The following is a 56,354-nucleotide window of genomic DNA, read 5'->3' on the forward strand; positions in this document are numbered from 1 at the left end:
AGGTACGAATGTCTACGCCCTGCACGTTCTGACGCAGCCACTCTTCGTAGTTGGTTCCCAGGCCGACGCCGACTTTTTTGCCTTTCAGATCGGCGGCGGTTTTGATGGTGCCTTCATTCCCCTTTTTCACCAGCGCCTGAATACCGGAGATGGTGTACGGGGTGGAGAAGTCATATTTCTTCTGACGTTCCGGCGAAATGGTGACCTGGTTAATCACCACGTCAATACGTTTGGAGTCCAGCGACGCCAGCATACCGTCCCATTTGGTCGGCTTCAGATCGGCTTTCACACCCAGATGCTTCGCCAGCTCGTTAGCGAACTCGACTTCAAAACCGGTCAGCTTGCCATCATCGCCCTGGAAACTAAACGGAGGATAGGTGCCTTCCAGCCCAACGCGCAGCGTGCCGCGTTCTTTGACCTGGTTTAATAAATTTTCAGCCGCAAAAGCGTGAACACTTGCGCCTGCGACCAGCGCAGCGGCCATTACGCCCATCAGCGCCTGACGACCCAGAAACTTCAGCTTCATCATTCCCCCGAAAAACATCATTTTTTCAGTAGTGTAAACCGTTCATCATCAATGACAAACACCTATGCGATACATGTTATTCCAAATTAATATATATCAGAGGTTTCACAATCTGCGAAATCTTGTTCGCCGCTCCGGGGAGCGTGGCGCTGAAAACGCAGGTATTTACGCAGCGCAATGCGATAATTGTTGGTGCTGGTGTCCGGCAGCCAGGCTTCCAGCTTTTCATCCGCGTGGCGCTCTTGCAGCAATGCATGCGGCACCTGCTGTTCGGTGAAATGATTGCCCAAACGACGCAGGCGCACCACGTATTCGCGCACGGTGCCAGCGCTCATGTCGGTTTGTTCGAGAAGGTATTGTTTAAAGCCGATGATATTGAAGAAAGCGCTCCGCTCTTTGCAGTGCAGATCGCCACAGAAGCGGCACAGTGCGGACCACGCGCTACGCTCCTGCTGCCACGCGGCGTCATCCATCAGGGTATCGAGACGGGAAATCGCGATTTTGTTCACTATCTCCCCGTGGCGAACCAGCGTGATGCGATCGAGCAGTTTATGACAATGTGCGCAGTGCGTTTGGCTGTGTTTGAAGTCTTTCAAATAGCGGCTTAGCGGCCGTCTTTTTACCTGCATCATCATGATAACTCCGGGTTTTCATTGATTAATGCGGCATTTTTTGGTCAAACTTTACGTTATTCCAACCTACAACTTACCCAGCTTGATGCGTAAACGCTTGATCGCCTGGCTGTGCAGCTGGCTGACGCGCGACTCCCCGACTTCCAGCACCGCGCCAATCTCTTTAAGATTGAGCTCTTCCTGGTAATAGAGGGTTAACACCAACTTCTCGCGTTCCGGCAGGGCCTCAATGGCCTCCATCACGCGATGGCGCAGATCGCCTTCCAGCAGTTGATGCAGTGGGTTTTCGTGCTGATTCTCTTCCGTCACCAGTTCGATGCTGTCGCCGTACTCTTCCCGCCACTCATCGTAGGAAAAAAGCTGGCTGTTATTGGTATCCAGCAGCACCTGACGGTATTCCTCAACCGCAATCCCCAATCGCTGCGCGACTTCGGTTTCCGTCGCGTTTCGTCCCAGCTCTTGCTCCAGTTGACCCAGCGCTTGCGCAACTTCACGCGCGTTTCGCCGGACGCTACGCGGAACCCAGTCACGGCTGCGTAGTTCGTCCAGCATCGCCCCACGGATGCGCTGCACTGCGTAAGTGGTAAATGCCGTACCTTGCAGAGCGTCATAGCGTTCAACAGCGTTCAATAAGCCGATACCGCCCGCCTGGAGCAGATCGTCCAGTTCCACACTCGCCGGCAAACGCACCTGGAGGCGCAGCGCTTCGTGTCGTACCAACGGCACATAGCGTTGCCATAGCGAGTGTTTATCCATTACACCTTCAGCGGTATACATTGAATTCACGATAAACAGCCCTGCATTAATATGAGTTATCGGCACGATTATCCGTTTCTATAGCCGTTTTAATCGATGGAACAGTGGGGAAAATGTGGGGTTATTTGCAGAGTAAGTAAAATTTCAGCAACAAAAAACCCCGCCGAAGCGGGGTTGAGTCAGGTTGAGAGCGATTAGCCCTGCAGCAGAGACAGAACCTGCTGCGGTACCTGGTTAGCTTTTGCCAGCACGGAGTTACCGGCCTGCTGAATAATCTGCGCTTTAGACATGTTGGACACTTCGGTCGCATAGTCGGCGTCCTGAATACGGGACTGCGCTTCAGACAGGTTGGTGGTGGTGTTGTTCAGGTTGGTTACCGCAGAATCCAGACGGTTCTGAATCGCACCCAGAGAAGAACGGAATTTGTCGATGGAGCTGATTGCGGCATCCAGGGCAGCCAGAGGATCTTTGGTTGCGGTGCCTGCGCTTGTGGTTTCGGTAGTCAGTTTACCGTCAGCGCTGACATAAGCCTGAGCACCAACGTTAGCTGCGTATTTACCAGAGCCTGTACCGCCGGTCACAGTGACGCTACCGGTATCTTTATCAACAGAGTAAGTGGTGTTGAAGGAACCCGTGGTCGTCAGTTCACCATCGCTATCAACATAAGCTTTCACGCCTGCAGCGCCAGTAGAAGAACCAGAAGTGAAGGTTGTGCTGAAGGTCAGCGGACCGTTGTTGAAAGTCATGCTAACGTCATTAGCAGTGGTATCAGCATTAACTGCAGCCAGCAGAGCATCAGACGACACGGTATCTTTGTAAGTAACGCCGCCACCGGTAGTACCATCGCCACCAGCGAAGTTGTAAGTCTTACCGCCAAAATCAACGGTAGATGCACCAGCAGCCGCAGTCTTACCATCAGCGGCGGTAAACAGAGCGCCCATGGTTGCAGGAGTAGCACCAGTCGGGTTGTTGGTGGTCAGGACGCCGCCAACCAGGTAAGCCTGCTGTCCACCGATGGTGATATTGCCACTCGCATCAGCATCAAAGTTAACTTTGCCAGAAAGGGTGGTATAGGTACCAGAAGCAGTCTGGCCTGCAGCCGCTTTCAGTGAAGCACCCAGGCTATCAGTATTCGCACCCGAGGTAACGGTTTTCGTGGTGGTAAAGTTTTTAGCCGTTGCGTCGTAAGTATAGGTACCCGCGTCGGCACCACTTGTGATGGTTACCTGGTCGCCATTGCTCAGCTTACTAAACGCCGTTGCCGCATCCAGGGCATTAAAGTTCGTCGCAACGCTGATATTGCTGGCGTTTGATACGTTAGCACCCGTGGCAGCCAGATCGCTGATGGTCGCCGCTTTGTTGGCAATAGTACCTTTGCCATTCACGTTAAAACCGTTCAGGCCCAGGGTATCAGAGTCAATTTTTTTCAGGTCGATGGAGATAGTCTGGCCATCGTTCGCGCCAACCTGAATTTTCAGGGAACCGTCTTTAGACAGTACGTTCACGCCGTTGAACTGGGTCTGGCCGGATACACGGTCAATTTCAGACAGGCGGGATTTGATTTCGTCCTGGATAGAAGACAGGTCGGAATCGGAGTTAGTGCCGGTGGTTGCCTGAACGGTCAGTTCACGCACACGCTGTAAGTTGTTGTTGATTTCAGACAGTGCGCCTTCCGTGGTCTGTGCCAGGGAGATACCGTCGTTGGCGTTACGCGCAGCCTGAGTCAGGCCTTTAATGTTGGAAGTGAAACGGTTAGCAATCGCCTGACCCGCAGCATCATCCTTCGCGCTGTTAATACGCAGACCTGACGACAGACGCTCAATAGAAGTCGACAGAGCAGACTGGTTCTTGTTGATGTTGTTCTGAGTGATCAGCGAGAGGCTGTTGGTATTAATGACTTGTGCCATGATTCGTTATCCTATATTGCAAGTCGTTGATTACGTATTGGGTTTCCACCCTTCGGCTCAATCGCCGTCAAACTTGTTATCGTCTGCCGTAAACCAACCTTTAGAATTTTTTTTCGCAATCACGCATTTTTTTAGCCGCCGAATTGCTCTTTTCTCTTGCCCTTATTCCTGCCATTAAAAAAAAACAATTAAGCGTAAACTTTGACGCATTCAGGCCGATAACCCAGACATTCATTCTACGTGTCGACAAATCAAGGAATAACAATGGCAAGCATTTCTTCACTAGGAGTTGGATCGGGCCTGAATCTGAGCGACATTCTGGATAGCCTTACCGCCGCACAAAAACAGACGCTGACGCCGATTTCTAAACAACAGTCTTCCTATACCGCAAAGCTGAGCGCCTACGGCAGCCTGAAAAGCGGGCTCGAAGCATTCCAGACCGCCAACACCGCGCTGTCGAAAGCCGATCTGTTCACCGCGACCACTACCGCCAGTTCGACCACCGCGTTTAGCGCCACCACGACCGGCAGCGCCATTGCGGGAAAATACACCATCAGCGTCACGCAGCTGGCGCAGGCGCAAACGCTGACCACCAAAACCACCCAGAGCGATAGCAAGACCGCCATTGCCACCGGCGACAGCACTTTAACTATCCAGCAGGGCGGCGATAAAAAGCCGGTGACCATCGATATCAGCGCCGCTAACTCGTCGTTAACCGGTATTCGCGATGCCATCAACAATGCGAAAGCGGGCGTCAGCGCCAGTATTATTAACGTCGGCAACGGCGCCTATCGTCTGTCGATCACCTCGAACGATACCGGTTCAGATAACGCCATGACCTTAAGCGTCAGCGGCGACAGCGCGCTGCAAAGCTTTATGGGCTATAACGGCACCAGCACCGATGCCAGCAACGGTATGGAACAGAGCGTTAACGCACAAAACGCGAAGCTGACCGTCAACAACGTTCCGATTGAAAACAGCAGCAACACCATCAGCGACGCGCTGGAAGACATTACGCTGAACCTCAACGATGTCACCTCCGGCAACCAGACGCTGACTATCACTCAGGACACCAGCAAAGCGCAGAGCGCCATCAGCGCCTGGGTGACCGCCTATAACACCCTGCTCGATACCTTCAGCAGCCTGACAAAATACACCGCTGTAGACGCGGGCGCAGACAGCCAGGATGCCAACAACGGCGCACTGCTGGGCGACACCACGCTGCGTACCATTCAGACCCAGCTGAAAAGTATGTTAAGCAATTCGCTGAGCTCCTCTTCTTACAAAACGCTGGCGCAGATCGGTATTACCACCGACCCGAGCGACGGCAAACTGGAGCTGGACAACGATAAACTGACCGCGGCGCTGAAAAAAGATTCTTCCGGCGTGGGCGATCTGCTGGTCGGCGACGGTAAAAAAACCGGCATCACCACCACCATTGGCACCAACCTGACCAGCTGGCTGTCCACCACCGGCATCATCAAGGCCGCTACCGATGGCGTCAGCAAAACGCTGAACAAATTAACCAAAGACTACAACGCGGCCAGCGATCGTATCGATGCCCAGGTCGCACGTTATAAAGAGCAGTTTACCCAACTGGATGTGTTAATGACCTCGCTGAACAGCACCAGCAGCTACTTAACCCAGCAGTTTGAGTCGACCAGCAGTTCCAAGTAATCATCGTTAACCGGGAGAAAGCGCATGTACGGGGCAAAAGGTACGCAGGCCTACGCACAGATTGGAGTGGAAAGCGCCGTCATGAGCGCCAGTCAGGATCAGCTCGTCACGATGCTGTTCGACGGCGCGCTGAGCGCGCTGATCCGCGCCCGCCTGTTTATGCAGGACGGTAACCAGCAGGGAAAAGGTCTTTCTCTGTCGAAAGCCATCAACATTATCGACAATGGGCTGAAGATTGGCCTTGATGAAGACAGCCGCGATGAGCTGACGCAGAACCTGCTGTCGCTCTACGCTTATATGGTCAGACGCCTTCTGCAGGCCAACCTGCACAATGATGTTAGCGCCGTTGAGGAAGTTGAGGCATTAATGCGCAATATCGCCGAAGCCTGGAAGGAATCTTTACTTACGCCCAATACGATTCAGGATGCCGTCTAATGAGCTATGCATCGCACCTTTACCTCTCATACCAACAGCTGGTTGAAAAAAGCAATATGATGCTGCGGCTTGCCACGGAGGGTCTGTGGGACGAACTGATTGTCAGTGAAATAGAGTACGTAAATGCGGTGCAAAAGATTGCTCAATTGACGCGAGATAGCGATCCGACCGATCCGCTTCAGGAACAGCTGCGTCCTTTGCTACGCAAAGTGCTGGATAACGAAAACACCGTCAAGCGCCTGCTGCAGGGGCGGATGGATGAGCTGGCAAAACTGGTGGGTCAATCGTCGATGCAAAAGACGGTCATGACTACCTACGGCAATCAGGGCGGCCACGTGCTGGTGCCGCAGGACAACGTCGACCTCAACCATTGACGAAAAGCGCTCCGGCATGGTGCATGTCGGAGCGTCAATGGCTTACGGCAGCGTCGACTTCAGCGGCGTTTTCGCCAGCGCCTTCTCGCACTCTACCGTCGGACGCGCCACCCGCTGCAGCGTCATACCGTCATAGCTCAGCGAATTCCCTTCCCGCTCGATCGCGTAAACATCCAGCTTATGCGTGACGTTATAGACGTCTTTGTCGCGCAGGGTCAGTTTACCCGGCAGAGCAATCACGCGCTGCCACTGGCGGCAGTCGAGAGTGTCGCCGTCGCGAGTGATGATCAGGCTCGCCATCGCCTGCGGGCTCACCAGCGCGCTCTGTGGCCCCATGGTCTGCCAGTAGCCGGCCAGCCCTTCCGGTGCAGGCGCTTTCACCACCGTTGAGTAGTTGTCAATCTGCGCACAGCCCGCCAACGTCATCAGCGCCGCCACAATGGCTAATTTTTTCATTATTCATCCTGTTCGGGGAGAAAAAAACAGAAACATTATAGCGTTAAACACGCTGGCGTTTCACGGGAAATGACGATGCAGAGCGATAGCCCTGAAGCAGAGAAAACGACTTTATGGATTAACGCCAGGCAGGCACAACGCCAGCGTCAGGCTCAACGGCAGCCGCGGCGAGCCAACAAAAAAGAGGTGAGAGGAATGGTGGTGGCGAACGTTTCGCCACCCATACAGTCGCTACACTTGCATGCCCATCACGTCCTGATAGGCGCTTACCAGCTTATTACGCACCTGAATCCCCATTTGCAGCGACACGGACGCTTTTTGCAGATCGGTCATCACATCGTTCAACGCAATACCCGGTTCCCCTAAGGTGAACTTCTCTGCCTGCGCTTTGGCGCTGTTTTGCGCGTTGCTCACGCGGTCCAGCGCCGCGGTCAGCTGACCGGCAAAGCTAATGTCAGGCTGCACATCAACGCTTTGATTGCGCGCCATTGCCGCCGTGGCCTGCATCTGCGACAGCACGCCCTCAATACCCTGAATCGCCATATTGACTCCAGATTGTTTTTACCTGTGAACGAGCTTATCAGTTTGTCAATAAGATAAAGGCGTTAAATAGCGCTATAAAAACGGGTTATTTGGCCCATCAAAATTTCTGAAGCATCAAATAATGTCATGGCTGTCTTTATACGTTTTGCGCCAGGGAGTCTGCTTTGTTTTCGTTTACGTTTAACGCCATTGATCAGGATCGACGAGGTGCGCAATGAGCGCGAGTGCTACGGCTACGCCACAAAATAAAACGATAGAATGGGTCAATCGCCTGCGCGCTAATCCTAAAATCCCGCTGATGGTGGCCAGTGCCGCCGCGGTGGCTATTCTCGTGGCGATGGTACTGTGGGCCAAATCCCCGGACTACCGCACGCTGTTCAGCAACCTGTCCGACCAGGACGGGGGGGCCATCGTCACCCAGTTGACCCAGATGAACATCCCCTACCGTTTTGCCGATAACGGCGGCGCGCTGGAAGTGCCGGCCGATAAAGTGCATGAACTGCGCCTGCGCCTGGCACAGCTGGGCCTGCCAAAGGGCGGCGCGGTCGGTTTTGAGCTGCTCGACCAGGAAAAATTCGGCATCAGCCAGTTCAGCGAGCAGGTGAACTACCAGCGCGCGCTGGAAGGTGAACTGTCGCGCACCATCGAAACTCTGGGGCCGGTGAAAAGCGCCCGCGTGCATTTAGCGATGCCGAAGCCGTCGCTGTTCGTGCGCGAACAAAAATCCCCTTCTGCCTCCATTACCGTCAACCTGGAACCGGGCCGCGCGCTCGATGAAGGGCAAATTTCGGCCGTTGTCCATCTGGTCTCCAGCGCGGTCGCCGGGCTACCGCCGGGTAACGTGACGGTGGTCGATCAGGGCGGTCATCTGCTGACGCAATCCAATACCAGCGCCCGCGACCTCAACGATGCCCAACTGAAGTACACCGCCGACGTAGAAGGCCGCGTCCAGCGCCGTATTGAAGCGATTCTCGGCCCGATCGTGGGCAACGGCAACGTCCACGCGCAGGTCACCGCACAGGTTAACTTCGACAACAAAGAGCAGACCGACGAGCAGTATCGTCCGAACGGCGATCCTAACCAGACCGCGATACGTTCGCGCCAGGTCAGCGAAAGCGATCAGATTGGCAGCCCGTATCCGGGCGGCGTACCGGGCGCACTGTCAAATACGCCAGCGCCAGCGCCGTCAGCACCGATTTCCACTCCGCCGGCGAACCAGGGCAACCAGGGCAACCAGGCTAACCAGGCTAACCAGGCTAACGGCCAGAACACCAATACCCGCACGACCGCGACGACAAGCGGCCCGCGCAATACCCAGCGTAGCGAGACCAGCAACTTTGAACTCGACCGCACCATTTCGCACACCAAAAAGAACGTTGGCGACGTCCAGCGTCTGTCGGTGGCGGTGGTAGTCAACTATCGCAATCTGCCTGATGGCAAGCCGCTGCCGCTGACCAGCGATCAGATGAAGCAGATTGAAGATTTAACCCGCGAAGCCATGGGCTTCTCCGGGCAGCGCGGCGACACGCTGAACGTGGTCAACTCGCCGTTTAACAGCACCGATGAAAGCGGCGGCGAACTGCCGTTCTGGAAGCAGCAATCGTTTATCGATCAGCTGATGTCCGCCGGACGCTGGCTGCTGGTACTGATCGTTGCCTGGCTGCTGTGGCGTAAGGGGATTAAACCTCAGCTGGCGCGCCGCGAACAGGTTGCTCAGGCCGCCGAGGAAAAAGCCAAAGCGCAGCAGGAAATTCAGGAAGCAGTTGAGGTTCGCCTCAGCAAAGATGAGCAGACGCAGCAACGCCGCGCCAACCAGCGCCTGAGCGCCGAAGTCATGAGCCAGCGTATTCGCGAAATGTCTGATAACGATCCGCGCGTGGTGGCGCTGGTCATTCGCCAATGGATGAATAACGACCATGAGTAATCTTTCTGGAATCGACAAAAGCGTCATTTTGCTGATGACCATTGGCGAAGATCGCGCGGCTGAGGTGTTTAAACACCTCAGCACCCGCGAAGTTCAGCAGCTCAGTACCGCCATGGCGGCGGTCAAGCAAATCTCGAACAAGCAGTTAACCGACGTGCTGGCTGAATTTGAGCAAGAGGCCGAACAGTTCGCGGCGCTGAGCGTCAACGCCAACGAATACCTGCGTTCGGTGCTGGTGAAAGCGCTGGGCGAAGAGCGCGCCTCCAGCCTGCTGGAAGACATTCTCGAAACCCGCGAAACCACCAGCGGCATCGAAACGCTCAACTTTATGGAGCCGCAGAGTGCCGCCGATATTATCCGCGACGAACACCCGCAGATTATCGCCACCATTCTGGTGCACCTCAAACGTGGCCAGGCGGCGGATATTCTGGCGCTGTTCGACGAGCGTCTGCGTCACGATGTGATGCTGCGTATTGCCACCTTCGGCGGCGTGCAGCCGGCGGCGCTGGCGGAGCTGACCGAAGTGCTGAACGGACTGCTCGACGGCCAGAACCTCAAGCGCAGCAAAATGGGCGGCGTGAGAACGGCGGCCGAAATTATCAACCTGATGAAAACGCAGCAGGAAGAGGCGGTCATTACCGCCGTACGCGAATTCGACGGCGAGCTGGCGCAGAAAATTATCGACGAGATGTTCCTGTTCGAAAACCTGGTCGAGGTCGACGATCGCAGCATCCAGCGCCTGCTGCAGGAAGTGGATTCCGAATCGCTGCTTATCGCACTCAAAGGCTCCGAGCCGCCGCTGCGCGAGAAGTTCCTGCGCAATATGTCCCAGCGTGCGGCCGACATTCTGCGCGACGACCTGGCCAACCGCGGCCCGGTTCGTCTGTCTCAGGTGGAAAACGAGCAGAAGGCCATTCTGCTTATCGTTCGCCGCCTGGCCGAAACCGGCGAGATGGTGATTGGCAGCGGAGACGACACCTATGTCTGATACCACACCGTGGAAAATCTGGCAGCCTGACGATCTTGCGCCGCCGGTGGAAATGGAGTTCGCCCCGCTCTCCCTCGACGAGCCCGACGTGGAGCAGGCAGAAATTTCCGCCGAGCAGCTGCAACAGCAGCAACTGGCCCAGTTGCAAATCCAGGCCCACGAGCAGGGCTATCAGGCCGGGCTGCGGGAAGGTCACGCCGCCGGCCAGCAGCAGGGTTATCAGGAAGGGCTGGCGCAGGGACTGGAACAAGGGCTGGTGCAGGCCAGAAAAGAGCAGGCCCCTATTCATGCCCGTATGCAGCAGCTGGCAAGCGAATTTCAGCACACGCTGGACACGCTCGACAGCGTGATTGCCTCGCGCCTGATGCAGATGGCGCTGGAAGCCGCGCGGCAAATCGTTGGCCAGGTGCCAGTGGTCGATAACACCGCGCTGATTAAACAAATTCAATCGCTGCTGCAGCAGGAGCCGCTGTTCAGCGGTAAACCACAGCTGCGGGTGAGCCCGGAAGATCTCCCGCGCGTGGAAGAGATGCTGGGCGCGACCCTGAACCTGCACGGCTGGCGGCTGCGCGGCGATCCCACGCTGCATCCCGGCGGCTGTAAAGTCTCCGCTGATGAAGGCGATCTTGATGCCAGCGTGGCCACCCGCTGGCAGGAACTGTGCCGCCTGGCGGCGCCGGGAGCCTGCTGATGACCGTGCGTCTGACCCGCTGGCTGAACACGCTCGACAATTTTGAGGCGCGCATTGCCCAGCTTCCGGCCGTGCGTCGCTACGGCCGCCTGACCCGCGCCACCGGACTGGTACTGGAAGCGACCGGTCTACAGTTGCCGCTCGGCGCCACTTGCATTATCGAACGCCAGCAGGGCGCTGAGATGCAGGAGGTCGAGGCCGAAGTCGTCGGCTTCAACGGCCAGCGCCTGTTTTTAATGCCGCTGGAAGAAGTGGAAGGCATTCTGCCCGGCGCGCGCGTTTACGCCCGCAACACCGTTGGCGACGGCCTGCAAAGCGGCAAACAGCTGCCGCTGGGCCCGGCGCTGCTCGGCCGCGTGCTCGACGGCAGCGGCAAACCGCTTGACGGTCTGCCCGCACCGGACACCACCGAAACCGGCGCGCTGATCACCCCGCCCTTTAACCCGCTCCAGCGCACGCCGATTGAACACGTACTGGACACCGGCGTACGGCCGATTAACGCCCTGCTGACCGTGGGTCGCGGCCAGCGTATGGGGCTGTTTGCCGGTTCCGGCGTCGGTAAAAGCGTGCTGCTCGGCATGATGGCGCGCTATACCCGCGCCGACGTGATCGTCGTGGGGCTTATCGGTGAACGTGGTCGTGAAGTGAAAGATTTTATCGAGAATATTCTCGGTACCGAAGGCCGCGCGCGCTCGGTGGTGATTGCCGCACCGGCAGACGTGTCGCCGCTGCTGCGTATGCAGGGCGCCGCCTACGCCACCCGCGTGGCGGAGGACTTCCGCGATCGCGGCCAGCACGTGCTGCTGATTATGGATTCACTCACTCGTTACGCGATGGCGCAGCGTGAAATCGCACTGGCGATCGGTGAACCCCCGGCCACCAAAGGCTATCCGCCGTCAGTGTTCGCCAAGCTGCCCGCGCTGGTTGAGCGGGCCGGAAACGGGATTACCGGCGGGGGGTCAATCACCGCCTTTTATACCGTGCTAACCGAAGGCGACGATCAGCAGGACCCGATCGCCGACTCCGCGCGCGCCATTCTCGATGGCCACATCGTACTGTCGCGGCGTCTGGCCGAAGCCGGGCACTATCCCGCCATCGACATCGAGGCATCCATCAGCCGCGCCATGACCGCATTGATCAGCGAGCAGCACTACGCGCGGGTGCGCAATTTCAAACAGCTGCTCTCCAGTTTCCAGCGTAACCGCGACCTGATTAGCGTCGGCGCGTACGCCAAAGGCAGCGACCCGATGCTGGACAAAGCCATTACGCTCTGGCCGCATCTGGAAGCATTTTTACAGCAAGGCATTCTTGAAAAAGCAGACTGGGAATCGTCAATCCAGGCGCTGGAATTGATTTTCCCCACGTCATAGTGAAGCAAGAGGATCACGAATATGGCGCAGCATGGTGCATTAGCAACGCTTAAAGAACTGGCAGAAACCGACGTCGACAACGCCGCCCTGGTACTGGGCGAGATGCGCCGCGGCTGCCAGCAGGCGGAAGAACAGCTCAAAATGTTGATGGACTACCAGCTTGAATACCAGAACAGCCTGAACAACGACATGACGCAGGGCATTGCCAGCCTGCGCTGGCAGAATTACCAGCAGTTTATTCAAACGCTGGAGAAAGCCATCGATCAGCACCGTCAGCAGCTTGTTCAGTGGAACAACAAAGTGGAGCAGGCGCTGAACTTCTGGCGCGAGAAAAAACAGCGTTTGCAGGCATGGCAAACGCTTCAGGACCGGCAGGCTTCCGCAGCGCTGCTGGCGGAAAACCGCTTGGATCAGAAAAAGATGGATGAATTTGCCCAACGCGCGACCTTGAGGAAACCCGAATGATCACACTGCCTAATCTTGCCGTCAGCGATACAAACCTCGCGGGTGCCGATACCGCGGCAAAAACGTCAGGCGGTGCCGAGGATTTTCTGGCTCTGCTCGCCGGCGCATTAAACCCAACGGCTAACGCCGTGAGCGGCGAAAAAACGGCGCTGCTCACCAGCGATGAAACATCCACACCGCGCGAGCTCAATGCGAAAGGCCAATCGCTGACCGAGTGGCTGGTACAGCAGGAAGCCACGCGTACCGGCGTCGCCGCCGACGCCGCCACCGCAGAGATAACGCAGCAGAGCGATGCGCAAAGCCTGCTGAGTTCACTGGCAGCCCATCTTAACGGCGAACTGTCGGTCGGCAAGGATAAAGAGAATGACACCGCCAAAACCAGCGATGATGATGACACCGCGCTGAGCGAGGAGCAGCTAAGCAGCCTGAACGCGCTGATGGCCATGTTGCCCGCACCGCAAACCGTCGAACGTTCCGCTGCTGCGCCCGCTGGCGATACGCTTGCCAACCTCACGACATCACTGAAACACGGCGGTGCGAAAACCGACGGCCCTGTGGAGATGAAGAGCGCTGCCGCCGCACAGCTGCAAACCGACGTGCGCGCCCTGCCCGCCGATTCGGCCTTTGTCCTTCCGGCGCAAAAGGCAGAGGCAGAAAGTACGCCAAGCCCAGCCGCGCCAACGACCGCGCTGTCACCAGTTGCCGCACCAAGCAGCACAACGCTTGCCGCACCAGCGTCCGTCAGCGCCAACATCCATGCTCAGTTAGGTACGCCGGACTGGCAGCAAAATGTCAGCCAGCATATCACCCTGTTTACCCGTCAGGGCCAGCAGACCGCTGAGCTGCGTCTTCACCCGGAATCGCTCGGCCAGGTGCATATTACGCTGAAGGTCGAGGATAACCTCGCGCAGATTCAGATGGCCTCACCGCACGGCCACGTGCGCGCCGCGCTGGAAGCCGCGCTGCCGGTGCTGCGCACCCAGCTGGCGGATAACGGCATTCAACTGGGGCAGAGCAACATCAGCAGCGACGGCTTTGCCGGGCAGCAACAGCAGCCCTCTTCACAGCAGTCGTTCGCCTCCCGCGCTGATGCCAACGGCAACGATACACAGGAAGACGACGCGCTTCTGGCTGTGCCTGCGGCGCTTCACGCCGCATCTCGCGGCGATAACGCCGTAGACATCTTCGCTTAAACGCCAGAGGTAACATGATTATTCCCGTCTTTTCCACGCTTTGACCCGCGCGGGAGACGGGATAATCAGAGGATAAGCAGTAGTAAAAAGGAAGACCGCATCAGATGACTGACACCGCTATCAATAAAAAGAGCAAACGCTCTCTCTGGATCCCACTTTTGGTGCTGGTAACGCTCGCCGCCTGCGCAACCGCAGGCTACAGCTACTGGCGCATTGAGCATCAGAGCGCCACCGCCGCTGCGCCGAAAGAAGCCCCGCCGCCGCCTGCTCCGGTCTTTTTCCCGCTGGACACCTTCACCGTGAACCTGGGCGATGCGGACCGCGTGCTTTACGTGGGCGTGACGCTCCGCATGAAAACGGAAGCCGACCGCGCGCGTCTGAATGACTATCTGCCGGAAGTGCGCAGCCGTATGCTGCTGCTTTTATCGCGCCAGGATGCCACAAAGCTGGCGACCGATGACGGTAAAAAACAGCTGGCGAATGACATCAAAGAGACGCTCAGCGCACCGTTGATTGCCAGCCAGCCGAAACAGGACATCACCGATGTTCTGTACACAGCTTTTATTCTGCGGTAGAGCCATGGGCGACAGTATTCTTTCTCAGGCCGAAATCGATGCGCTGCTGAACGGCGACAGCGACAATCCCACAGAACCGCTGGCAGGCAAGTCGGGCGAAGACGATATTCGCCCCTACGATCCCAATACCCAGCGCCGCGTGGTTCGCGAGCGGCTACAGGCGCTGGAGATTATCAACGAGCGTTTTGCCCGTCATTTCCGTATGGGGCTGTTCAACCTGCTGCGCCGCAGCCCGGACATTACCGTGGGGGCGATTCGCATTCAGCCCTATCACGAATTTGCCCGCAACCTGCCGGTGCCAACCAACCTTAACCTGATCCACCTTAAGCCGCTGCGCGGTACCGGGCTGGTGGTCTTTTCGCCGAGCCTGGTGTTCATCGCAGTAGACAACCTGTTCGGCGGCGACGGCCGCTTCCCCACTAAGGTGGAGGGACGCGAGTTCACCCATACCGAGCAGCGGGTCATCAACCGGATGCTGAAGCTGGCGCTGGAAGGCTACAGCGATGCGTGGAAAGCGATTAACCCGCTAGAGGTCGAGTACGTTCGCTCGGAGATGCAGGTGAAGTTCACCAACATCACCACCTCGCCGAACGATATCGTGGTCAACACCCCTTTCCATGTGGAGATCGGCAACCTGACCGGCGAGTTCAATATCTGCCTGCCGTTCAGCATGATTGAACCGCTGCGTGAGCTGCTGGTGAATCCGCCGCTGGAAAACTCCCGCCACGAAGATCAGAACTGGCGCGAGAACCTGGTGCGTCAGGTACAGCACTCTGAGCTGGAGCTGGTGGCGAATTTCGCCGATATCTCACTGCGGCTATCACAAATACTCAAACTCAAGCCCGGCGACGTTCTGCCGATTGAGAAGCCCGATCGCATTATTGCCCACGTAGACGGCGTACCGGTTCTCACCAGCCAGTACGGCACGATTAACGGGCAGTATGCGCTGCGCGTAGAACATTTGATCAACCCGATTTTGAATTCGCTGAACGAGGAACAGCCCAAATGAGTGATATGAATACTCCACCCGATGACAACAGCGGATCCGTGGACGATCTGTGGGCTGAAGCGCTGAACGAGCAAAAAACCACCGTGGGCGGCAAAAGCGCCGCCGATGCGGTATTCCAGCAGCTGGGCGGCGGCGACGTCAGCGGCACGCTGCAGGATATCGATCTGATTATGGATATCCCGGTTAAGCTGACCGTGGAGCTGGGGCGCACGCGCATGACCATCAAAGAACTGCTGCGTCTGACGCAGGGTTCGGTGGTGGCGCTGGACGGTCTGGCGGGCGAACCGCTGGATATTCTGATTAACGGCTATCTGATTGCTCAGGGTGAAGTCGTGGTCGTCGCCGACAAGTACGGCGTACGCATTACCGACATCATTACGCCGTCAGAACGTATGCGCCGTCTGAGCCGCTAAGATGAGCGCCCCCCATTCCGCCTCCGTCGTGACGCCTTCGCACGCCGCGCCGGCCAGCCATAGCGCGACACCGGTCACGGTGGCGCACGCCAACGAACCGATGACCTCGCCGCTGATTCAGGTCAGCGGCGCGCTGCTGGGCATTATTGTGCTGATTCTGGCGGCGGCATGGGTCGTTAAGCGCGTCCTGCCCGGCACCGTCCAGGGCCGGTCAGGCAGCAATCTGAAAGTCAGCGCCAGCGCATCGCTGGGCGCACGCGAACGGGTCGTGATTGTGAATGTTGAAGACGCGCGGCTCGTTCTGGGCGTCACCGCGCAGCAGGTCACGCTGCTGCACACGCTGCCGCCCGCGCCGCCGGAAAGTTCACCGCCGCCGGCCGCCTCGCCCGAGTTTGCGGTACTGATGAAAAACATGCTTAAGCGTCCCGGGAGATCCTGATGCGCCGTTGTTATTCCCTTGCGCTGAGCGGGCTGTTATTGCTCTCCCCCTCTGCCTTTGCCCAGCTTCCGGGCTTGATCAGCCAGCCGCTGGCTAACGGCGGCCAGAGCTGGTCGCTGCCGGTTCAGACGCTGGTTTTTATCACCTCGCTGACCTTTATTCCGGCGATTTTGCTGATGATGACCAGCTTTACGCGCATCATCATCGTTTTCGGCCTGCTGCGCAACGCCCTCGGCACGCCGTCCGCGCCGCCAAACCAGGTCCTGCTGGGGCTGGCGCTGTTCCTCACCTTTTTCATTATGTCGCCGGTTATCGATAAGATTTACACCGATGCCTATCAGCCTTTCAGCGAAGACAAAATCACCATGCAGGAAGCGCTGGATAAAGGTGCGCAGCCGCTGCGTGAGTTTATGCTGCGCCAGACCCGCGAGGCCGATCTGGCGTTGTTCGCTCGTCTGGCTAACAGCGCGCCCATCCAGGGGCCGGAGGCAGTACCCATGCGTATTCTGCTGCCCGCCTACGTGACCAGCGAGCTAAAAACGGCCTTCCAGATTGGCTTTACCATTTTTATTCCGTTCCTGATTATCGACCTAGTGATCGCCAGCGTGCTGATGGCGCTGGGGATGATGATGGTGCCCCCGGCCACCATCGCCCTGCCGTTCAAGCTGATGCTGTTTGTGCTGGTGGACGGCTGGCAGCTGCTGGTGGGCTCGCTGGCGCAAAGTTTTTACAGTTAAGGAGTAACCATGACCCCTGAATCCGTCATGATGATGGGCACCGAAGCGATGAAAGTGGCGCTGGCGCTGGCGGCCCCGCTGCTGCTGGTCTCGCTGGTCACCGGCCTGATAATCAGCATCCTGCAAGCGGCAACGCAGATTAACGAAATGACCCTGTCGTTTATTCCGAAAATCATCGCCGTGTTTATCGCCATTATCGTCGCCGGGCCGTGGATGCTCAATCTGCTGCTCGACTACGTGCGTACGTTGTTCAACAACCTGCCCTATATCATCGGATAAGCACCATGCTGCATGTGACCAGCGACCAGTGGGTTTCCTGGCTCGGCCTTTACTTCTGGCCGCTGCTGCGCGTGCTGGCGCTGATTACGACCGCGCCTATTCTCAGCGAGCGCGCCGTACCCAAGCGGGTCAAGGTCGGTCTGGGGGTGGTTATCACCGTGGTGATCGCCCCTTCACTGCCGCCGGTAGATGTCCCTGTTTTCTCCGCTGGCGCGCTGTGGCTGGCGCTCCAGCAGATTCTCATTGGTATCGCGCTGGGCTTTACCATGCAGTTTGCTTTCGCCGCGGTGCGCACCTGCGGTGAAATCATCGGCCTGCAAATGGGGCTCTCTTTCGCCACCTTCGTTGACCCGGGCAGCAATCTCAACATGCCGGTACTGGCGCGCATTCTCGATATGCTGGCCATGCTGCTGTTTCTGGTCTTTAACGGTCATCTGTGGCTCATTTCACTGCTGGTGGACACCTTCCACACCCTGCCCATCGGCGGCGAACCGATTAACAGCAACGCTTTTCTGGCGCTGACCCGCGCCGGAGGAATGATCTTCCTTAACGGTATGATGCTGGCGCTGCCCATTATCACCCTGCTGCTGACGGTTAACCTGGCGCTAGGCATGCTCAACCGCATGACGCCGCAGCTGTCGGTGTTCGTCATCGGCTTCCCCATCACCCTCACCGTTGGCATTTTGCTGATGGCCGCATTAATGCCGCTGGTTGCGCCGTTTTGCGAACATCTATTTAGCGAAATATTCGATCTATTAGCTGATATTATCAGTGAGTTGCCACGTATAAATTCTCCATAGTACCAACCTGGTTATTATGAGGAAAATCCTAAAGTAAAAGCGGAAAAACATTCACCAGCATATCGCTGGCGCGGATTATTTGTTTTTACGTTATTCACATAACCTAACATTTACTTTACTTTGGGATGATTCCTGGCAAATTATACGTAACTTTACGGGATAGTTGATGCCGCCTGAACGTCTTCATTCTCTATTTTTATATTCAACAGGTTCATTGCGACGATGAAGTGCGAGGGGAATGGGTTAATTATCGTTACGCATTGAGTGAGGGTATGCCATGTCAACGATTATTATGGATCTATGCAGTTATACGCGGCTAGGGTTAACCGGATACCTGGCCAGTCGTGGGGTAAAAAAACGAGATATAGACAATGTTGAGAGCGTAGAAGGGCTTACTGAGGTCTGTGCAAGCCGCCAGCCGTCTGTAGTGTTTATTAATGAGGACTGTTTCATTCATGACGTGCAGAGTAGTCTGCATATCAAGCAGATCATTAATCAACACCCCAAGACGTTGTTCATTGTTTTTATGGCGATTGCCAATATTCATTTCGACGAATATCTGATGGTGCGGAGTAATCTGTTAATAAGTTCCAAATCGATAAAACCGGAAACGCTGGACAGTATTCTGGGGAATTATCTGAAAAAAGAAAAAACGGACGTAAAGCAAACTAATATGTCTACTTTGTCATTAAGCCGGACAGAGTCAAGTATGCTGAAAATGTGGATGTCGGGACAAGGAACGATTCAGATTTCCGATCAGATGAATATTAAGGCAAAAACGGTATCATCACATAAGGGTAATATTAAGAAAAAAATAAAAACGCATAACAAGCAGGTTATCTATCATGTTGTGCGGCTGGCAGAAAACGTCACTTCCGGCATTTTTGTTAACATGCGCTAGCGCCTGCAGCGATGAAACTGGCGGTAGGACTACCGCCAGACGATTCGCCGCTATTCGCTTTTCTCAACGAAGATACCGTCAGGGTGGCCCGATTCGTTAAAGAACCAGATACCCAGCGGATAATCTTCCAGCGCCACCAGATACATCGTCCCTTCATTGAACGCTTCAATGGCCAGCACCACACCGGAGCGACGCGGGCCCCCATCGGTCTTGACCGTCACACGATCGTTAACTTGCATAAACGCCTCTCCTGATTGGTTTAGCCCAGTGTAGAACAAAATCACCCTGCTGACAGCGGCCCAGCTTGCCAACCGGTGAATTATCCATCAATCCCAAAATAGCGCAAAAAATGAGCAATCCGCAGCCACCGATGTATACTTATGGGTCTTCCCTTGTTGTGGTGGCTGAAGGCATGATAATGGTGTATTTAATCGCCAGAGGTCACCGCCATGGACGAAAAGTCCCTCTACGCTCATATTCTCAACCTGTCCGATCCGTGGCAGGTAAAGTCCCTTTCTCTCGATGAAAATGCCGGTTCTGTTACTGTCACTATTGAGATCGCTGAAAACACCCGGCTAGCCTGTCCGACCTGCGGTAAATCCTGTTCTGTTCACGATCACCGTCATCGTAAATGGCGCCATCTTGATACCTGCCAGTTCACCACTATTGTTGAAGCCGATGTTCCACGAATTATGTGTCCGGAGCATGGCTGCCTGACGTTGCCTGTTCCGTGGGCTGGCCCCGGAAGCCGGTATACGTTGCTATTCGAATCGTTCGTTCTCTCATGGCTGAAAATCAGCACCGTTGATGCTGTCAGGAAGCAACTTAAGCTCAGTTGGAATGCGGTTGACGGCATTATGACCCGGGCAGTTAAGCGAGGTCTTGCCCGGATAAAAAAGCCATTATCCGCCCGTCATATGAATGTGGATGAGGTCGCCTTTAAAAAAGGACATCGTTACATAACGGTGATCTCCGATCGCGATGGTCGGGCGCTGGCCTTAACGGATGATCGCGGCACAGAGAGTCTTGCCGGCTATCTTCGCACGCTCACTGATGGGCAGTTGCTGGCTATCAAAACGCTCTCAATGGACATGAACGCGGGCTATATAAGAGCAGCGCGTATCCACTTACCCAGTGCGGTTGAGAAAATCGCCTTTGACCGCTTCCATGTGGCGAAGCAACTGGGCGAGGTAGTTGATAAAACCCGTCAGAATGAACATCCGCACCTCCCTGTTGAAAGCCGACACCAGGCAAAAGGAACCCGCTTCCTGTGGCAGTACAGCGATAAGTGGATGACCGAATCCCGGCAGGAAAAGCTGATGTGGCTGCGTGCACAGATGAAGCTGACGAGCCAGTGCTGGGCGCTGAAAGAGCTGGCAAAGGATATCTGGAACAGGCCATGGAGCGAGGAAAGACGGAGTGACTGGCAGAGATGGTTGGCGCTGGCGGCTAACAGTGACGTTCCCATGATGAAAAATGCCGCGAAAACGATAGGAAAAAGGCTGTACGGGATCCTGAATGCGATGCGACACAGTGTCTCAAACGGAAATGCGGAGGCACTTAACAGCAAGATCAGGCTGCTGAGGATAAAAGCCAGGGGATACCGAAACCGGGAGCGCTTTAAACTGGGGGTGATGTTCCACTACGGAAAGCTGAATATGGCGTTCTGAGCCTTCCCACCATGATCGGGGAAGACCCATACTTATACAGGGAGAGGAACAAAGGGTACCTGTGATGAAATCAGCAATCGACCCTCGCGGGGTAAACGTAGATGCGCTGCTGGCGGCGATCAATGAAATCAGCGAAAGCGAAATCCACCGTTCGTCGAACGACCCTCACCACGTCAGCGTGGACGGTCGTGAATACCACACCTGGCGCGATCTGGCGGAAGCATTCGAACTGGACATTCATGACTTCAGCGTGACTGAAGTGACGCGTTAGCGGTAAAAAAAATCCCGACACGTCTGCGTCGGGATCAACCTTGCCGAAGCAAGAAGCATTGAAATATTCGTTACATCAGGAAACCTGACGTGATGAAACATTATCTGTGTTTATTTCGGATGACAAGAATTATTCACCTAAGAAATATGTATGACTTCGTAGTCATGCTTACTCGCTGCGCTTCCCAACACAGAGATAAATCAATCAGATGGCGATTCGAGGCGATCGCGATCACGCTTTGTTTTTTGAGACTTTTCTTATTATATTTCTTATCCATAAGTTAAATTTATGAATTTTAGTACTATTGTACGTATCGCTTAATCTTCCGTACATACCTGATTACGCCCGTTCTGCTTCGCCAGGTAGAGACGGCTGTCGGCAATCGACTGGAGATGTTCAAAGTCATAGCGCTGCAGCTCCTCGCTGCTGCACACGCCCAACGAGGCGCTGACACGCAGCGTCTGGTTACGGCTGATTAAAATCTCCCGTCGATAAATGCTCTCCCGAATGCGCTCGGCGATAACGCTCGCCTGCTCAAGCGACGTTTCTGGCAGCACAATACAGAACTCTTCGCCCCCTACGCGTCCGGCGATATCCGTTTTACGGACCTTGTTAAGAATGATCCGCCCGATATGGCTCAGCACCCGATCCCCAGCCTGATGACCATAGCGATCGTTGATGCTCTTGAAGTGATCCAGATCGAGCTGGATCACCGACATCGGTTCGCCTGCCTGCTGGCAGGCCGCCAACGCTTTACCTGCGCGTTCAAACAGCGCAGCGCGGTTGTACAGCCGGGTGAGCATATCGTGCCAGGCGCGCCATTCTAAGGAGTCCTGGAGCGTTGACATATTGCGGACCATACGGCGGATCACCGCCCACGAAATGAGCAGCATCGTGGTAAACAGCAGCCACAGCAGCGTCAGCGCAATACTGATGCTACCGAAATCGCCGCGAATCCCCTCTTCGAGACTGTGGATACGCAGCAGCACGCCGTCAAAATTGCGCAGCTTTTCCCAGCTGATATAGCGCGAAAGCTGGCGTAAACTGCCCTCGTTATTGTGCTCATAAGCGTGCGCCAGCTGCGCCTGAATCTCCTGCGAGAGCACGGTACGTTTAGCCGGATCCTGCTCCGAGGAGGCGATCAGATTCATACGACGGTCATAGAGCTGGTACTCGCCTTCATCTTCCCCCTCCACCGACTGCATCAGAAACTGGGTCATCTCGTTCACCGAAAGTTGAATCGCCAGTACGCCAAACCAGTAGTTATCGTAATCGAGCGGCACTGCGGCGGTGACTTTCTGTGCCACCGGCACCTTGTCGTGGCTGAAGCTGGTGCGCCACTTTACCCCGCGATTGGGATTATCCCGCTGCGACTGCTGAATAAACCACGGGCTGGTTGCCAGGCTGTAATAGTGTTCAGTAATGCTCTTTTCATGCCCTTGCTCGGTCGTCAGGTAAAAACCCGCGCGGGAAACGTACAGCATTTCGGTTTCAAAGCGGGAAAGATGCTGGTGCGTAAGGGCGGAAAGACGTAGCAGATAGCCAAGTTCGATGGTGGCCATAAACTCATTGCCCAGCAGCGCATTGTCGCGCGAGAGCAAATTCGTATGTTCGACGAAGTCATCGGAAACGCCGTACAGCGGCAGCGTACGGTTGTTATTGAGCGAAATATGCCAGTCGGGAAGCCCGCGCTTATGCTCAAACTCCAGCTCTGCGGTGCGTAGCACCTCGAAGGCCAGCGGAATTTGCAGCGCCGATGCCATACCGTTACGGAAAAAAAGTAGCCTGTCGGTATTAAACTGCAGCTGCGCGTCCATATCGTTGGCCACATTTTTCAGGTTGTTGCGCTGACTGGAAATGTAGGCTTCTTCCAGCACGATGGTTTCGCGCCAGGTCAGCAGCGTGGAGGTCAGTAGCACCACCACAAAACAAATAGTGACCACACGCTCCGGCCGAATCCGCCGGGAAAGCCGCGCCCACCATCCTGAGGACGCCACCGGACTGACGGTTACGGGACGCACGTCCACCTCCTGATGCGCATTCCACTGCCCTCTGCCCGACCGCTGTGCTGCTGATAATTCATGGTGCTCCATTGCGCATCAAAACGCCCGGCAAAACGCCGGGCGTAAACACGAAAGTTACGTCTGCTGTGGTTTGCGGATGTTGCCGGGCTCCAGCTCATCTTCACGAAATGCTTCGCGTTTGACGCCAAAACCATCATACCAGCGGCATTCAACCATCCCGCCGGCATAGCCCGTTACCACCATCCGCGGCCCGCCGTTTTTGGGCCGAACTTCATCACTGACCAAAAAGACCATTACCGCCTCCGGTATCAGGGTGAAACAGTTTCACATTAGCTTATTCGCACCCGGTTTGCGTAGCAGACTCGGATTATTTCCGCAGTCTGGCGATCAGATTTACCCCTGCCAGCACCAGCGCACCGAGGATAAAGCCCAGCACCAGATTCGCCAGCGTCGGCAGCACCATGGTTAGCCACGCGCCCTGCTGTGCCGCAAAATCTTCAATAGCATGGTGCAGCGGCGCCACGCCGTGAACCACGATACCGCCGCCGACCAGGAACATAGCCAGCGTCCCGACGACCGAGAGCGTTTTCATCAGCCACGGCGCGACCACCAGCAGACCTTTGCCGAGCCCCTGCGCCAGCATGCTGCGCTTCTCAGCCAGCCAGTAGCCCATATCATCGAGCTTGACGATTACGCCAACGATGCCGTACACGCCAACCGTCACCAGCACCGCGATGCCGGATAAAATCAGTACCTGATTCAGCAGCGGTGCCTGCGCCACAATGCCGAGCGTGATGGCGACAATTTCCGCCGACAGAATAAAATCGGTGCGAATCGCCCCTTTGACTTTGTCACGCTCATAGCTGCCGGGGTCCTGCTGCGCCAGCGCCTCCAGACGCTGCTGACGCGCGGCGTCATCGTCCTTATGTTTACGCGCATGCAGGGAATGGAGCACTTTTTCCACGCCCTCAAAGCACAGGTAGGCCCCGCCAATCATCAGCAGCGGCGTCACCGCCCAGGGAATAAACGCGCTAATCAACAGCGCCAGCGGTACCAGAATCACTTTATTTAGCAGCGAACCCTTGGCAACGCTCCACACCACCGGCAGCTCGCGATTCGCCCGCACGCCGGAGACCTGCTGTGCATTCAGCGATAAATCATCGCCGAGCACGCCTGCGGTTTTCTTCGCCGCCAGTTTGCCCATCATCGAGATATCGTCCAGCAACGTGGCGATGTCATCTAAGAGAGTTAATAAGCTACTTCCTGCCACTCGCGGCATCCTTCCGTTTTTGTTAGGGATAACAAAGTATGAAGCAAAATGACGACGGAGGTAAGAGATACATATTTGCAACACAAATATAACATCAAGCCCTTAATTAAAGCACTCGCCAGCACGGTCGTTTTGGCGTTTACTATCAGCCTGCTTGCTATTTTGCCGTGAGGAAGTATGCGTTTTAATCACCTGTTACCGCTGGTCGGCGCGCTGTTTGCGCTGTATATCATTTGGGGGTCAACCTACTTTGCCATCAGCATTGGGGTGGCCAGTTGGCCTCCGCTAATGATGGCAGGCGTGCGTTTTCTGGCGGCGGGCGTGCTGCTGATGGCGTACCTGCTGGCCACCGGGCACCGTTTACCGGCGCGCGGACCGCTGCTGAACGCGGCGCTGATAGGCGTGCTGCTGCTGGCCGTGGGTAACGGTATGGTAACGGTCGCCGAACACCAGCACGTTCCCTCCGGCATTGCCGCCGTGATGGTGGCAACGGTGCCGCTGTTTACCCTGTGCTTCAGCCGTTTTTTTGGTATCGCCACCCGTAAACTGGAGTGGCTGGGAATTGCTATCGGTCTGGCGGGCATCGTCCTGCTGAACAGCGGCGGCAACCTGAGCGGCAACCCGTGGGGCGCGCTGCTGATTCTGATTGGTTCTCTGAGTTGGGCATTCGGTTCGGTTTACGGCTCACGCATTACGCTGCCGACCGGCATGATGGCCGGTGCCGTGGAGATGCTGGCGGCCGGCATTGTGCTGATGCTCGCCTCGGTGCTCAGCGGTGAACGCTTGACCACGCTGCCGAGCCTGCACGGTTTCCTCGCGGTGGGCTATCTGTCCATTTTCGGCTCCATCATTGCGATTAATGCCTATATGTACCTGATTCGCAACGTAACGCCTGCGGTGGCCACCAGCTATGCCTACGTCAACCCGGTGGTCGCCGTACTGCTTGGTACCGGCTTCAACGGTGAACATCTCTCCGGCACCGAATGGCTGGCGCTGGCGATTATTATTGCCGCGGTCGTGCTGGTTACGCTGGGTAAATATCTGTTCCCGGCAAAAGCGACGGTTACGCCCTGCCCGGCAGAAAAGTAACGTCGACGCTCGTCATTCCCTGAATACCGATCTGCGCGCAGCCTTCGCCGCCGCAGATCCATTCCTCCAGCCTTTCAGAGAGCGCGTCGTCGGTAAGCTTGTGTCGGCCACGCAGCGCACACTCCCACACCACCATCACCCGCCACCCCAGCGCCACCAGCCTTGCTCTATCGCGCAGGTCTCGAGTCGCGTTGGCGTCGATTTTCTGTCGCCAGAAATCAGTTCGGGTCGCCGGCAGCGTAAATAGATAACAATCGTGATGGTGCCAGAAGCAGCCGTGGGTAAAGATGACGCAGCGATACGCAGCCAGTGAAAAATCAGGCCGACCCGGCAGGCTCGTATCCTGGGGTTGATAGGACAGGCCCAGTCCCTCCAGCAGGCCTGCCAGCCGTTTTTCAATAGCCGTATTCTGCGCGCGGATGGCGCGCATATTTTTACTGCGGGTGGCCTTATCGTGAACGTCCGCCATCGGCTGTTTCCGCCTTACGCTGCTCTACGGCCTGTAAAATACGCGACTCCAGCAGCCTGGCGACGGCGGCAAAAACGGGAACAATGACCGAATTGCCAAACTGACGGTAGGCCTGAGTGTCCGACACCGGAATACGGAAACGGTAACCCTGCGGCGATTCAAAGCCCATCAACCGAGCGCATTCACGCGGCGTCAGGCGTCGCGGGCGATGCTGTTGGTTGTGCGGATCGTCAAAGTGTTTCTCGCCCAGCTCGCGGTCCCAGCCACGATCGATAAGGATCTCGGCACCGTCCTTGTAATAGCGCGCCGACAGCGTTCGCGCAACGCTCGTCGCCCGCGTCGGGTCCACCATCCCGTAGCCAAAACCGTTGCCCTTTTCCTGATGTTTGCGGGCATAGCGATAGAGGTATTTCCACAGTACCGGGGTCAAAATAAACTTGGCGTCGACGTTCGGCTCCAGCAGTTCACCAAAGGTGGGGCGTCGCTGCGGGTAGAGCGCCGGAATATCGCGCAGGGTAAATCCGTGATGCAGCGCGGAATCCCGACGGAAACCCACCAGCACAATGCGTTCGCGGTGCTGCGGCAGAAAATGCTGACCGTCGATAATTTTCGGATCGTCAGCTCCCATGTCCGCCGCATCGGCCACTTCATAGCCCAGTTCATCAAGGGTCTGCATAATAATACGGAAGGTTTTGCCGTTGTCGTGGCTTTTCAGGTTCTTGACGTTTTCCAGCACAAAAATAGGCGGCCGGCGGGCGTCAATGATCCGCACCACGTCGAAAAACAGCGTTCCCTGCGTATCGCAGGCGAACCCGTGCGCGCGCCCCATGGCGTTCTTTTTCGACACGCCAGCGAGTGAAAACGGCTGGCAGGGAAAGCCCGCCAGCAGTACGTCATGCTGCGGGATACAGTCGCGGATATGCGCCTGCGCTTCGGCGTCGCTCACCTCGGCACGCCCGCTGAGGGTGACGTCACGAATGTCAGCGTTAAAACGGTGTGCCTGCGGATCGCAATACCAGTTGGCTTTATAGGTGCGCACCGCGTGCTTATTCCACTCGCTGGTGAAGACGCACTGACCGCCGATGGCTTCAAAGCCGCTGCGGATCCCGCCAATACCGGCAAACAGGTCGACGAAGCGGAAAGCGTAGTGCGGATGATGCGCCGGCGGCTTCGGTAGCAGAGAAGCCAGGTGCGCACGCTCATTTTCACTCAACCGGGTATTGGCCCGCCCGAGCGTGACGACGCGCTTAACAATAGCCGGGCTCCAGTGCTGCTCGCCAACCGCGGCAAGCTCGGCGACAACGGTCTTAAGATCGTAAATCTCCAGAATATGCTGCAGCAGCGCCTGAGCATCCGGCTCATCGAGCGGCGCGGCTTCGTGTGATAAGACTCGTTGTTGCATAAATTTGACCAGATACAGAAAAAGAAAAAGGAAATCGCCAATAAAATCGAGATTATCACAGTTTGGCAGATTCTTGTGGCGCGAATCGCCGCAGTATCTCTGTATCCAGACGCTGCGGTTCCCCCGCCAGCTCGGCGCTTAATTTCGCCATAAAATGCACCAGAAAATCGGCGTTTTGCTGCGCCATTTCGCGCCCTTTCTCTGTCTGCATCGTGGCCGGCAGACGCAGCAGCTTGGTCTGAAAATGATCCAGAGCGAAGGCTTTATCATCCAGCGCGCGGCGGTCGGCAAACGGGTCTGCGGCGTCAAACAGCGCAGTATTCATCGCACCGGCAACCGCAAACACCCGCGCTAGCCCAATGGCCCCCAACGCCTCAAGCCGATCGGCATCCTGCACAATACGTGCTTCAAGGGTTTGTGGCGGCACGTTAGCGCTGAAGCTGTGCGCCGCAATCGCGTGGGCAACGGCGGCGTAGCGTTCAGGAGGGAAATGCGGGAAATCGCGCTGAAGGATAGCGATCGTTTGCTGCGCCGCCAGCTGTGAGGCGCGGGCGCGATCCGGATGGTTTTTGGGCAGGCTGACCAGATCGTGAAAATAACTGGCCAGCAGAATGACGAGCAGATCCGCCGGTTGCCCCCGCGCTATCTGCTGCGCGGTGTGCCAGACGCGGCGAACATGGGCAATATCATGCGCGGCATCGCCGCTAAACTCGTGGGTTTCAAACCAGAACTCAACGTCCTGCTGCCATGCGGTTAAATCCATTTTCAATTTGCCTGAGTGAACACGTGCCCCTCAGCATAGCAAGTTTACAGGCCATCTTCCTGCCCAACCTGGCGCGGACGCGTGTACCACGCAATCCCTCCCAGCAGGCCGCCGACGATACTCAGAACCAAGAATCCCAGCAGTGCGCCAAGCCATTTACCGCTGGTTGAGCCAATTTCACCGTCAATGGTTGCCCCTGGGATGCTCTGTACATCACTGATCACCCAAATGTAGTGGCCCATGGCCCAGACAAAATAGCCGCAAAACGCGTAAAAGACCCACAGCGCCAGTTTGCCTCCTGGACCGCGGTCAATCCGATCTTCCATAAAAACACTCTCATCACGCCAATCGTTCAAACAACCGCCACGCCAATGGTGTGACATAAATCACATTATAGCAATTTAAGTGCCGTGAGATAGTCTCCCGTGCGTCGTCCTGGTGACGAAGTGGCGCTGTTTTGATCTCCGTTAAGTTTACTCATGACCTTTCGCCCTATCGGCGAGCGTATTCTCGCAGGCCGCATTATTCGTGCCCTTCGTGAGAAGGGCTATTTTGTAGAAAATTTCAGCGCACGCATCACCGTCTTTATTTATACAAAATAATATTTAATTAAATTTATTTAATTCATTATAGTAATATTAAAAATATCACCAGGGTTCTTTCTTTTTTATTTTTGGCATGTCATTATTCTTCCCGTTATTAGCCTTTTGTTTATGCATCAAGTTTTATATTTATGACCTTCCCGACTGTATGCCAGTGCAGTCGGGATTTTTTTGCCCTAAAAATAATTATAAACCTCATCAATACACACCCCCACAAAGCATATAAAACACAAATAACCAACTGAATAACATGGATATTTTAAATATCAAATGCGGATTAATATAATCAGGTTAATAAAAGAAATATTTTGAAATATTTAATATAACTTTATTGCATTTATATCGTGAGATAAATTGAACTCCGCATATAGTATTCAAACTCGTAACGCCGGATGACGTTACTATATTCACATGCGTTATCATGCAAAGGAAAATATAATGAAAATGAAAGCACTGGCACTGCTGGTTCCTGCTTTATTAATGGCGGGCGCCGTAAATGCAGCAGAAATGTATAATAAAGACGGCAACAAAGTTGACCTGTATGGCAAAGTGGATGCGCGCCATACTTTCTCTGACAATGCTGGCGATGACGGCGATGAAACCTACGCACAGATCGGTTTCAAAGGTGAATCCCAGATCACCAACGATCTGATTGGCTACGGCCAGTGGGAATACAAAACCTACGCCAACGACACCGAAGGTGCCGGCGATAAATCCTTCAACCGCCTGGCGTTTGCCGGCCTGAAGTTTGCTAACTTTGGCTCTTTTGATTACGGCCGTAACTACGGCTCCGTATACGATATTGAAGGCTGGACCGACATGCTGCCGGTATTCGGCGGCGATTCCTACACCTGGACCGATAACTTTATGGTTGGCCGTACCAACGGTGTTGCCACCTATCGCAACAGCGACTTCTTCGGTCTGGTTGACGGCTGGAACTTCGCGCTGCAATACCAGGGTGCGAACGAATCGGGCTCCAATCATCAGGAAGGCACCAAAAATGGCCATAATGACGTTCGTTTCCAGAACGGCGACGGCTACAGCATGTCTACCACCTTTGATTTCAGCAACGCCGTCCCGGCGCTGGAAGGCTTAAGCGTTGGCGCAGCCTACGGCGTCTCTGACCGTAGTAACGATCAGGTTGCCTACCGCGGCGTTTACAATCGCTATGGAAATGGCCAAAACGGCAGCGTAACCGCAGGCGGCGATAAAGCTGACGTCTGGACCATCGGTGCGAAATACGATGCCAACAACGTTTACCTGGCGATGATGTACGCAGAAACCCGCAACATGACGCCGTTTGGTGACGACGGTATTGCCAACAAAACGCAGAACTTCGAAGTGACCGCACAGTACCAGTTCGACTTCGGTCTGCGCCCGTCTCTGGCATGGGTCTATTCCAAAGGCGTTGACGTTGGCGTGCACACTAATAGCAATGGTTCTTACCTGACCGATCAGGATCTGGTGAACTACATCGATCTGGGCGCAACCTACTCCTTCAACAAGAACTTCTCCACCTACGTTGATTACAAAATCAACCTGCTGGATGCGGATGCTCAGTTCTATAGCGCGAACGGCATCTCTACCGACGACATCGTCGGCGTAGGCATGACCTACCAGTTCTAATTGAATACCAAAATAAAGCCCGCATTACGCGGGCTTTTCTGCTTTATGGTTTACGGCGCTTCCTGCAGCGCCACGCGCACAAAACCGTTATTTTGCGCCAGCAGCGCATGCGCCTTCCAGGCATCCATTCCCGTCAGCACCATCAGCACCGCCGTCTTGCAGTTGTGGTCGCAGCTTTCCAGCGCCGCTTTTGCCACCGTGCGCGTACAGCCGCCCGCCGCCATCACAATCGCTATCTGTCGTTCCGCCATTTGGGTTGTGTTATTGCGAATATCCACACGCATATTGCTATACACCCGCCCGGTACGCACGGCCAGTCCGGTGGTCAGCATATTGAGCACCATTTTCTGCGCCAAAATGGCTTTCGGATTGCCGTAACCGGCCACCACCTCGGACCCGGTTTGCGGCGCAATCACGATATCCGCCAGCTCCGTGGCCTCACTCTGCGGATTACGGGTGATTGCCGCCCTTGTCGCCCCCAGCGACCAGGCGTGGCGCATCGCCCCCCACAACCATGGCGTTTTGCCGCCAACGGTCAGCGCAATCAGCATATCCTTTTGCGTAAAGCCGATCGCCTGGAGATCCAGCACGCCACGGTTATAGTCCTGTGCGGCATCGCGCATATCGTGAAGCATTGCCAGCGCGCCGCCGGCAATCAGCCCCACCAGCGGGTGTTGCTCATCCGGCGCATATTCGCCAGCGGCCAGCACCGCATTGCGCCCGGAAGCGCCGGCGCCTATCAGCACCACCCGGCCGCCCTGGCCCAGGGTCACCACCGCCCGGTCGACCAGACGAGTAATATCGTCAAGGCAAGGGGTGACGGCCTCAGTAACCAGCTTATCTTCTTGATTGATAAGATTTAACATATCGCGGGTAGACAGTCGGTCAATCTCAGCCGTTGTTGAACTGCGTCTTTCGATGAGTGAACCGGCAAGCTTCATGCTCATAAATGGGCTCCTTATTATGGGTTCTTCAGCAATACTAAAGTGTTTCGTATGGAAAACGCTGCGAGAGCGGTCACAAAGAAAGGTTTGGAATTGTCAGGACGCGACGGCTTTATGAAATGGTATACATCGGCGATAATAGGTTTTTGCCGTTGATAATTGAAGGTTTTCATGCACGATATGCCGCAACCGCCGCCTCAGGAAAAGCGCCCCATAAAGCTCAGCACGCTGGTGACGCTAATGGTATGCAGCGTTATTGTTTGCGTCCTGCTGGTGGTATACGCCTTCTATTTCGTGCAAATCACTAAAGCAACGCGCACCGGTGTGGAAGATACCGCCTTTGCAATTGCCCGTACGCTTGCCGACTCGCCGGATATCAAGCGCGGGCTTAACGCGCCGCCGGGACAGAATATTATTCAGCCCATCGCTACCGCCGTGCAGCAGCGCAACGGGCTGCTTTACGCGGTGATCACCAATATGGACGCCGTGCGCTACTCGCATCCTAACCCGCAGCTCATTGGTCAGCACTTTATCGGTGCCGATCTGCAGCCCGCGTTAAAAGGCAAAGAAAACCTGTCGATTAACCACGGTGTTCTGGCGGAAGCCATGCGCGTCTTTACGCCCATTTATAACGATCGCCAGCAGCAAATTGGCGTCGCCATCGTCGGTATCTCGCTTAAAAAAGTGGATGAACAGATCGGCGCGGCACGCTGGAACGCCATCTGGTTTGTGCTCTTCAGCGCCGTGGTCGGCACGCTGGGCATCTGGGGACTGGTGCGGGTGCTCAAAAACATCCTGTTTGGTCTGGAACCTCACGAGATTTCGAGCCTCTTCGAACAGCGCCAGGCGATGCTGCAATCGCTGCGCGAAGGGGTTATCGCCGTGGATGCAAAGGGCCGGGTAACAATGATTAACCAGGCCGCGCGGCACATTCTTTTTTCACCGCAGGCCGTCGCGCTGGGCGCTGCTCAGCATGCCCCGCTGCTGGCTCATCTTAAAGACGTTCTCGCTAGCGGTACGGCCATCGCCGACCGTGAGATTGGCTGCAATGGCCGACTGCTGCTGTGCAATACCGTGCCAGTGCGCAATAACAAGCGGGTGATTGGCGCCATCAGTACCTTCCGCGACAAAACCGAAATCAGCCAGCTGATGCAGCGCATGGACGGGCTGGTCAACTACATTGACGCGCTGCGCACCCATTCTCACGAGTTTATGAATAAACTCCACGTGATCCTTGGGCTGCTGCATATGAAGCGCTACGACAAGCTTGAAGGGTATGTTCTGCAAACCGCGCAGAACTACCAGGCGGATATCGGCACGCTGCAGCATAAGATCAAATCACCAATTATTGCCGGTTTCCTGCTGGGGAAAATGAATCGCGCGGGCGATGCAGGCATCACCCTGACGCTCGCCGATGAAAGCCTGGTACCGGATAACCCGAACGAAGAGCAGGTCGCGGTGCTGGTGACGGTACTCGGCAATCTGATAGAGAACGCTCTTGACGCGATGGCAGGCCTGGGCGAAGGCGAAATCAGCCTGCTGCTACACTACCAGAACGGCTGGCTTAGCGGCGAAGTGAGCGATGATGGCCCGGGCATAGAACCCGCGCAGATCGATGCGATATTCAATAAAGGATTTTCAACCAAGGGCGAGAACCGCGGCGTCGGGCTATTTCTGGCCCGCCAGCAGACGGAAAACCTCGGCGGAACGCTTTCCGTCGAATCGGAGCCTGGCGTGTTTACGCAATTTTTTGTACATATTCCGTGGGACAGCGAGAGGAACAGCGCGTGATTAATGTGTTAATAGTCGATGATGATGCCATGGTGGCCGATCTGAACCGTTGCTATATCGAGAGGGTTGACGGCTTTGCCTGCTGCGGTATCGCCTCTACGCTCCAGCAGGCGCGCGAGAAGATCATGGACGCCACGCTCGCCATCGACCTGATTCTGCTGGACGTCTACATGCAGCAGGACAACGGGCTGGATCTGCTGCCGGAAGTGCGCAACGCCGGGCGAGCGATTGACGTTATCATGATCTCCTCCGCCTCCGACGCCGCCACCGTTCAGACGTCGCTGCGCTATGGCGTCGTCGATTATCTGATTAAGCCTTTCCAGTTTCCGCGCTTTGAAGAAGCGCTGCTGAGCTGGCGTGAGAAAAAGCAGTTGATGGGGAGCCACGCGTACTATGAGCAGGCCGATGTCGACCGTCTGCTACACGGCGGATCGCCGGAGTTGGCGGACAGCAAGCGGCTGCCGAAAGGGTTAACGCCGCAAACGCTGCGTACCCTGTGCCAGTGGATTGACGCCCACCCTGAGACCGAGTTTTCCACCGACGATCTGGCGCAAGCGGTGAATATCTCACGCGTATCGTGTCGTAAATATCTGATTTGGCTTGCACAAATCAATATTCTCTTCACCAGCATTCACTATGGCGCCACCGGCCGCCCGGTCTACCGCTATCGGTTGCAGCCGGAACAGTCGGCGCTGCTTAAACGGTACTGCCAGTAAGGCGATACTCGCTGTCCAGCAGCGTAAAACGATAGTGGTGGGCTGACGACAGCACCACCTCTTTCGTCCTGGTAACGAAAATGGCTTCAATATCCGGCCTTGCCCGCAGGGCCGCGCAGCCTTTCTCCACCCCCATACCGTACATCAGCGTGGTCCAGATATCGCCGTCGATAGAATCGCTGCTGATGATGGTCACGCTGTCGAGTTCGTTATCCAGCGGATAGCCGGTGCGCGGGTCGAGGATATGATGATAGAGATGGCCATTATGCTCAAAAAAACGTTCATACACGCCGGATGTCACCACTGATTTATTCGCCACCTCGAGTGCACCAATCATCGCGCCAGCAGTGGAGAACGGTTTTTTTAGGCCGATGGACCAACCGCCTTCCGGTGAACCCAGCGTCTGTACGTTGCCGCCAAGGTTGATTAACCCCTGCGCGATGCCTTCTTTATGCAGATAGTCGCGCACGCGGTCGGCGATGTAGCCTTTAGCGATTGCGCCAAGGTCAATCTCCATGCCCGGCTGCGTCAGATAGACGCTCTCATCCGCATCGTTAAGGACAACTTGCCTGGGGTCGGTTAACGTCAGCAAACGCGCGATTTCGTCCGCCGGTGGCACGCTATCCCCACGAAACCCGATACGCCAGCGTTTGACCAGCGGCCCAATGGCCAGATTAAACGCGCTCTGCGGCAGCAGACTGGCGGCTTTGGCGCATTTGATCAGGGCGTAGACCGGGCTGCTGACGGCCACCGCATGTTGGCCGGCGGCGTGGTTAATGTCCATCACCTGCGACTGGGCGCGGTTTACGGTAAGTAAATCTTCGTATTGTTTGATCAGGCGAAAAACGCGGGAGGCCAGCGCCTCGTCGTGGGCGAAGAGTTTTAGCAGAATGGGCGAGCCCATCAGAACGGCGGAATAGCTGTAAACCCGGGTACTGTCTGACATCCCAATCCCCCTTCATGTAAGTTGAAATAGCCCGGCGTCGCTGCGCTCGGCCGGGCTACGGGACTCTGCCATCCGTTAATTATGCGGATTCAAGCATCGCCCAAGGCTGCTGCTGCGCGCGCATCGCGGCCTGATGACCGGCGAGTGTGCCAAAAATAATAATATCAGCGACGGCGTTTCCGCCAATGCGGTTACCACCGTGAATACCGCCAACCACTTCACCCGCCGCGAACGCGCCAGGAATCACCTGTTTGTTCACGTTCAATACGCTGGTTTCAGTGTTGATGGTGACGCCGCCCATCGTGTGGTGAACGCCCGGCGCAATCTGAATGGCGTGGAACGGCCCTTCATTGATTGGCGCACGCAGCGCAGTTTTACGGCCAAACTCTTCGTCATCCTGTTTTTCTACCGCTGCGTTATAGCGGGTCAGCGTGTCGAGGAACGTCGCCTCGTCTAATCCCAGCTTCGCGGCCAGCTCGGCGGCGGTACTGGCGCTGGTGACCAGGCCTTTGGCGATGTATTCGTCTGCCGCTTTGTTTTTGGTGCGGACGTGTTCATCAAAGACGATATACGCGTAGTGCTCCGGCAGCGCGATAATGGCCGCCGAGACTTTATCGCGTGTTTCCATCTCATTAAAGAAACGGCTCCCTTTCTGATTGACCAGGATAGCGCCGCCGCCGCGGATGGATTCAGACACCAGGTAAGACGTTTTTTGCTCTACCGTCGGGTGAATCTGGATTTCACCCATATCCACCGTACCCGCGCCGATGCGTTCCAGCAGCGCAATACCACCGCCGGTCGCGCCTTTGTGGTTGGTGGTCACGAAGCCCGCTAGATCCGGACGGTATTTCACTACCATCTCGCTATTGGCGCTGAAGCCGCCGGTCGCCACGATAATGCTGCGCGTTGCAATGGTGATGTTTTCCTGTTCATCGGTCAGCAGACGCACCGCTGAAACTTCACCGCCGTCCATCACAATATCGACCACCGAAGTGTCGAGCATGACGTCAATCTGGCGTTTTGTGACGTTACGCACAAGACCGCTGATGAGATAGCCGCCAACGGCTGAACCGTCTTTCGGACGGTGAGTACGGTCAATGCTCATACCGCCGGTGGTGGTAATATCGTTCAGCATGATGCCACGGTCGGCCAGCCACTCGATCGCCTGCGGCGCGTTTTCGACAAAGCGGTGCAGCAGCGCTGGGTTGTTTTTGTTTTTGCCACCTTTCAGCGTTTCTGCGTAGAACAGCGCCTTGCTGTCCTGAATGCCTTTCACGCGCTGGAAGCGGGTTTCCGCCGCGTTCATCCCGGCAGACGCTTTGATGGTATTCCCGCCAATAGTCGGCATTTTTTCGACAATCAACACGCTTGCGCCGTCGTCATGCGCCTGAATTGCCGCCGCGAGGCCCGCGCCGCCGCTGCCAACCACCACAACGTCATAGGCTTTCGGCGTTGCGTTGTCGCCCCTCTCTTCCGCCATCAGCGCTTTGCTGGATTTCACCATCGCTTTCGAGACGGCTTTTTTCACCGCTTCGCTCTGGCTGGTCGCGCCCGAAATAGCGTCGACGTGCGGGGTATTGGCATCAAGAATACGCGAACGGATCTCTTCAAAGCTGGTCACGAATTCAACGTCCTGATCGACACCCCCGGTCAGTTCGATATCGGCAATACGGTCGGTTTCCAGGCTAACGTTAATCACCAGTTCGCCGGCTTCATCCTGTACTTTTTCCACGAATACGCCCGGTTTAAATTTGGAAACCGTCATACTCATATCACGGATCATCGCTTCAACCAGCGAGAAGCGCCACAGCGGTTCCGGGATATTCAGCGCTTCGCGCTGGGTGCTATCAATAAACAGATCCAGCGTCTGGTCATCGGCAATACGGTCGGCCCAGTCTGGATAGGCAATGCAGGCGCGGCCGACGGCAACGAGGTCGTAACCGTGGTCCATGGCGCTATCAACGTCACTCGCATTCACCACGCCGCCTACGCCCATCACCGGCACCTGCGCCAGCGTTTCTGAACGCATCGCAACATATTTTTCAATCAGCGGGGTGGGGTCGTTGGTTTCAACAATCGACGGGCGCAGGGTGGCGCCGACGGAGAAGTGCAGGTAGTCCAGACCACGGGCGGCCAGTTTTTCCAGCAGATACAGCGTATCTTCAAAGCGGATCCCCGGCACTTCCATTTCTTCCGGCGAGAAACGATAGCCAATGATAAAGGCATCGTCGGCGTACTGACGGACCATTTTGTGGGTGATGTCGAGCACCGCCAGCGGGAACTTCGCGCGATTGTCGCGGCTACCGCCCCATTCATCATCGCGCTGGTTGGAGTTCGGCGAGTAAAACTGTTGGATCAAATAGGTATTGGCACCGTGCAATTCTACGCCGTCGAAACCGGCCTGAATGGCGCGGCGAACGGCGTCGCCAAATTTACCGATCATGCTTTCCACTTCTTGCGCCGTCAGCGCGACCGGCGTGGCGGCCCCCTCACGCGGCGCGGCCACGGCGCTAGGGCCCACCGGCGTACGACCGCCGATCAGTTTCGGATCGACCATGCGACCGCCGTGGTAGATTTGCAGCAGCGCTTTCGAACCTTTGGATTTGATCGCTTCAGCAATCTTTGCCAGCCCGGCAATTTTGTCGTCGCTGTCGATGCCGAGCGCACCCGGGAACGCCAGCCCCAAATCGTCCACAAAGCAGCACTCGACGATGATGGTACCGATACGTCCGGCGCGGGCGCGGTAGTACTCAATCAGTTCGCTGCTGACAGAACCGTCGTAATAACCCGAGCAGGTCGTCATGGGTGCCATAAACAGGCGGTTTTTCAGCTCGGTGCCGTTCGGCAAGGTAAAAGCGCTAAGTACGCGATGATCGTTGTTCATACGAGTAAACTCCAAACTTTAAAATTAAAATCTCAGAATTCGGGATCGGGCTGTATTTGAGTTATTTGTTATGCCGATATCATGCTATTAATATAGCGATAATTTTAGTTACTAAAGCTATTACGTTAGTTATAAAACTATTTAATCCCACCAATAACACCAATACCCCCATAGTGTTACTAATTAAATTATATTTTATTCACAATTTTTTAATAAATATCAATGAACACATAACTTAAAAACCAGTGGACAAACCAGTAATGAGAAAGAATAAAAACACATAAAATCAATAAGTTAAATTACAAAAACATCGTTAACCAACCTCAAAAATAAACCATTAAATATGTTTTATCCGTTAAATAACCTATAATTCAACAGGGTTATTTTGATTCGCATAAAAATAACACCATGATTGTCTTTTTTTGATCGCGATCAATTGTAATGGCCTTCAAAAGCGCATTATATGAATATAAGAATTTTTCACGTTGGCGCTAAATAAAATAGCGCTAACGACCTATACTCAAAATTGCCTGCAGTACTTTTGAAATCTAAATAAAGTAAAAAAACTAAAAAAAGCAGAGCGGCAGTTTTTGCGAATCGAATTATTAACTACTTATAGAAGCGTAATATGAACGAGAAATCTGCGACATCGCCCTCGCCAACACCGGTGAGTAAACCGAAAGACGGGAAGAAAAACCGTCTCGTGATGATGGCACTGCCAATTATCGTGGCCGTGCTGTTGCTCTTTGTCCCCGTGCCTGATGGTCTGCCACCGTACGCCTGGCACTATTTCGCTATCTTCGTCGGCGTCATCGTCGGCCTGATCTTCGAACCGCTGCCGGGTGCCGTGATTGGTTTGACCGGCGTGGTCGCCATCGCACTGTGCAGCCAGTGGGTGCTTTTCAGCCCGGACCAGTTGGCCGATCCGAAATTCAAGCTTGCTGGTGCCTCCTTTAAATGGGCGGTCAGCGGTTTCGGGAACTCCACCGTATGGCTGATTTTCGGCGCCTTCATGTTCGCCGCAGGCTATGATAAAACCCGCTTCGGCCGCCGCCTGGCGCTGATTCTGGTCAAATATCTTGGCCGTCGCAGCCTGACGCTTGGTTACGCCATCACCCTGGCAGACCTGCTGCTGGCACCGTTCACGCCGTCCAACACCGCGCGTAGCGGCGGGACCATCTATCCGATTATCGCCAACCTGCCGCCGCTGTACGGTTCAAAACCCAACGATCCCAGCGCTCGTAAAATTGGTTCTTATCTGATGTGGGTGGCGATTACCGCAGCCTGTATCACCAGCTCAATGTTCTTGTCCGCTCTGGCACCTAACCTGCTGGCGCTGGCGCTGGTGAAAAGTATCGTCGGCATTAACATTTCCTGGGGCACCTGGTTCATCGCCTTCCTGCCGCTGGGCGTGCTGCTGATCCTCACCATGCCGCTGCTGGCCTACTGGTTCTACCCACCGGAAGTGAAGGTTAACGATGAAGTGCCGCTGTGGGCCTCTCGTGAACTGGAAAAACTGGGCAAACTGTCACGCAATGAAATTCTGCTGCTGGTCTTCGTATGCTGTGCGCTGATGATGTGGATCTTCGCCGCCGCGTGGATTGAGCCGGCCATGGCCGCTCTGCTGATTATCGGCCTGATGCTGTGGACAGGCGTACTGGAGTGGAACGACATTACCGGCAACAAAGCCGCCTGGAACACCTTTGTCTGGTTTGCCACCCTCGTCGCGCTGGCCGACGGTCTCTCCTCTACCGGCTTTATCGGCTGGCTGGGTAAAGAAGGCGGCATGCTGATGAGCGGCATCTCGCCGGGCGTCGCGACCATCGTCCTGCTGCTGGCGTTCTACCTGCTGCATTACCTGTTTGCCAGCACCACCGCGCACACCACCGCGCTGCTGCCTGCGATGCTGACCATCGCCTCCACGATCCCTGGCATGAATATGGAAGTCTTCGTGCTGCTGATGGTGACCTCGCTGGGTATCATGGGGATCATCACCCCGTACGGTACCGGCCCCAGCCCGATTTATTACGGCAGCGGCTACCTGCCAACCAAAGATTACTGGCGCCTCGGCACCATCTTTGGCGGTATCTTCCTGGCGGCCCTGCTGCTTATCGGCTACCCGTGGATGTCTATGATGTTCTGATTCATAACCGTCGGTGGGCAACCTCCGGCGGTTTTATTTTTATGGAGTGAAGAGCTATGTCAAACAAACCTTTTGTCTACCAGGACCCCTTCCCGCTGTCGCACGACGATACCGAATACTACCTGCTGAGCCATGAACACGTTTCCGTGGCCGAATTTGACGGCCAGGAAGTGCTGAAAGTTGCCCCCGAAGCGCTGACCCTGCTGGCTCAACAGGCGTTCCACGACGCGGCGTTTATGCTGCGCCCGTCGCACCAGAAACAGGTCGCCGCCATTCTTAACGACCCGGAAGCCAGCGAGAACGATAAATACGTCGCGCTGCAGTTCCTGCGCAACTCCGAAATCGCCGCAAAAGGTATTCTGCCAACCTGTCAGGACACCGGCACCGCGATCATCATGGGCAAAAAAGGCCAGCGCGTCTGGACCGGCGGCGGCGACGAAGCTGCGCTGTCCCAGGGCGTGTACAACACCTATATCTCAGACAACCTGCGCTATTCACAGAATGCCGCGCTGGATATGTATAAAGAAGTCAACACCGGCACCAACCTGCCGGCGCAGATCGACCTCTACAGCGTTGACGGCGACGAGTACAAATTCCTGTGCATCGCCAAAGGCGGCGGCTCAGCCAACAAAACCTATCTGTATCAGGAAACCAAAGCGCTGATCACCCCGGCGAAGCTGAAAAACTACCTCGTCGAGAAAATGCGCACCCTCGGCACGGCAGCCTGCCCGCCCTACCACATTGCGTTTGTCATCGGCGGCACGTCCGCAGAATCCACGCTGAAAACCGTCAAGCTGGCCTCCACCCGCTACTACGACGGTTTACCAACCGAAGGTAACGAGTACGGTCAGGCGTTTCGCGACGTGAAGCTGGAACAAGAACTGATGGAAGAAGCCCGTAACCTCGGCCTCGGCGCGCAGTTTGGCGGCAAATACTTTGCCCACGACATTCGCGTGATTCGTCTGCCGCGTCACGGTGCGTCCTGCCCAATCGGCATGGGCGTCTCCTGCTCTGCCGACCGTAATATCAAAGCGAAAATCAACCGCGACGGCATCTGGATTGAAAAAATGGAGCACAATCCGGGGCAGTACATCCCGGAAGCGCTGCGCCAGCAAGGTGAAGGCAATGCGGTCAGCATTAACCTCAACCAGCCGATGAGCGACATTTTAGCCCAGCTTTCTGCACATCCTGTGTCTACCCGCCTGTCGCTTAACGGCACCATCATTGTTGCCCGCGATATCGCACACGCGAAGCTTAAAGAACTGCTCGATAACGGCGAAGACCTGCCGCAGTACGTGAAAGACCATCCGATCTACTATGCGGGTCCGGCGAAAACACCGGAAGGCTATGCCTCCGGCTCCCTGGGCCCAACCACCGCGGGCCGTATGGACTCGTATGTCGATCTGCTTCAGTCTCACGGCGCAAGCATGGTGATGCTGGCCAAAGGCAACCGCAGCCAGCAGGTGACCGACGCCTGCCACAAACACGGCGGTTTCTACCTGGGCAGCATCGGCGGCCCGGCAGCGGTACTGGCGCAAACCAGCATTAAGAGTCTGGAATGCGTGGCCTATCCTGAGCTGGGCATGGAAGCTATCTGGAAAATTGAAGTCGAAAACTTCCCGGCCTTTATCCTGGTGGATGATAAAGGCAACGACTTCTTCCAGCAGATTCAGAATAAACAGTGCGCAGGTTGCGCTCAGCGATAAGCAACACAGCCTCGATTAAGGGGCTGTCGTGTTCTGCTCAACAATCACAGCCCGCCGACGACACATCATGTACGTCGGCGGGCTGTTTCGAATACAAAGCTAGCCATAAGCCACTCAGCACGCATTACCCTCCTCTAGCCTCGATAATGCCTCCGTTCGGGAATATTTCCCCCTCAGGGTGAAAAATGCGATCTCATCACTTTTGTATAGTAAACAAAATATCTACACTGTGCCCCATATTCATTTCAACCGATGACGGGGAATCAACATGAGACTAGGGCTGGATATTGGCGGTACAAAAATTGAGGCGGTGATACTGGACGAGCACGGCGAAGCCATATACCGCCAGCGTTACGCGACGCCAAAGCAGCATTACGAGGAATTCTTACAGGCGGTAATAACCGCCGTTCACGATGCGCAGGCCAACGCACGGCAACCGCTTACCGTCGGGCTGGGAATACCTGGCGCAGCAGGCCGCGATGGGCTTATCAAAAACTCAAATATTCTGGTGCTCAACCAGCAGCCGTTTGTGCAGCACCTGACGCAGCGTCTTGAGATGCCGGTCGCCGTCACCAATGACGCCAACTGCTTTACCCTCTCTGAAGCAATCGACGGCGCGGGCAAAGGCTATGGCGTGGTCTTCGGCGTGATCTTAGGCACCGGCTGCGGCGGCGGGCTGTGCGTTGACGGCCGCCTTATTAGCGGGCCAAACGCCTGCGCGGGCGAATGGGGGCACAACGTCCTGCCACACTACCAGCCGCAAAAAGACGGTGCCAGCGACGTTTGCTACTGCGGGCAAACCAACTGTATCGAGAGTTTCATTTCCGGTAGCGGCCTGCAGCGACAGTATTTTCAGAAATTTAGTAAACATGATAAAGTGCCGGATATTATTTCTCAGATGAATGCTGGAAATACGGTGATTGGTCAGCTGTGGGATCGCTATCAGGATCAGGTGGCGCGCTCGCTGGCGGGGATCGTGAACACGCTTGACCCGGATGCCATTGTCCTTGGCGGTGGAGTGTCCAATATTCCGCAACTGTATACGGGCTTGCAGGAACGCATTGCGCAATACGTATTTGGCAAACAGTGCTGTACCCCTGTCGTTCAGGCGCGCCACGGCGACAGCAGCGGCGTACGCGGTGCAGCCTGGCTCGGAGCGCAGCCGCACTAAATAACGTTGGGAGACAGATGGCTAAAGCAGTCAGAATTCGCGATATCGCCGCCGCGTGCGGCGTTTCCCCCGGGGCGGTGTCCCGGGCGTTGAAAGGTCAGCCAGGCCTGCGGGAAGAGACCCGGCAGCGGATCATCGCCGCTGCCGAGCAGCACGGGTATGATTTCTCGCGTTTACGCAGCGACAAAATCAAACGTGTGCTGTTTTTACTGCACCGTCAGCACAACATCAGCCGCGCTCTGCCGTTCTACTCGCCGCTGTTTCTGAGCCTTGAAGCGCAATGCCGCGAACAGGACATTGCCCTCAGCTTCCTCGCCACCGGCCCCGGCGACCCGCTGGCCGAGCAGGTTCTGCGCCATCAGCCCGACGCGATGATCTGCGCCGGTTTTTTTGAGCCTGAGCTGCTGGCGATGCTGGAACAGCTGAAACTGCCGCTGGTATTGGTCGATCTGTGGTCTCCAGGCCTCCCCTGCATCAATCCGGACAATGTACAGGGCGGCTATCTCGCTACTCGTCATCTGTTGGCACAAGGGCGTCAGCGCATTGCATTCCTTGCCAGCACGCTCGCCCACTACAGCATTCGCCAGCGCGAGCAAGGCTATCGCCAGGCGCTGTACGAAGCCCGTCGTCTCATGCCGCCGGAGTACGAAGCCATCGCCCTTCCGCAGCTTGATACCGAGCAGGCACTGGTATGCGCCATAAACGGACTGTTCGATCTTGCCGAGCCGCCGGACGCCATTTTCGCCTACAACGATGCCACTGCGCTGCTGGTCCTTCGGGTTTGCGCCGAACGCGGTCTGCGGGTGCCGGAAGACGTCGCGCTGGTGGGGTTTGATGATATTGAACCTGCCGCCTGGTCGCAGCCGCCGCTCACCACGGTGGCCGTCGACAAGCAGCAGCTCGGCCGCGAAGCGCTTAACGTGCTGCTGGCCGAGCGCAAGGAGGCAAGCGTGCTGCTGCCGGTGTCGCTGGTGATACGCGCCAGTTCAGGCGCGCGAAATGCTTAAAGCGCGCGCCAGATAAGCAACGCAATGCCGCCGAACAGCAGCCATTTAACAATATAGTAGACCGTTTTATTCCATTTTTTCAGCCGTTTACCAACAATTCGGATCTGATAAATATAGCGAAAACTGCGGTTAATACCGCCAATACGGTCGCCGGTGTCATTCGGCGCGGCGGCCGCGCTCATCAGGTTGCGCCCCAGCCAATGGTTCACCTTCTGCGCCCACCCGTAGCGCATCGGCCGCTCGATATCGCAAAACAGGATCAGGCGATTCTCACCACTGGTATTTTCCGCATAGTGAATATAGGTTTCATCAAACAGCACACCCTCTCCATCTCGCCAGCTGTAACGTTCCCCATCAACCTCAATAAAGCAGCGATCATCGTTAGGCGTTAACAGCCCAAGATGGAAACGCAACGATCCGGCATACGGGTCACGGTGGCGCGGCAGCCGGCTGCCATCTGGTAGCGTGGCGAACATCGCCGCCTTCACGGAAGGAATACCGCGCAGCAGTTCGGTCGTTTTCGGGCACAGGGCGCTGGCCGAGGGATGCGCCTCTTCATACCACTTCAGGTAAAAACGCTTCCAGCCGGTTTTAAAAAACGAATTAAAGCCCGCGTCATTGTATTTTTCCGCCGCTTTAATCTGCTCAAGATTTTGCAGGTGCAGCCCTTCATCACGAATGACCTGCCAGTGCTGTTTCAGCACCGCGAGCTCGGGAAAGGCATCGGGGCGCAGATACGGCTGGTTAGGCACACGGGAAAAAAGATACATAAAACCGTTCAACGGCGCGGTGAACGTGGAGTGATCGGAAAGCTGACGCCAGAAACGAAAACGAACCTTCCCTCTGAGATGCACGTACAGTACAGAAACTATAATTATCAGCAGAATGACGTACTTCATGTTGTCTCACCCGACCATTGGTTGTTTTTTACACATTTCGTATGATGGCCTCTGTATCACGGAAAGCAGCGGCTAAAAAATCTTAGCAAAGAAATACCGCGCTGCACGCGATGCCAGCATAATCGGCTTACATTCTGTGCATTCATGCAAATTTCTTTGTCATGCCACTCATGACATAAGCTAATACTCAAATGTTGTATCTATGTCCATTTTTACCTCTATAAGGAGGAAAAATGATGCGTTCCCCGATTGATGAAGCTATTTTCTTAGTGATTTATTAGTGATAATATTCTCAAAATTTTGAGATGGTTGACGGAATGTATTCATTAACGTTTACAAAACAAGCTATTCGCTACGCTCTGGTGGGACTGGCAAACACGGCTGTCACAGCCATTGTCATTTTTTCACTAATGAAAATGAATATTGGCCTCTATACATGCAATATTATAGGTTACATAGCGGGAATAATATTTAGTTTCGTTGTTAATTCTAAATTTACTTTTTCCTCGCAACTATCAGCGGAAAGGTTCATAAAGTTTTTGCTGGCCTGTCTTGCTTGCTGGCTTCTGAATGTGGCAGCAATAAAATTATTTCTTATGAACTTTCCCGAAGAAATATACATTTCGCAGCTTATTGGCATGATTGTCTACACCTGCGCTGGTTTTTTAATTAACAAGTTATGGGTAATGAAATAATGAATCCTCCAAAGCTAGAAATAATTGTACCATGTTATAATGAAGAGCTTGCCTTCTCTCATTGTTTAATTGAATTAGAAACTATTTTAAACAATTTGATTAGCGAGAATCTCGTTGCTAACACTAGGGAAGGTGCGAATAAGCAGGTCATTTCTTCCCAAGCTGACTCGCTGATTAAAATTTCGCGGATCTGGGCCGATTTTTTTCCCGCAAACACATCGAATCAGCCTATTTAGGCTATTTTTTCCACCATTTCTGGCGTTATTTCCGGTTTTTACTGAGATCTCTCCCACTGACGTATCATTTGGTCCACCCGAAACAGGTTGGCCAGGGTGAATAACATCGCCAGTTGGTTATCGTTTTTCAGCAGCCCCTTGTATCTGGCTTTCACGAAGCCGAACTGCCGCTTGATGATGCGAAACGGGTGCTCCACCCTGGCACGGATGCTGGCTTTCATGTATTCGATGTTGATGGCCGTTTTGTTCTTGCGCGGATGCTGCTTCAAGGTTTTTACCTTGCCGGGACGCTCGGCGATCAGCCAGTCCACATCCACCTCGGCCAGCTCCTCGCGCTGTGGCGCTCCTTGGTAGCCGGCATCGGCTGAGACAAATTGCTCCTCTCCATGAAGCAGATTACCCAGCTGATTGAGGTCATGCTCGTTGGCCGCGGTGGTGACTAGGCTGTGGGTCAGGCCACTCTTGGCATCGACACCAATGTGGGCCTTCATGCCAAAGTGCCACTGATTGCCTTTCTTGGTCTGATGCATCTCCGGATCGCGTTGCTGCTCTTTGTTCTTGGTAGAGCTGGGTGCCTCAATGATGGTGGCATCCACCAAAGTGCCTTGGGTCATCATGACGCCTGCTTCGGCCAGCCAGCGATTGATGGTCTTGAACAATTGACGGGCCAGTTGATGCTGCTCGAGCAGGTGGCGGAAATTCATGATGGTGGTGCGATCCGGCAGGGCGCTATCCAGGGATAATCGGGCAAACAGGCGCATGGAGGCGATTTCGTACAGGGCATCTTCCATGGCACCGTCGCTCAGGTTGTACCAATGCTGCATGCAGTGAATACGCAGCATGGTCTCCAGCGGATAGGGCCGTCGGCCATTGCCCGCCTTGGGATAAAACGGCTCGATGACAGCGGTCATATTCTGCCATGGCAGAATCTGCTCCATGCGGGAGAGGAAAATCTCTTTTCGGGTCTGACGGCGCTTAGTGCTGAATTCACTATCGGCGAAGGTGAGTTGATGGCTCATGATGTCCCTCTGGGATGCGCTCCGGATGAATATGATGATCTCATATCAGGAACTTGTTCGCACCTTCCCTAGCGCTATTGTATTTGTCGATGACGGTAGCGCTGACTCAACGTGGCGCTTGATCAAAGATGCATCACAAACATCTCCTGTAGTTAAAGGCTTAAAATTATCCTGTAATCGTGGCCACCAGATAGCACTGATCGCGGGATTAACCCATTCAGATGCAGATATCGTCATCAGTATTGATGCAGATTTGCAGGATGATACCTCTGTAATCAAAACGATGGTAAAAGATTACTGGAGTGGATATGACGTTGTCTATGGTGTACGAAATGACAGACTCTCCGACTCTTTTTTCAAAAGGAAGACTGCAGAAGGTTTCTACGGGTTGATGAAATTAATGGGGGTAAAACAAGTCCCAAACCATGCTGACTATAGGCTATTGAGCAGAAGAGCGCTTGACGCTTTACTGCGATATAAAGAGCAAAATATTTACATTCGCGGATTGGTTCCTTTATTAGGATTCAAAACAAAAGAAGTTTTCTATGCGCGTTCAGAGAGAGTGGCTGGGGAATCCAAGTATCCCTTACGAAAAATGGTTGCATTAGCCATAGAGGGAATAACCTCACTGAGCGTAACCCCTTTACGGATTATTTCTTTAACTGGCCTTTTCATCAGTTTTATTTCAACAATTGCGGCAATTTATGCCATCGCTGAAAAAATAGCCGGAAATACTGTAGAGGGATGGACATCTGTTATGATCGCCATATTCTTCCTGGGTGGCGTGCAAATGTTTTCTATAGGCATCATTGGCGAGTATATTGGTAAAATTTATATAGAAACCAAGGAAAGACCGAAATATTTCATTGAGGAGCAAACTGGAAATAGCAATGAATAAATATATTAAATATTGTATATTACCGGCTATCGCAGCGTCGACTATATTTTATGTTTATCTTTCATTTGTCGTTTCGGCAAATAGTGACAATATGTCATCGCTTCTTATTGCAAAGGATATCGCTGAGGGTAATCTAAGATTAGATGGCTGGTCAATGTCTACACAGTCATATCTTTTTTCAGATATCATATGGACTGCCTTAGTTATTAAGATGATTGGATATCATCCAATCATTGTGCATGCAATTCCAGGCATACTTTATTGTTTTATATCTTTTGCGGCTATAAGATTAGCTTCATTAAATGGTATTAAATCGGCACTTTTAATACTACCGACCATATTAATACCCACGCACTTCACTGTTGCGAATTCCGATCAATTAAATATTCACATTGGCATTTATGCCCTATCGGCATTGTCATTACTTATTTTTAACTCAAAAAGAGAAAAAATCAACTTACCCACCATCATTGGGCTGTCAATTATTGCAGGGCTATTTGCAGAATCAGATAAACTTCTGCTAGTTATTTTCATTCTACCCGTAATGATTGCTTCCGTATTGCATTTGATATTATTCAAACGGCAACAATATTTAAAATTCCTGGCATTTGCACTTTTAAGCGCTATTTTTTACAAGCTATTTGGCTTATTGAATCCACATATATTTGCATACACTACACCAGGAATTGGAAGTCAAGGCTTCGCTTCTGTCGACGCCATGTTCACAAACACGAAGTTATTGTTGGATGGTTGCTTCCGATATTTTGGTGCCGATCCCGAAAATGATAACGTACCTGTAAATATTTTTAGAATTCTATGTCTGGTGTCTTTCGCCATGGTGTTTTCCTACTCTGCCATTAGCAGATGGAAGTCATCATTCATTGATACCATACTTGTTTTGTCTTCTCTAATGCCCGTTTGTGCATTCATATTTAGTACTGTTGCTATTGATGAAAACTCTACTCGATTTGTATTTTTCTCTTTTTATTCATCATCTATACTTATCGCTAGGACTATTGTACTTAAAAAAGAAACACTTATCGCAATCCCTGTCATCATTGCGCTTTCATTAGCGAATCTGGCCTCATTTACTGGCAAAAAAGAAACTGATGAAAAATACTACGCCAGGCTTGGTGCTTTTTTAGAACATAACAACCTAAAATATGGATATGCATGGTTTTGGTCTGCATCAATAACAAGCGCAATCAGTAACGTTCACGTTTATCCCGTAGAAATTTTTGACGGGGTAAAACCAATGATGTGGCTCTCAAAGAAAGAATGGTTCTCGAATAAGGGCAATTTTGTTTTAACAAGAAATGCAGAAGAATATAATGCCGCGTTAAATCAATTTGGTACACCGGCTAAAGTTATAGACTTCGAAAGAACAAAAATCTTAGTATGGGACACGATCATCTTCCCTCCTAACGGCTATTCCATTAGCAGGATTAATAAAGGAACGCTACCAACTATAAGTGGCGAATATAAAGATGGTGAAGTTCGAGGAACGGATCAAGAAGGATTCGTATTATTTGGCCCATATATTCCTTTAAATAAAGGAACATATAAATTGACGATTAAGGGTCACGGTTCCAAAAATGGAGATGTCATCGATATTGTAGACAATTCAAAATCAACCGTCATTTACATGGCTGAACTATCATTTGATAAAAACGGTGAATTCTCGACAAAAATAAATTTACCTGAAGATTTTAATAGTGTCGAGTTAAGGGTTCACACCAAAGGGAATCCAGACCTGGCAATCAAAGGATATTCAATCCTACCTGAGTAACTGCCGAATTCCCCCTGTACACGTTTTGTGTACAGGGGGATTTTCTGAGCACTTCTGATGTATTAACCAGGGTTATATCATTTAGCGCGCATCGCCCCCCTGATATTCATATTCTCTTTTCTTTCCCGTTTTTTTTCTGCGGTATAATGTAAAACAAACCCGCAGTGGTTCAGAGGGTTACCGTAAATGCCTGGTTCCTTCAGGTAATAACACCTGTAAGTCTTTTTGTGGTCAATACCACAATCCTCCTGACATCACTGGATATGAAAGCGTGCGCTGCGGGTTTAACGAGATTCGAGTAGGGGCAAGCGACTTTTCTCTGGGCTCGAGGCAGAACAATAAGCCCTGTTTTACGAGAGAAAGGTTAGAATGACACTGATGCCCAGCACAACAATTCTGGAAAAATCCAAATTGCTATCCCGGTCATTCCAAGTGTGATACTGGTCGTTGAAAGAAGATTTCGTAAGTGCTTGAATAGTGGCGGAGAGAGGGGGATTTGAACCCCCGGTAGAGTTGCCCCTACTCTAGTTTTCGAGACTAGTCCGTTCAGCCGCTCCGGCATCTCTCCGTTTTGTGGTTGCCATCATGCCAGGTATTTTGGCATTTTAACAGACCCAGTCTCTTCAATTGCGTTCAAGTGACGAGTTTACGAGCAAAACGATGATTAAATGGCCCTGGAAAGCGAGTGACACAGCCGAAAAAGCAGACATGCCGTGGGCGCAGGCCCTGGCGATTCCTCTGTTAGCCAATCTGTCCGCCGACGAACAGGTGAAGCTGGTTCAGCTTGCCGATCGCTTTTTACAGCAAAAGCGGATGGTCTTTTTACAGGGCCTCAGCGTAGAGCCCGTTACCGAAGCGCGCATCGCGCTGCTGTTCTGTCTGCCCGTTATGGAGCTTGGGCTTGAGTGGCTCGACGGCTTCCATGAAATTCTTATCTACCCTGCCCCATTCGTGGTTGACGACGAATGGGAAGACGATATTGGCCTGGTCCATAGTCAAAGGGTGGTGCAATCTGGCCAGAGCTGGCAGCAGGGGCCAATTGTGCTCAACTGGCTTGATATTCAGGACTCATTTGACGCTTCCGGCTTTAACCTGATCGTTCACGAAGTGGCGCATAAGCTCGATACCCGCAACGGCGATCGCGCCAGCGGCGTGCCGTTTATACCACTGCGCGAAGTGGCCGGCTGGGAGCACGACCTGCACGCCGCGATGAACAACATCCAGGATGAGATCGATCTGGTCGGGGAAAACGCGGCCAGCATCGATGCCTACGCCGCCACCGACCCGGCGGAATGCTTCGCGGTGCTGTCTGAATACTTTTTCAGCGCCCCTGAACTTTTCGCCCCACGCTTTCCGGCGCTATGGCAGCGTTTCTGCACGTTCTACCGTCAGGACCCCCTGCAGCGGTTGCGCGATAACGGCCAGCAGGATGAAAATCAGCCCGTAGTACACTAAAACGACAGTCTGCGCTAAATTCAGCCAATTGAATCAGCGAGTTAAATTTAGTGTTGACACAATTATCCGTGCCCAGTACTATGCGCCTCGTTCACACGATTCCTCTGTAGTTCAGTCGGTAGAACGGCGGACTGTTAATCCGTATGTCACTGGTTCGAGTCCAGTCAGAGGAGCCAAATTTAAAAAAGCCTGCTTTCGAGCAGGCTTTTTGCTTTTCATCTTTCTGCATCAATTTTTATCTTTCCGCACTTTCCCCACACGCGTAACATCACATTCTGGCTTACCAGAAAATCTGTCCAATCAGGATGTTATTGCATGGATATTTTAACCGATGCTTTCTTTCAACAGCTCGATGCGCTCAAGCCCGAAGAGGCCAAAGAGCACAATTTTTTCAGCATCGGCGGCGCGGGTTATTTCGAGAACCCCACTTCCAGCCTGCTGGCACTGTTTATGGGAATGCATGAAGATATTCCGCCCTGGCTTCTCAAGGCGCTGATGGTCTGCCTGAAGGTGGAGGCGGATATTGAGCAACTGGACGTCACCTCACTGACGGTAAGCCGTGAAGCGCGCACAACCGAAGGTAATTTTCTTGATATCGTGGTCTATCATCAGGATTTTATTATCGGTATCGAGCACAAAACTATCTCCGCGATTAATAACCCCTTCTGTAGCTACGAGCGTCATCTGCAGAATCTGGCAGACAATAGCCAGACAATCTATCGCTGTATCCTTGCCCCAGACGCCCTTCCCTGTAAGCCCGTTGAGCGCTGGCCTCTGCTGCGCTATTCGCAACTGCTGTCGTCCGCCAGAAACCGGCTCGGTCATGAACTTGCCGGGCTTCCCTTGAGTAAATGGCACATTTTCTACACTGAGTTTCTCAACCACCTTCATACCCTCAGCGGGGCCGATAGCACCATGACGATGAACCATGAAAATCAGACCTTCGTAGACGAGCATTTCGTCCAACTTCTGAGAGCCAAAAACCTGCTCAATGACTTCGAGTCGGCGATGGTAGAAGAGGCAAAGAATACGCTGTTGACGCTGCTGCCAGACACGCACATCGCGCACAGCATTAACAATTGGCGCTATGACTATAAAGCGATTCACCTCTACCCTGAATGCTGGGGCTCAACCTATCTTTCGCTGGTCTATTACCCTGATAAACGTACGGGCCGTATTCGCTACTATCTCAATGGCAGAATCAACGTGCGTGACCACGCCGATTTGCCTTGCGTACATCAATGGCTGATCGACAATGCCCTTCAGCCCGCTTTTCTCCCCTCGGCAAATAAAGCGGACCGGGAGATCAAGCTCAACGGTAAAGAACTGCTTATCTCATTTGGCACGCCGGACGGCACGCTGGACTCTGCAAAGCGCCTGATGGCAGAAATAGTCGACTTTATCAGCACGACGCTCAAGCAGAAATAACGCGTCGCCGTGGCGCTAAATCTGGTAATCCAGCACCGTTTCTTCCAGCTCCATGGCCTGGCGCTTAATCTCTTCCAGCGATAGCCCGGCGTTGCACAGCTCAATAAACCGCCAGACATAATTGCGCTGCAGCTGCCCGCGTTTGAGCCCCAGCCAGACCGTATTGGCATCGAAGAGATGGTGCGTATCCAGCCTCACGAGGTTGGCCGATTCCTGCCTATCGCCCGATTGCTCGGCCACAAGACCGATCCCCAGCCCCAGCTCGACGTATGTTTTAATGACGTCAGAGTCCTGCGCGCTCAGCACGATATCGGGAGCCAGACCTTTACGATTAAACGCCTCATCAATACGCGAACGCCCGGTGATACCCTGCCGGTAGGTAATCAGCGGCCAGCGGGCGATGGCCTCAAGCGTCAGCGGCGTGGTCTGCGTCAGCGGATGATCGGTCGGAACCAGCAGGCTGTGATGCCAGCGGAACCACGGGAAGGCCACCAGCGTGGCGTCGTTGCTGAGCCGCTCGCTGGCGATGCCGATATCGGCACCGCCGCTGTGCAGCAGCGCATCGATCTCCTGCGGCGTGCCCTGAATAAGCTCCAGGCGCACGTCGGGGAAAATTTCGCGGAAGGCTTTAATGACCGGCGGCAGACTATAACGTGCCTGGGTATGGGTGGTGGCGATGGTCAACACGCCGGAAGCATCATTGGTAAAGAGATCGGCCAGACGGCGCACGTTGCTGGCCTCATTCAGAATACGTTCAGCAATCACCAGCAGGGCTTTGCCTGGTTCGGTCATGCCTAATAAACGCTTGCCGCGACGAATGAAGATTTCAATGCCTAACTCTTCTTCAAGCTCGCGAATATGACGGCTTACGCCAGACTGCGATGTATAAAGCATATTGGCAACTTCGGTCAGGTTGTAATCCTGCCGTGCCGCTTCGCGAATAATTTTAAGTTGCTGGAAGTTCACGCGTCACCCCGATTCAGTCAGATATGACGCTATTGTTAAAGTCTGTTGAACCGACAAACAAATAATAAAAACCAGCAACATATACCTGAATGGAATATAAGCTTAGCTAACGAGCTGCAATTCACGGTTATCCAGCATCGGACGACTCACCAGCGACATCAGAATTTCCTTCACCGCCTGCGCCTGCGGAGACAGCTGCCCACGAGCCGATACGTTCAGCGACAGAGGCAGGCTCATCGACGGCGTGGTGATCCGCGCCATCCAGCCATTTGCCGCGCTGCACAGTGAACGCGCCGCTGACTCCGGCAGCACGGTAACGCCCATACCGCTGGCAATCGCCGCAGTCAGCGTTGAAATCGACTCAATCTCACCAATGATTTTCGCCGTCAGTCGGCGCAGGGAAAATGCTTCATCGACGCGAGCGCGCACGGCGCTATAGTCGCGGGGTAAAAACAGATTCATTTCCGCAACGGCGGTCAGGTCTACGCTCTGCCCCGGACAGTCGCGCGTACCGACCAGATAAAGATCCTCTTTGAGCAGCGGCTGGCTCACGATCCCGGCCAGCGGTGCCCGATCGTACAGCACCGCCATATCGAGCTGGCTATTGAGCAGCTTGTCGTTTAGCACGGTGCCGCTATTTTCATGCAGATACACCAGCACCTCCGGCAGTTCGTTACGCACCGCCTGCAGCAACGGCATGGTGATTGACGAAGCCGCCGTGCCCGGCGCAAGGCCGATAGACACGGTGCCGCTCAGAGTCTGCCCGACATTATTCACCGCCAGCTGCGCCTGCTCACACTGGCGCAGAATGGTACGGGCATGGGTATACAGCACCTTCCCGGCCTCCGTCGGCGTTACGCCGCGCTTGGTACGAATCAACAGCTGCTGATCGAGTTCACCCTCCAGGGTCGCGACCTGCTGGCTCAGCGCAGGCTGCGCGATATGCAACACTTCAGCCGCCTGAGTCAGGCTGCCGATATCGACGATTTTCACGAAGTATTTCAGTCGTCTTAAGTTCATTTTTGCCTCCGGTACGAGATCCACTGCCACGCTGGCGTTAAGTAATCGGAGGAGTTGCAAGATGCTTGCCAGTTTTTAAAAACGTGTTAAACCCAGTGAAACCTATTGCTGAAGCCCTTTTTTCGCCCAGTCAGAAGATTGCCGTATGCCCCATAAGGGGTAAATCTGCACTTTCACGGTGCAAAGCGCGGCGAAAATAATCAATTGGCGCACAATTGCTGAAATTGTCAGCAAACGAACAGATTTACGCTTTTCCCCCTTTGACAAGCCGGTAGGACATCGATAATATGCGCCCCGTTCACACGATTCCTCTGTAGTTCAGTCGGTAGAACGGCGGACTGTTAATCCGTATGTCACTGGTTCGAGTCCAGTCAGAGGAGCCAAATTTAAAAAGCCTGCTTTCGAGCAGGCTTTTTGCTTTTCGACTTTCCCTTCACCGACTCTGTTCATATTCAATGGTTTCACGCACCGCGATCATCGCGGCACGCAGCTGCGCTATCGATACCGAGCCTAACGCCACGCGAATTGCCTGCGGGATAGCCGTTGAAACGCAAAACGGTTCGGCGGTTGAAACTGAAATTTGCTTGTCCATCAGCATCCTGGCCACCCGGTCCGCCCGCCCCTCTTCTGCCAGTGGGATCCAGATATACCAGGAATTCGGGTGACTCACCGACGGTAACGCCCCCAGGCACTCGCGAGCAATACGCTGGCGCAGTCGCGCATCCCGCCGCTTCTGCGTTGCCAGGCGCGCAACGGTACCGTTCTCGATCCACCGACAGATCAGCGCCGTTATGAGCGAAGGCGTGTTCCATACGGTGGCACGAATGGCGCGTTCCAGCCCCTGCCGATAGCCGGCGGGGCATACCACTACCCCAACCCGCAGCCCGGTCGCAACATCTTTTGAAAAGCCGCTGACGTAGACCGTGCGTTCCGGCGCATAACAGGCCAGCGGTCGCGGCGGTTGGGACACCAGATAGGCGTAGGCAGCATCTTCAATGATCAGCAAATCGTGCGCGCGGGCAATAGACGCCAGACGCTGCCGCTGGCGAGCGCTCAGCACCCACCCTAACGGATTGTGCAACGTCGGCATCGCATAAATAGCGCGAATATGACGACGCTGGCACAGGCTGGCCAGTGCGTCAAAATCAGGCCCCTCGTCCCGCGTCGGGATAGCGAGCAGCTCAAGCTGGTACAGCGCGGCCAACGCCTTGAAGCCGGGATAGGTCAACGCGTCTACCGCCACCACGTCGCCAGGGCGCAACAGCCCCATCACCGCCACGGCCAGCCCATGCTGAGCGCCGTTGACGATCAGCACATTTTCCGGCTGCGTTGCCAGACCGCTGACGCGTAAATGCCGGGCGATAATCTCCCGCTCTGCCGCTCTACCCGCATGCGGCTGGTAGCGCAGATGTGATTCGATATCCCCCTCGGCGGCAAGCTGCCGTAGCCCTTCACGCAGCTGCTCGCCCTGGCCGGGGAGCGATGGATAGTTAAAGTTAAGATCGAGCACGTCGGCCGCGATCGCCTGCTGATCGATGCCGTGCCCAGCCGCCAACGCAATCTCACGCACAAAGGTACCGCGCCCGGTCTCACCGCTGACCAGCCCCATCCCCTCCAGCTCGGCATAAACCCGGGTTGCCGTCGCCAGCGAAATACGGTGTTCAGCGGCCAGCCGCCGATGCGTGGGGAGTCGGGTTCCCGCCGTCAGTTGACCCCTGCGGATCGCTCGCGCGTAATCGTCAACAAGGGTTTTATAGCGCGCCTTCATGCAATGTATCCATGACAATAATTTGATTGTATCAGATAAGAAAAACTACCATCGCCGCCACAATGACACAACGCTAAGGGGCGTGAGATGGAGACTGAAAAGCGAAATACACCTATCACCACCGGGTGGTTCAACGGCCTACTCGGGGTCATGATTTTTAGCGGCTCACTGCCGGCAACGCGGGTGGCTGTGCTGGAAATGGATCCGTTCTTTCTCACCTTTTTACGCGCCTCTATCGCCGGACTACTGGCCGTGACGCTGCTTCAGAGCTTTCGTCAGCCGCGCCCGAACGCCGGGCACATTATGCCCCTGCTGACGGTATCATTTGGGGTGATCATCGGATTTCCGCTGCTTACCGCGCTCGCGCTACGCTACATCACCGCCGCCCACTCGATTGTCTTCATCGGGCTGCTGCCGCTGGCTACGGCAATTTTTGGCGTACTGCGCGGCGGCGAGCGACCTCGCGCGGCGTTCTGGATATTTTCGCTGTTCGGCAGCCTGTTGGTCGCCGGTTTTGCCCTGTCACAAAGTGCTTCGCTGTCATTCACAGGAGATATGTTGATGCTTGCCGCTGTTGCGGTCTGTGGGCTTGGCTAC

The 56,354-nt window shown here is 54.5% G+C and carries 56 protein-coding genes and 3 tRNA genes (2 of these 59 cut by a window edge); 35 read left to right on the plus strand and 24 right to left on the minus strand.

Annotated elements, in window-relative coordinates:
• From tcyJ to H7R58_RS14105, 4 genes are all read right to left on the minus strand, one after another.
• A protein-coding gene (gene tcyJ, locus H7R58_RS14090) for a cystine ABC transporter substrate-binding protein (RefSeq protein ID WP_106927918.1) crosses the window boundary here: on the minus strand, positions 1-526 show its 5' portion. 275 nt of this gene lie to the left of the window's left edge; 526 of the gene's 801 nt are visible here — the first part of the coding sequence; it begins with the start codon at positions 524-526; its stop codon lies beyond the left edge, outside the window.
• Between the two features lie 86 nt (positions 527-612).
• On the minus strand, positions 613-1,164 hold the full coding sequence (gene fliZ / locus H7R58_RS14095; protein WP_106927891.1) for a flagella biosynthesis regulatory protein FliZ: 552 nt from the start codon (positions 1,162-1,164) through the stop codon (positions 613-615).
• Between the two features lie 60 nt (positions 1,165-1,224).
• Positions 1,225-1,944: an RNA polymerase sigma factor FliA gene (locus H7R58_RS14100; RefSeq protein WP_106927920.1), complete on the minus strand. Its 720-nt coding sequence runs from the start codon at positions 1,942-1,944 to the stop codon at positions 1,225-1,227.
• Positions 1,945-2,108: 164 nt separating this feature from the next.
• Positions 2,109-3,821 (minus strand): FliC/FljB family flagellin, encoded by a 1,713-nt coding sequence (locus tag H7R58_RS14105; protein WP_182934402.1) that lies wholly within the window; start codon positions 3,819-3,821, stop codon positions 2,109-2,111.
• 264 nt (positions 3,822-4,085) lie between these two features.
• Here H7R58_RS14105 and fliD point away from each other — a divergent pair, with 264 nt between their 5' ends.
• Genes fliD through fliT form a run of 3 tightly spaced genes read left to right on the plus strand, consistent with a single transcriptional unit; the run spans position 4,086 to position 6,307 of the window.
• Positions 4,086-5,498: a flagellar filament capping protein FliD gene (gene fliD, locus H7R58_RS14110; protein WP_106927895.1), complete on the plus strand. Its 1,413-nt coding sequence runs from the start codon at positions 4,086-4,088 to the stop codon at positions 5,496-5,498.
• Positions 5,499-5,522: 24 nt separating this feature from the next.
• The gene (gene fliS / locus H7R58_RS14115; protein WP_106927897.1) at positions 5,523-5,933 is read left to right on the plus strand and encodes a flagellar export chaperone FliS; all 411 of its coding nucleotides are present in this window, start codon (positions 5,523-5,525) and stop codon (positions 5,931-5,933) included.
• Positions 5,933-6,307: a flagella biosynthesis regulatory protein FliT gene (gene fliT, locus H7R58_RS14120; protein WP_182934403.1), complete on the plus strand. Its 375-nt coding sequence runs from the start codon at positions 5,933-5,935 to the stop codon at positions 6,305-6,307. The genes fliS and fliT overlap by 1 nt, the downstream gene beginning before the upstream one ends.
• Before the next feature lie 42 nt (positions 6,308-6,349).
• Here fliT and yedD read toward each other — a convergent pair whose 3' ends face one another.
• A complete protein-coding gene (yedD, locus tag H7R58_RS14125; RefSeq protein WP_106927901.1) occupies positions 6,350-6,763 on the minus strand; it encodes a lipoprotein YedD in 414 nt (137 codons plus the stop codon).
• Between the two features lie 231 nt (positions 6,764-6,994).
• The gene (gene fliE, locus H7R58_RS14130) at positions 6,995-7,306 is read right to left on the minus strand and encodes a flagellar hook-basal body complex protein FliE (protein ID WP_106929938.1); all 312 of its coding nucleotides are present in this window, start codon (positions 7,304-7,306) and stop codon (positions 6,995-6,997) included.
• A 214-nt stretch (positions 7,307-7,520) separates the two neighbouring features.
• Between fliE and fliF the strand changes: the two genes are divergently transcribed.
• The 14 genes from fliF (at position 7,521) to rcsA (ending at position 19,090) form a co-directional block, all read left to right on the plus strand.
• A complete protein-coding gene (gene fliF / locus H7R58_RS14135; RefSeq protein ID WP_182934404.1) occupies positions 7,521-9,230 on the plus strand; it encodes a flagellar basal-body MS-ring/collar protein FliF in 1,710 nt (569 codons plus the stop codon).
• A complete protein-coding gene (fliG, locus tag H7R58_RS14140; RefSeq protein ID WP_182930393.1) occupies positions 9,223-10,218 on the plus strand; it encodes a flagellar motor switch protein FliG in 996 nt (331 codons plus the stop codon). The genes fliF and fliG overlap by 8 nt, the downstream gene beginning before the upstream one ends.
• Positions 10,211-10,909 carry a flagellar assembly protein FliH gene (gene fliH / locus H7R58_RS14145; protein ID WP_182934405.1) on the plus strand — a complete coding sequence of 233 codons (699 nt, stop codon included), beginning with the start codon at positions 10,211-10,213 and terminating at the stop codon, positions 10,907-10,909. The genes fliG and fliH overlap by 8 nt, the downstream gene beginning before the upstream one ends.
• Positions 10,909-12,279, plus strand: a complete 1,371-nt coding sequence (gene fliI / locus H7R58_RS14150; protein WP_182930392.1) for a flagellar protein export ATPase FliI — start codon at positions 10,909-10,911, stop codon at positions 12,277-12,279. The genes fliH and fliI overlap by 1 nt, the downstream gene beginning before the upstream one ends.
• 21 nt (positions 12,280-12,300) lie before the next feature.
• Positions 12,301-12,744, plus strand: coding sequence for a flagellar export protein FliJ (gene fliJ, locus H7R58_RS14155; RefSeq protein ID WP_106929946.1), 444 nt, complete (start codon positions 12,301-12,303; stop codon positions 12,742-12,744).
• Entirely contained in the window at positions 12,741-13,937 is a 1,197-nt protein-coding gene (locus H7R58_RS14160) for a flagellar hook-length control protein FliK (RefSeq protein WP_182934406.1), read from the plus strand. Before fliJ ends, H7R58_RS14160 begins: the two co-directional genes overlap by 4 nt.
• A gap of 104 nt (positions 13,938-14,041) precedes the next feature.
• On the plus strand, positions 14,042-14,512 hold the full coding sequence (fliL, locus tag H7R58_RS14165) for a flagellar basal body-associated protein FliL (protein ID WP_182930390.1): 471 nt from the start codon (positions 14,042-14,044) through the stop codon (positions 14,510-14,512).
• 4 nt (positions 14,513-14,516) lie between these two features.
• The gene (fliM, locus tag H7R58_RS14170) at positions 14,517-15,521 is read left to right on the plus strand and encodes a flagellar motor switch protein FliM (protein ID WP_106929952.1); all 1,005 of its coding nucleotides are present in this window, start codon (positions 14,517-14,519) and stop codon (positions 15,519-15,521) included.
• The gene (fliN, locus tag H7R58_RS14175) at positions 15,518-15,934 is read left to right on the plus strand and encodes a flagellar motor switch protein FliN (protein ID WP_106929954.1); all 417 of its coding nucleotides are present in this window, start codon (positions 15,518-15,520) and stop codon (positions 15,932-15,934) included. Before fliM ends, fliN begins: the two co-directional genes overlap by 4 nt.
• A gap of 100 nt (positions 15,935-16,034) precedes the next feature.
• Entirely contained in the window at positions 16,035-16,373 is a 339-nt protein-coding gene (gene fliO, locus H7R58_RS14180; RefSeq protein WP_106930063.1) for a flagellar biosynthetic protein FliO, read from the plus strand.
• Complete coding sequence (gene fliP, locus H7R58_RS14185) at positions 16,373-17,110, plus strand: flagellar type III secretion system pore protein FliP (RefSeq protein WP_106929956.1); 738 nt, start codon at positions 16,373-16,375, stop codon at positions 17,108-17,110. The genes fliO and fliP overlap by 1 nt, the downstream gene beginning before the upstream one ends.
• Before the next feature lie 9 nt (positions 17,111-17,119).
• Entirely contained in the window at positions 17,120-17,389 is a 270-nt protein-coding gene (fliQ, locus tag H7R58_RS14190; RefSeq protein WP_035896987.1) for a flagellar biosynthesis protein FliQ, read from the plus strand.
• Positions 17,390-17,394: 5 nt separating this feature from the next.
• Complete coding sequence (gene fliR / locus H7R58_RS14195; RefSeq protein WP_106929957.1) at positions 17,395-18,189, plus strand: flagellar biosynthetic protein FliR; 795 nt, start codon at positions 17,395-17,397, stop codon at positions 18,187-18,189.
• Positions 18,190-18,466: 277 nt separating this feature from the next.
• A complete protein-coding gene (rcsA, locus tag H7R58_RS14200; protein ID WP_182930389.1) occupies positions 18,467-19,090 on the plus strand; it encodes a transcriptional regulator RcsA in 624 nt (207 codons plus the stop codon).
• A gap of 50 nt (positions 19,091-19,140) precedes the next feature.
• Here the strand turns inward: rcsA and dsrB are convergent, their stop codons facing one another.
• A complete protein-coding gene (gene dsrB / locus H7R58_RS14205; protein WP_181358039.1) occupies positions 19,141-19,329 on the minus strand; it encodes a protein DsrB in 189 nt (62 codons plus the stop codon).
• Between the two features lie 210 nt (positions 19,330-19,539).
• On the opposite strand from dsrB, the gene H7R58_RS14210 reads away from it, so the two are divergent.
• Positions 19,540-20,760, plus strand: a complete 1,221-nt coding sequence (locus H7R58_RS14210; RefSeq protein WP_000343760.1) for an ISL3-like element ISKox3 family transposase — start codon at positions 19,540-19,542, stop codon at positions 20,758-20,760.
• A gap of 64 nt (positions 20,761-20,824) precedes the next feature.
• Entirely contained in the window at positions 20,825-21,031 is a 207-nt protein-coding gene (locus H7R58_RS14215; protein ID WP_182930388.1) for a YodD family protein, read from the plus strand.
• 317 nt (positions 21,032-21,348) lie between these two features.
• Here the strand turns inward: H7R58_RS14215 and dgcQ are convergent, their stop codons facing one another.
• The 3 genes from dgcQ to H7R58_RS14230 form a co-directional block, all read right to left on the minus strand.
• The gene (gene dgcQ, locus H7R58_RS14220) at positions 21,349-23,052 is read right to left on the minus strand and encodes a cellulose biosynthesis regulator diguanylate cyclase DgcQ (protein ID WP_227674194.1); all 1,704 of its coding nucleotides are present in this window, start codon (positions 23,050-23,052) and stop codon (positions 21,349-21,351) included.
• Between the two features lie 117 nt (positions 23,053-23,169).
• Positions 23,170-23,349: a YodC family protein gene (locus H7R58_RS14225; protein WP_182930386.1), complete on the minus strand. Its 180-nt coding sequence runs from the start codon at positions 23,347-23,349 to the stop codon at positions 23,170-23,172.
• A gap of 73 nt (positions 23,350-23,422) precedes the next feature.
• Complete coding sequence (locus H7R58_RS14230; protein WP_146145738.1) at positions 23,423-24,325, minus strand: DUF808 family protein; 903 nt, start codon at positions 24,323-24,325, stop codon at positions 23,423-23,425.
• 177 nt (positions 24,326-24,502) lie between these two features.
• Here H7R58_RS14230 and yedA point away from each other — a divergent pair, with 177 nt between their 5' ends.
• Positions 24,503-25,414: a drug/metabolite exporter YedA gene (gene yedA, locus H7R58_RS14235; protein ID WP_106929971.1), complete on the plus strand. Its 912-nt coding sequence runs from the start codon at positions 24,503-24,505 to the stop codon at positions 25,412-25,414.
• Here yedA and H7R58_RS14240 read toward each other — a convergent pair.
• The 4 genes from H7R58_RS14240 to drpB are packed head-to-tail and all read right to left on the minus strand — an operon-like array spanning position 25,389 to position 28,374.
• On the minus strand, positions 25,389-25,883 hold the full coding sequence (locus H7R58_RS14240; protein WP_182930385.1) for a very short patch repair endonuclease: 495 nt from the start codon (positions 25,881-25,883) through the stop codon (positions 25,389-25,391). The two genes, yedA and H7R58_RS14240, sit on opposite strands and share 26 nt — an antisense overlap.
• The gene (locus H7R58_RS14245; protein ID WP_182930384.1) at positions 25,864-27,285 is read right to left on the minus strand and encodes a DNA cytosine methyltransferase; all 1,422 of its coding nucleotides are present in this window, start codon (positions 27,283-27,285) and stop codon (positions 25,864-25,866) included. The genes H7R58_RS14240 and H7R58_RS14245 overlap by 20 nt, the downstream gene beginning before the upstream one ends.
• A gap of 55 nt (positions 27,286-27,340) precedes the next feature.
• Entirely contained in the window at positions 27,341-28,048 is a 708-nt protein-coding gene (locus H7R58_RS14250; protein WP_182930383.1) for a phosphohydrolase, read from the minus strand.
• Between the two features lie 44 nt (positions 28,049-28,092).
• A complete protein-coding gene (gene drpB, locus H7R58_RS14255) occupies positions 28,093-28,374 on the minus strand; it encodes a cell division protein DrpB (RefSeq protein ID WP_106929979.1) in 282 nt (93 codons plus the stop codon).
• A 714-nt stretch (positions 28,375-29,088) separates the two neighbouring features.
• Between drpB and ompC the strand changes: the two genes are divergently transcribed.
• Complete coding sequence (ompC, locus tag H7R58_RS14260; RefSeq protein WP_182930382.1) at positions 29,089-30,276, plus strand: porin OmpC; 1,188 nt, start codon at positions 29,089-29,091, stop codon at positions 30,274-30,276.
• 50 nt (positions 30,277-30,326) lie between these two features.
• On the opposite strand, the gene H7R58_RS14265 is transcribed toward ompC, so the two are convergent.
• Entirely contained in the window at positions 30,327-31,223 is an 897-nt protein-coding gene (locus tag H7R58_RS14265; RefSeq protein WP_106929983.1) for an N-acetylmuramic acid 6-phosphate etherase, read from the minus strand.
• Between the two features lie 168 nt (positions 31,224-31,391).
• Between H7R58_RS14265 and H7R58_RS14270 the strand changes: the two genes are divergently transcribed.
• Together H7R58_RS14270 and dcuR are read left to right on the plus strand one after the other, a co-directional pair.
• Positions 31,392-33,011: a sensor histidine kinase gene (locus H7R58_RS14270; protein ID WP_106929985.1), complete on the plus strand. Its 1,620-nt coding sequence runs from the start codon at positions 31,392-31,394 to the stop codon at positions 33,009-33,011.
• Complete coding sequence (gene dcuR, locus H7R58_RS14275; protein ID WP_182930381.1) at positions 33,008-33,727, plus strand: two-component system response regulator DcuR; 720 nt, start codon at positions 33,008-33,010, stop codon at positions 33,725-33,727. The genes H7R58_RS14270 and dcuR overlap by 4 nt, the downstream gene beginning before the upstream one ends.
• Here the strand turns inward: dcuR and H7R58_RS14280 are convergent.
• Together H7R58_RS14280 and H7R58_RS14285 are read right to left on the minus strand one after the other, a co-directional pair.
• Complete coding sequence (locus H7R58_RS14280; protein WP_106929989.1) at positions 33,708-34,673, minus strand: FAD:protein FMN transferase; 966 nt, start codon at positions 34,671-34,673, stop codon at positions 33,708-33,710. The genes dcuR and H7R58_RS14280 overlap by 20 nt on opposite strands.
• 79 nt (positions 34,674-34,752) lie before the next feature.
• Positions 34,753-37,557, minus strand: coding sequence for a flavocytochrome c (locus tag H7R58_RS14285; RefSeq protein WP_182930379.1), 2,805 nt, complete (start codon positions 37,555-37,557; stop codon positions 34,753-34,755).
• Positions 37,558-38,185: 628 nt separating this feature from the next.
• Here H7R58_RS14285 and H7R58_RS14290 point away from each other — a divergent pair.
• The 4 genes from H7R58_RS14290 (at position 38,186) to H7R58_RS14305 (ending at position 43,584) form a co-directional block, all read left to right on the plus strand.
• Positions 38,186-39,700, plus strand: coding sequence for an anion permease (locus H7R58_RS14290; RefSeq protein ID WP_187143850.1), 1,515 nt, complete (start codon positions 38,186-38,188; stop codon positions 39,698-39,700).
• A gap of 56 nt (positions 39,701-39,756) precedes the next feature.
• Complete coding sequence (fumA, locus tag H7R58_RS14295) at positions 39,757-41,406, plus strand: class I fumarate hydratase FumA (protein ID WP_182930378.1); 1,650 nt, start codon at positions 39,757-39,759, stop codon at positions 41,404-41,406.
• A 268-nt stretch (positions 41,407-41,674) separates the two neighbouring features.
• The gene (locus tag H7R58_RS14300) at positions 41,675-42,577 is read left to right on the plus strand and encodes an ROK family protein (protein ID WP_182930377.1); all 903 of its coding nucleotides are present in this window, start codon (positions 41,675-41,677) and stop codon (positions 42,575-42,577) included.
• A gap of 17 nt (positions 42,578-42,594) precedes the next feature.
• A complete protein-coding gene (locus H7R58_RS14305) occupies positions 42,595-43,584 on the plus strand; it encodes a LacI family DNA-binding transcriptional regulator (RefSeq protein WP_106929997.1) in 990 nt (329 codons plus the stop codon).
• Here the strand turns inward: H7R58_RS14305 and lpxO are convergent.
• Positions 43,581-44,483 carry a lipid A hydroxylase LpxO gene (gene lpxO / locus H7R58_RS14310; protein WP_106929999.1) on the minus strand — a complete coding sequence of 301 codons (903 nt, stop codon included), beginning with the start codon at positions 44,481-44,483 and terminating at the stop codon, positions 43,581-43,583. The genes H7R58_RS14305 and lpxO overlap by 4 nt on opposite strands.
• Before the next feature lie 317 nt (positions 44,484-44,800).
• On the opposite strand from lpxO, the gene H7R58_RS14315 reads away from it, so the two are divergent.
• Positions 44,801-45,178, plus strand: coding sequence for a GtrA family protein (locus H7R58_RS14315; RefSeq protein WP_227673956.1), 378 nt, complete (start codon positions 44,801-44,803; stop codon positions 45,176-45,178).
• An 86-nt stretch (positions 45,179-45,264) separates the two neighbouring features.
• Here H7R58_RS14315 and H7R58_RS25495 read toward each other — a convergent pair whose 3' ends face one another.
• Positions 45,265-45,471, minus strand: a complete 207-nt coding sequence (locus H7R58_RS25495) for a hypothetical protein (RefSeq protein WP_320108679.1) — start codon at positions 45,469-45,471, stop codon at positions 45,265-45,267.
• Positions 45,453-46,433 (minus strand): IS5-like element ISKpn26 family transposase, encoded by a 981-nt coding sequence (locus H7R58_RS14320; protein ID WP_000019445.1) that lies wholly within the window; start codon positions 46,431-46,433, stop codon positions 45,453-45,455. The genes H7R58_RS25495 and H7R58_RS14320 overlap by 19 nt, the downstream gene beginning before the upstream one ends.
• 25 nt (positions 46,434-46,458) lie before the next feature.
• Here H7R58_RS14320 and H7R58_RS14325 point away from each other — a divergent pair, with 25 nt between their 5' ends.
• Both H7R58_RS14325 and H7R58_RS14330 read left to right on the plus strand, forming a co-directional pair.
• Complete coding sequence (locus tag H7R58_RS14325; protein ID WP_227674982.1) at positions 46,459-47,331, plus strand: glycosyltransferase family 2 protein; 873 nt, start codon at positions 46,459-46,461, stop codon at positions 47,329-47,331.
• Positions 47,324-49,120, plus strand: coding sequence for a hypothetical protein (locus H7R58_RS14330; protein ID WP_182934408.1), 1,797 nt, complete (start codon positions 47,324-47,326; stop codon positions 49,118-49,120). The genes H7R58_RS14325 and H7R58_RS14330 overlap by 8 nt, the downstream gene beginning before the upstream one ends.
• Positions 49,121-49,598: 478 nt before the next feature.
• Here H7R58_RS14330 and H7R58_RS14335 read toward each other — a convergent pair.
• Positions 49,599-49,688, minus strand: a tRNA-Ser gene (locus tag H7R58_RS14335).
• Positions 49,689-49,780: 92 nt separating this feature from the next.
• Between H7R58_RS14335 and mtfA the strand changes: the two genes are divergently transcribed.
• The 3 genes from mtfA to H7R58_RS14350 all read left to right on the plus strand — a co-directional run bounded on the left by mtfA (position 49,781) and on the right by H7R58_RS14350 (position 52,003).
• Positions 49,781-50,575, plus strand: a complete 795-nt coding sequence (gene mtfA, locus H7R58_RS14340; RefSeq protein ID WP_106930001.1) for a DgsA anti-repressor MtfA — start codon at positions 49,781-49,783, stop codon at positions 50,573-50,575.
• 100 nt (positions 50,576-50,675) lie between these two features.
• A tRNA-Asn gene (locus tag H7R58_RS14345) sits at positions 50,676-50,751 on the plus strand.
• Between the two features lie 139 nt (positions 50,752-50,890).
• Positions 50,891-52,003, plus strand: a complete 1,113-nt coding sequence (locus H7R58_RS14350; protein WP_182930374.1) for a PD-(D/E)XK nuclease family protein — start codon at positions 50,891-50,893, stop codon at positions 52,001-52,003.
• A gap of 15 nt (positions 52,004-52,018) precedes the next feature.
• On the opposite strand, the gene cbl is transcribed toward H7R58_RS14350, so the two are convergent.
• Together cbl and nac are read right to left on the minus strand one after the other, a co-directional pair.
• A complete protein-coding gene (gene cbl / locus H7R58_RS14355; RefSeq protein ID WP_106930005.1) occupies positions 52,019-52,969 on the minus strand; it encodes an HTH-type transcriptional regulator Cbl in 951 nt (316 codons plus the stop codon).
• Positions 52,970-53,071: 102 nt separating this feature from the next.
• A complete protein-coding gene (nac, locus tag H7R58_RS14360) occupies positions 53,072-53,989 on the minus strand; it encodes a nitrogen assimilation transcriptional regulator NAC (protein ID WP_106930007.1) in 918 nt (305 codons plus the stop codon).
• Between the two features lie 307 nt (positions 53,990-54,296).
• Here nac and H7R58_RS14365 point away from each other — a divergent pair.
• Positions 54,297-54,372, plus strand: a tRNA-Asn gene (locus H7R58_RS14365).
• Positions 54,373-54,422: 50 nt separating this feature from the next.
• On the opposite strand, the gene H7R58_RS14370 is transcribed toward H7R58_RS14365, so the two are convergent.
• Positions 54,423-55,757 (minus strand): aminotransferase-like domain-containing protein, encoded by a 1,335-nt coding sequence (locus tag H7R58_RS14370; protein WP_182930373.1) that lies wholly within the window; start codon positions 55,755-55,757, stop codon positions 54,423-54,425.
• A gap of 87 nt (positions 55,758-55,844) precedes the next feature.
• Here H7R58_RS14370 and H7R58_RS14375 point away from each other — a divergent pair, with 87 nt between their 5' ends.
• Positions 55,845-56,354, plus strand: the 5' portion of a protein-coding gene (locus H7R58_RS14375) for a DMT family transporter (RefSeq protein ID WP_182930372.1). The gene runs 372 nt beyond the window's last position; only the first 510 of its 882 coding nucleotides appear in the window; its start codon is at positions 55,845-55,847; its stop codon lies beyond the right edge, outside the window.

This window comes from Klebsiella sp. WP4-W18-ESBL-05, from assembly GCF_014169075.1.
Lineage (GTDB): Bacteria > Pseudomonadota > Gammaproteobacteria > Enterobacterales > Enterobacteriaceae > Kluyvera > Kluyvera ascorbata_B.

What these genes read in the sequence shown, in the direction of transcription:
- H7R58_RS14105 (WP_182934402.1), bottom strand. Translation starts at nt 3,821, where the DNA reads ATGGCACAAGTCATTAATACCAACAGCCTCTCGCTGATCACTCAGAAC.
- fliD (WP_106927895.1), top strand. Translation starts at nt 4,086, where the DNA reads ATGGCAAGCATTTCTTCACTAGGAGTTGGATCGGGCCTGAATCTGAGC.
- fliS (WP_106927897.1), top strand. Translation starts at nt 5,523, where the DNA reads ATGTACGGGGCAAAAGGTACGCAGGCCTACGCACAGATTGGAGTGGAA.
- fliT (WP_182934403.1), top strand. Translation starts at nt 5,933, where the DNA reads ATGAGCTATGCATCGCACCTTTACCTCTCATACCAACAGCTGGTTGAA.
- yedD (WP_106927901.1), bottom strand. Translation starts at nt 6,763, where the DNA reads ATGAAAAAATTAGCCATTGTGGCGGCGCTGATGACGTTGGCGGGCTGT.
- fliE (WP_106929938.1), bottom strand. Translation starts at nt 7,306, where the DNA reads ATGGCGATTCAGGGTATTGAGGGCGTGCTGTCGCAGATGCAGGCCACG.
- fliF (WP_182934404.1), top strand. Translation starts at nt 7,521, where the DNA reads ATGAGCGCGAGTGCTACGGCTACGCCACAAAATAAAACGATAGAATGG.
- fliG (WP_182930393.1), top strand. Translation starts at nt 9,223, where the DNA reads ATGAGTAATCTTTCTGGAATCGACAAAAGCGTCATTTTGCTGATGACC.
- fliH (WP_182934405.1), top strand. Translation starts at nt 10,211, where the DNA reads ATGTCTGATACCACACCGTGGAAAATCTGGCAGCCTGACGATCTTGCG.
- fliI (WP_182930392.1), top strand. Translation starts at nt 10,909, where the DNA reads ATGACCGTGCGTCTGACCCGCTGGCTGAACACGCTCGACAATTTTGAG.
- fliJ (WP_106929946.1), top strand. Translation starts at nt 12,301, where the DNA reads ATGGCGCAGCATGGTGCATTAGCAACGCTTAAAGAACTGGCAGAAACC.
- H7R58_RS14160 (WP_182934406.1), top strand. Translation starts at nt 12,741, where the DNA reads ATGATCACACTGCCTAATCTTGCCGTCAGCGATACAAACCTCGCGGGT.
- fliL (WP_182930390.1), top strand. Translation starts at nt 14,042, where the DNA reads ATGACTGACACCGCTATCAATAAAAAGAGCAAACGCTCTCTCTGGATC.
- fliM (WP_106929952.1), top strand. Translation starts at nt 14,517, where the DNA reads ATGGGCGACAGTATTCTTTCTCAGGCCGAAATCGATGCGCTGCTGAAC.
- fliN (WP_106929954.1), top strand. Translation starts at nt 15,518, where the DNA reads ATGAGTGATATGAATACTCCACCCGATGACAACAGCGGATCCGTGGAC.
- fliO (WP_106930063.1), top strand. Translation starts at nt 16,035, where the DNA reads ATGACCTCGCCGCTGATTCAGGTCAGCGGCGCGCTGCTGGGCATTATT.
- fliP (WP_106929956.1), top strand. Translation starts at nt 16,373, where the DNA reads ATGCGCCGTTGTTATTCCCTTGCGCTGAGCGGGCTGTTATTGCTCTCC.
- fliQ (WP_035896987.1), top strand. Translation starts at nt 17,120, where the DNA reads ATGACCCCTGAATCCGTCATGATGATGGGCACCGAAGCGATGAAAGTG.
- fliR (WP_106929957.1), top strand. Translation starts at nt 17,395, where the DNA reads ATGCTGCATGTGACCAGCGACCAGTGGGTTTCCTGGCTCGGCCTTTAC.
- rcsA (WP_182930389.1), top strand. Translation starts at nt 18,467, where the DNA reads ATGTCAACGATTATTATGGATCTATGCAGTTATACGCGGCTAGGGTTA.
- dsrB (WP_181358039.1), bottom strand. Translation starts at nt 19,329, where the DNA reads ATGCAAGTTAACGATCGTGTGACGGTCAAGACCGATGGGGGCCCGCGT.
- H7R58_RS14210 (WP_000343760.1), top strand. Translation starts at nt 19,540, where the DNA reads ATGGACGAAAAGTCCCTCTACGCTCATATTCTCAACCTGTCCGATCCG.
- H7R58_RS14215 (WP_182930388.1), top strand. Translation starts at nt 20,825, where the DNA reads ATGAAATCAGCAATCGACCCTCGCGGGGTAAACGTAGATGCGCTGCTG.
- H7R58_RS14225 (WP_182930386.1), bottom strand. Translation starts at nt 23,349, where the DNA reads ATGGTCTTTTTGGTCAGTGATGAAGTTCGGCCCAAAAACGGCGGGCCG.
- yedA (WP_106929971.1), top strand. Translation starts at nt 24,503, where the DNA reads ATGCGTTTTAATCACCTGTTACCGCTGGTCGGCGCGCTGTTTGCGCTG.
- H7R58_RS14240 (WP_182930385.1), bottom strand. Translation starts at nt 25,883, where the DNA reads ATGGCGGACGTTCACGATAAGGCCACCCGCAGTAAAAATATGCGCGCC.
- H7R58_RS14245 (WP_182930384.1), bottom strand. Translation starts at nt 27,285, where the DNA reads ATGCAACAACGAGTCTTATCACACGAAGCCGCGCCGCTCGATGAGCCG.
- H7R58_RS14250 (WP_182930383.1), bottom strand. Translation starts at nt 28,048, where the DNA reads ATGGATTTAACCGCATGGCAGCAGGACGTTGAGTTCTGGTTTGAAACC.
- drpB (WP_106929979.1), bottom strand. Translation starts at nt 28,374, where the DNA reads ATGGAAGATCGGATTGACCGCGGTCCAGGAGGCAAACTGGCGCTGTGG.
- ompC (WP_182930382.1), top strand. Translation starts at nt 29,089, where the DNA reads ATGAAAATGAAAGCACTGGCACTGCTGGTTCCTGCTTTATTAATGGCG.
- H7R58_RS14265 (WP_106929983.1), bottom strand. Translation starts at nt 31,223, where the DNA reads ATGAGCATGAAGCTTGCCGGTTCACTCATCGAAAGACGCAGTTCAACA.
- H7R58_RS14270 (WP_106929985.1), top strand. Translation starts at nt 31,392, where the DNA reads ATGCACGATATGCCGCAACCGCCGCCTCAGGAAAAGCGCCCCATAAAG.
- H7R58_RS14280 (WP_106929989.1), bottom strand. Translation starts at nt 34,673, where the DNA reads ATGTCAGACAGTACCCGGGTTTACAGCTATTCCGCCGTTCTGATGGGC.
- H7R58_RS14285 (WP_182930379.1), bottom strand. Translation starts at nt 37,557, where the DNA reads ATGAACAACGATCATCGCGTACTTAGCGCTTTTACCTTGCCGAACGGC.
- H7R58_RS14290 (WP_187143850.1), top strand. Translation starts at nt 38,186, where the DNA reads ATGAACGAGAAATCTGCGACATCGCCCTCGCCAACACCGGTGAGTAAA.
- fumA (WP_182930378.1), top strand. Translation starts at nt 39,757, where the DNA reads ATGTCAAACAAACCTTTTGTCTACCAGGACCCCTTCCCGCTGTCGCAC.
- H7R58_RS14300 (WP_182930377.1), top strand. Translation starts at nt 41,675, where the DNA reads ATGAGACTAGGGCTGGATATTGGCGGTACAAAAATTGAGGCGGTGATA.
- H7R58_RS14305 (WP_106929997.1), top strand. Translation starts at nt 42,595, where the DNA reads ATGGCTAAAGCAGTCAGAATTCGCGATATCGCCGCCGCGTGCGGCGTT.
- lpxO (WP_106929999.1), bottom strand. Translation starts at nt 44,483, where the DNA reads ATGAAGTACGTCATTCTGCTGATAATTATAGTTTCTGTACTGTACGTG.
- H7R58_RS14315 (WP_227673956.1), top strand. Translation starts at nt 44,801, where the DNA reads ATGTATTCATTAACGTTTACAAAACAAGCTATTCGCTACGCTCTGGTG.
- H7R58_RS14320 (WP_000019445.1), bottom strand. Translation starts at nt 46,433, where the DNA reads ATGAGCCATCAACTCACCTTCGCCGATAGTGAATTCAGCACTAAGCGC.
- H7R58_RS14325 (WP_227674982.1), top strand. Translation starts at nt 46,459, where the DNA reads ATGAATATGATGATCTCATATCAGGAACTTGTTCGCACCTTCCCTAGC.
- H7R58_RS14330 (WP_182934408.1), top strand. Translation starts at nt 47,324, where the DNA reads ATGAATAAATATATTAAATATTGTATATTACCGGCTATCGCAGCGTCG.
- mtfA (WP_106930001.1), top strand. Translation starts at nt 49,781, where the DNA reads ATGATTAAATGGCCCTGGAAAGCGAGTGACACAGCCGAAAAAGCAGAC.
- H7R58_RS14350 (WP_182930374.1), top strand. Translation starts at nt 50,891, where the DNA reads ATGGATATTTTAACCGATGCTTTCTTTCAACAGCTCGATGCGCTCAAG.
- nac (WP_106930007.1), bottom strand. Translation starts at nt 53,989, where the DNA reads ATGAACTTAAGACGACTGAAATACTTCGTGAAAATCGTCGATATCGGC.
- H7R58_RS14370 (WP_182930373.1), bottom strand. Translation starts at nt 55,757, where the DNA reads ATGAAGGCGCGCTATAAAACCCTTGTTGACGATTACGCGCGAGCGATC.